This is a genomic window from Arsukibacterium sp. UBA3155 (assembly GCA_002364615.1).
GTDB lineage: Bacteria > Pseudomonadota > Gammaproteobacteria > Enterobacterales > Alteromonadaceae > Alishewanella.
This window is the reverse complement of sequence record DEYP01000015.1, coordinates 229,698-287,368: the sequence shown is the minus strand read 5'-3', so window position 1 is coordinate 287,368 and position 57,671 is coordinate 229,698. Positions and strand designations below refer to the sequence as shown.

At 51.4% G+C, this 57,671-nt stretch carries 48 protein-coding genes (1 of these 48 only partly in view); 39 read left to right on the top strand and 9 right to left on the bottom strand.

All coding sequences use genetic code 11. The annotated features are described in order from the left end of the window. On the top strand, positions 1–346 hold the 3' end of the coding sequence (locus tag B2X65_RS06465) for a YihY/virulence factor BrkB family protein (protein ID WP_290611377.1). Its footprint begins 584 nt before the window's first position; the window shows 346 of its 930 coding nt (coding positions 585–930); the start codon falls outside the window, past its left edge; the stop codon is at positions 344–346. Between the two features lie 288 nt (positions 347–634). Then, on the top strand, positions 635–2,824 hold the full coding sequence (locus B2X65_RS06460) for a carbohydrate binding family 9 domain-containing protein (protein WP_290611376.1): 2,190 nt from the start codon (positions 635–637) through the stop codon (positions 2,822–2,824). Between the two features lie 123 nt (positions 2,825–2,947). On the opposite strand, the gene B2X65_RS06455 is transcribed toward B2X65_RS06460, so the two are convergent. Beyond that, positions 2,948–4,405, bottom strand: a complete 1,458-nt coding sequence (locus B2X65_RS06455; protein ID WP_290611375.1) for an HDOD domain-containing protein — start codon at positions 4,403–4,405, stop codon at positions 2,948–2,950. Positions 4,406–4,751: 346 nt separating this feature from the next. Between B2X65_RS06455 and B2X65_RS06450 the strand changes: the two genes are divergently transcribed. Together B2X65_RS06450 and eno are read left to right on the top strand one after the other, a co-directional pair. After that, on the top strand, positions 4,752–6,389 hold the full coding sequence (locus tag B2X65_RS06450; RefSeq protein WP_290611374.1) for a CTP synthase: 1,638 nt from the start codon (positions 4,752–4,754) through the stop codon (positions 6,387–6,389). Between the two features lie 59 nt (positions 6,390–6,448). Then, positions 6,449–7,741: a phosphopyruvate hydratase gene (gene eno, locus B2X65_RS06445; protein WP_290611373.1), complete on the top strand. Its 1,293-nt coding sequence runs from the start codon at positions 6,449–6,451 to the stop codon at positions 7,739–7,741. 96 nt (positions 7,742–7,837) lie between these two features. Here eno and B2X65_RS06440 read toward each other — a convergent pair whose 3' ends face one another. Beyond that, a complete protein-coding gene (locus B2X65_RS06440) occupies positions 7,838–8,356 on the bottom strand; it encodes a DUF1569 domain-containing protein (protein ID WP_290611372.1) in 519 nt (172 codons plus the stop codon). Between the two features lie 105 nt (positions 8,357–8,461). On the opposite strand from B2X65_RS06440, the gene B2X65_RS06435 reads away from it, so the two are divergent. The 11 genes from B2X65_RS06435 to B2X65_RS06385 all read left to right on the top strand — a co-directional run bounded on the left by B2X65_RS06435 (position 8,462) and on the right by B2X65_RS06385 (position 19,096). Then, positions 8,462–9,121 (top strand): hypothetical protein, encoded by a 660-nt coding sequence (locus B2X65_RS06435; protein WP_290611371.1) that lies wholly within the window; start codon positions 8,462–8,464, stop codon positions 9,119–9,121. A 101-nt stretch (positions 9,122–9,222) separates the two neighbouring features. After that, positions 9,223–9,528 (top strand): cell division protein FtsB, encoded by a 306-nt coding sequence (gene ftsB, locus B2X65_RS06430; protein WP_290611370.1) that lies wholly within the window; start codon positions 9,223–9,225, stop codon positions 9,526–9,528. Beyond that, complete coding sequence (ispD, locus tag B2X65_RS06425; RefSeq protein WP_290611369.1) at positions 9,525–10,250, top strand: 2-C-methyl-D-erythritol 4-phosphate cytidylyltransferase; 726 nt, start codon at positions 9,525–9,527, stop codon at positions 10,248–10,250. Before ftsB ends, ispD begins: the two co-directional genes overlap by 4 nt. Further along, a complete protein-coding gene (gene ispF, locus B2X65_RS06420) occupies positions 10,247–10,729 on the top strand; it encodes a 2-C-methyl-D-erythritol 2,4-cyclodiphosphate synthase (protein ID WP_290611368.1) in 483 nt (160 codons plus the stop codon). Before ispD ends, ispF begins: the two co-directional genes overlap by 4 nt. Then, on the top strand, positions 10,726–11,784 hold the full coding sequence (gene truD, locus B2X65_RS06415; protein ID WP_290611367.1) for a tRNA pseudouridine(13) synthase TruD: 1,059 nt from the start codon (positions 10,726–10,728) through the stop codon (positions 11,782–11,784). The genes ispF and truD overlap by 4 nt, the downstream gene beginning before the upstream one ends. Before the next feature lie 23 nt (positions 11,785–11,807). Next, on the top strand, positions 11,808–12,560 hold the full coding sequence (surE, locus tag B2X65_RS06410) for a 5'/3'-nucleotidase SurE (RefSeq protein WP_290611366.1): 753 nt from the start codon (positions 11,808–11,810) through the stop codon (positions 12,558–12,560). 1 nt (position 12,561) lies between these two features. After that, on the top strand, positions 12,562–13,200 hold the full coding sequence (locus tag B2X65_RS06405; protein ID WP_290611365.1) for a protein-L-isoaspartate(D-aspartate) O-methyltransferase: 639 nt from the start codon (positions 12,562–12,564) through the stop codon (positions 13,198–13,200). A 32-nt stretch (positions 13,201–13,232) separates the two neighbouring features. After that, positions 13,233–14,129: a DUF368 domain-containing protein gene (locus B2X65_RS06400; protein ID WP_290611364.1), complete on the top strand. Its 897-nt coding sequence runs from the start codon at positions 13,233–13,235 to the stop codon at positions 14,127–14,129. Positions 14,130–14,177: 48 nt separating this feature from the next. Continuing rightward, positions 14,178–15,047: a peptidoglycan DD-metalloendopeptidase family protein gene (locus tag B2X65_RS06395; protein WP_290611363.1), complete on the top strand. Its 870-nt coding sequence runs from the start codon at positions 14,178–14,180 to the stop codon at positions 15,045–15,047. Positions 15,048–15,209: 162 nt separating this feature from the next. After that, positions 15,210–16,211: an RNA polymerase sigma factor RpoS gene (gene rpoS, locus B2X65_RS06390; RefSeq protein ID WP_290611362.1), complete on the top strand. Its 1,002-nt coding sequence runs from the start codon at positions 15,210–15,212 to the stop codon at positions 16,209–16,211. Between the two features lie 212 nt (positions 16,212–16,423). After that, entirely contained in the window at positions 16,424–19,096 is a 2,673-nt protein-coding gene (locus B2X65_RS06385) for a M14 family metallopeptidase (protein ID WP_290611361.1), read from the top strand. 47 nt (positions 19,097–19,143) lie between these two features. Here B2X65_RS06385 and B2X65_RS06380 read toward each other — a convergent pair whose 3' ends face one another. Further along, on the bottom strand, positions 19,144–20,313 hold the full coding sequence (locus tag B2X65_RS06380) for a benzoate/H(+) symporter BenE family transporter (RefSeq protein ID WP_290611360.1): 1,170 nt from the start codon (positions 20,311–20,313) through the stop codon (positions 19,144–19,146). Continuing rightward, complete coding sequence (mutS, locus tag B2X65_RS06375) at positions 20,313–22,925, bottom strand: DNA mismatch repair protein MutS (protein WP_290611359.1); 2,613 nt, start codon at positions 22,923–22,925, stop codon at positions 20,313–20,315. The genes B2X65_RS06380 and mutS overlap by 1 nt, the downstream gene beginning before the upstream one ends. 32 nt (positions 22,926–22,957) lie before the next feature. On the opposite strand from mutS, the gene B2X65_RS06370 reads away from it, so the two are divergent. The 20 genes from B2X65_RS06370 (at position 22,958) to B2X65_RS06275 (ending at position 45,005) form a co-directional block, all read left to right on the top strand. Then, a complete protein-coding gene (locus B2X65_RS06370) occupies positions 22,958–23,458 on the top strand; it encodes a nicotinamide-nucleotide amidohydrolase family protein (RefSeq protein WP_290611358.1) in 501 nt (166 codons plus the stop codon). 52 nt (positions 23,459–23,510) lie between these two features. After that, positions 23,511–24,554, top strand: a complete 1,044-nt coding sequence (gene recA / locus B2X65_RS06365; protein WP_290611357.1) for a recombinase RecA — start codon at positions 23,511–23,513, stop codon at positions 24,552–24,554. A gap of 313 nt (positions 24,555–24,867) precedes the next feature. Further along, a complete protein-coding gene (locus B2X65_RS06360; RefSeq protein ID WP_290611356.1) occupies positions 24,868–27,474 on the top strand; it encodes a hypothetical protein in 2,607 nt (868 codons plus the stop codon). Next, positions 27,475–28,188, top strand: coding sequence for an SH3 domain-containing protein (locus B2X65_RS06355; protein WP_290611355.1), 714 nt, complete (start codon positions 27,475–27,477; stop codon positions 28,186–28,188). It begins immediately after the preceding gene. Next, positions 28,158–28,799: an outer membrane beta-barrel domain-containing protein gene (locus B2X65_RS06350; RefSeq protein ID WP_290611354.1), complete on the top strand. Its 642-nt coding sequence runs from the start codon at positions 28,158–28,160 to the stop codon at positions 28,797–28,799. Before B2X65_RS06355 ends, B2X65_RS06350 begins: the two co-directional genes overlap by 31 nt. 16 nt (positions 28,800–28,815) lie before the next feature. Further along, a complete protein-coding gene (locus B2X65_RS06345) occupies positions 28,816–29,325 on the top strand; it encodes a TlpA family protein disulfide reductase (protein WP_290611353.1) in 510 nt (169 codons plus the stop codon). Then, entirely contained in the window at positions 29,291–29,539 is a 249-nt protein-coding gene (locus tag B2X65_RS06340) for a DUF4266 domain-containing protein (protein WP_290611352.1), read from the top strand. The genes B2X65_RS06345 and B2X65_RS06340 overlap by 35 nt, the downstream gene beginning before the upstream one ends. Next, positions 29,526–30,665 carry a DUF3570 domain-containing protein gene (locus tag B2X65_RS06335; RefSeq protein WP_290611351.1) on the top strand — a complete coding sequence of 380 codons (1,140 nt, stop codon included), beginning with the start codon at positions 29,526–29,528 and terminating at the stop codon, positions 30,663–30,665. The genes B2X65_RS06340 and B2X65_RS06335 overlap by 14 nt, the downstream gene beginning before the upstream one ends. Before the next feature lie 12 nt (positions 30,666–30,677). Continuing rightward, positions 30,678–31,217, top strand: coding sequence for an AraC family transcriptional regulator (locus B2X65_RS06330; RefSeq protein WP_290611350.1), 540 nt, complete (start codon positions 30,678–30,680; stop codon positions 31,215–31,217). An 11-nt stretch (positions 31,218–31,228) separates the two neighbouring features. Beyond that, positions 31,229–33,073 (top strand): hypothetical protein, encoded by a 1,845-nt coding sequence (locus tag B2X65_RS06325; protein ID WP_290611349.1) that lies wholly within the window; start codon positions 31,229–31,231, stop codon positions 33,071–33,073. Beyond that, complete coding sequence (locus tag B2X65_RS06320) at positions 33,073–35,994, top strand: tetratricopeptide repeat protein (protein ID WP_290611348.1); 2,922 nt, start codon at positions 33,073–33,075, stop codon at positions 35,992–35,994. Before B2X65_RS06325 ends, B2X65_RS06320 begins: the two co-directional genes overlap by 1 nt. Then, positions 35,981–36,787, top strand: a complete 807-nt coding sequence (locus tag B2X65_RS06315; protein ID WP_290611347.1) for a tetratricopeptide repeat protein — start codon at positions 35,981–35,983, stop codon at positions 36,785–36,787. The genes B2X65_RS06320 and B2X65_RS06315 overlap by 14 nt, the downstream gene beginning before the upstream one ends. 3 nt (positions 36,788–36,790) lie before the next feature. Then, a complete protein-coding gene (locus B2X65_RS06310) occupies positions 36,791–37,120 on the top strand; it encodes a hypothetical protein (protein WP_290611346.1) in 330 nt (109 codons plus the stop codon). A 12-nt stretch (positions 37,121–37,132) separates the two neighbouring features. Beyond that, entirely contained in the window at positions 37,133–37,792 is a 660-nt protein-coding gene (locus B2X65_RS06305; protein ID WP_290611345.1) for a MotA/TolQ/ExbB proton channel family protein, read from the top strand. Next, positions 37,776–38,300 (top strand): biopolymer transporter ExbD, encoded by a 525-nt coding sequence (locus tag B2X65_RS06300; protein WP_290611344.1) that lies wholly within the window; start codon positions 37,776–37,778, stop codon positions 38,298–38,300. The genes B2X65_RS06305 and B2X65_RS06300 overlap by 17 nt, the downstream gene beginning before the upstream one ends. After that, entirely contained in the window at positions 38,297–38,821 is a 525-nt protein-coding gene (locus tag B2X65_RS06295) for an ExbD/TolR family protein (protein ID WP_290611343.1), read from the top strand. Before B2X65_RS06300 ends, B2X65_RS06295 begins: the two co-directional genes overlap by 4 nt. Then, positions 38,818–39,753 carry an AgmX/PglI C-terminal domain-containing protein gene (locus tag B2X65_RS06290; RefSeq protein ID WP_290611342.1) on the top strand — a complete coding sequence of 312 codons (936 nt, stop codon included), beginning with the start codon at positions 38,818–38,820 and terminating at the stop codon, positions 39,751–39,753. The genes B2X65_RS06295 and B2X65_RS06290 overlap by 4 nt, the downstream gene beginning before the upstream one ends. Before the next feature lie 17 nt (positions 39,754–39,770). After that, complete coding sequence (locus tag B2X65_RS06285; RefSeq protein ID WP_290611341.1) at positions 39,771–40,979, top strand: hypothetical protein; 1,209 nt, start codon at positions 39,771–39,773, stop codon at positions 40,977–40,979. A gap of 2 nt (positions 40,980–40,981) precedes the next feature. Next, the gene (locus tag B2X65_RS06280) at positions 40,982–43,402 is read left to right on the top strand and encodes a LamG domain-containing protein (RefSeq protein ID WP_290611340.1); all 2,421 of its coding nucleotides are present in this window, start codon (positions 40,982–40,984) and stop codon (positions 43,400–43,402) included. 25 nt (positions 43,403–43,427) lie between these two features. Next, entirely contained in the window at positions 43,428–45,005 is a 1,578-nt protein-coding gene (locus B2X65_RS06275; protein WP_290611339.1) for a general secretion pathway protein GspF, read from the top strand. A gap of 25 nt (positions 45,006–45,030) precedes the next feature. Here the strand turns inward: B2X65_RS06275 and B2X65_RS06270 are convergent, their stop codons facing one another. The 3 genes from B2X65_RS06270 to B2X65_RS06260 form a co-directional block, all read right to left on the bottom strand. After that, on the bottom strand, positions 45,031–45,843 hold the full coding sequence (locus tag B2X65_RS06270; protein ID WP_290611338.1) for a substrate-binding periplasmic protein: 813 nt from the start codon (positions 45,841–45,843) through the stop codon (positions 45,031–45,033). 126 nt (positions 45,844–45,969) lie between these two features. Continuing rightward, complete coding sequence (locus tag B2X65_RS06265) at positions 45,970–46,893, bottom strand: FAD:protein FMN transferase (RefSeq protein ID WP_290611337.1); 924 nt, start codon at positions 46,891–46,893, stop codon at positions 45,970–45,972. 230 nt (positions 46,894–47,123) lie between these two features. Next, the gene (locus B2X65_RS06260; protein WP_290611336.1) at positions 47,124–47,534 is read right to left on the bottom strand and encodes a hypothetical protein; all 411 of its coding nucleotides are present in this window, start codon (positions 47,532–47,534) and stop codon (positions 47,124–47,126) included. 297 nt (positions 47,535–47,831) lie between these two features. Here B2X65_RS06260 and B2X65_RS06255 point away from each other — a divergent pair, with 297 nt between their 5' ends. From B2X65_RS06255 to metH, 3 genes are read left to right on the top strand one after another with little or no spacing between them, the layout of a single operon-like run. Then, complete coding sequence (locus tag B2X65_RS06255) at positions 47,832–48,776, top strand: homoserine O-succinyltransferase (RefSeq protein ID WP_290611335.1); 945 nt, start codon at positions 47,832–47,834, stop codon at positions 48,774–48,776. 43 nt (positions 48,777–48,819) lie between these two features. Beyond that, positions 48,820–49,884, top strand: coding sequence for a homocysteine S-methyltransferase family protein (locus B2X65_RS17800; RefSeq protein WP_349678703.1), 1,065 nt, complete (start codon positions 48,820–48,822; stop codon positions 49,882–49,884). Then, positions 49,884–52,505, top strand: coding sequence for a methionine synthase (gene metH, locus B2X65_RS06250; RefSeq protein ID WP_349678702.1), 2,622 nt, complete (start codon positions 49,884–49,886; stop codon positions 52,503–52,505). The genes B2X65_RS17800 and metH overlap by 1 nt, the downstream gene beginning before the upstream one ends. 10 nt (positions 52,506–52,515) lie before the next feature. On the opposite strand, the gene B2X65_RS06245 is transcribed toward metH, so the two are convergent. After that, positions 52,516–56,178: a hybrid sensor histidine kinase/response regulator gene (locus B2X65_RS06245; protein WP_290611334.1), complete on the bottom strand. Its 3,663-nt coding sequence runs from the start codon at positions 56,176–56,178 to the stop codon at positions 52,516–52,518. 168 nt (positions 56,179–56,346) lie between these two features. On the opposite strand from B2X65_RS06245, the gene B2X65_RS06240 reads away from it, so the two are divergent. Continuing rightward, the gene (locus B2X65_RS06240; RefSeq protein ID WP_290611333.1) at positions 56,347–57,108 is read left to right on the top strand and encodes a substrate-binding periplasmic protein; all 762 of its coding nucleotides are present in this window, start codon (positions 56,347–56,349) and stop codon (positions 57,106–57,108) included. 10 nt (positions 57,109–57,118) lie between these two features. Here the strand turns inward: B2X65_RS06240 and B2X65_RS06235 are convergent, their stop codons facing one another. Beyond that, the gene (locus B2X65_RS06235; RefSeq protein WP_290611332.1) at positions 57,119–57,625 is read right to left on the bottom strand and encodes a TIGR00645 family protein; all 507 of its coding nucleotides are present in this window, start codon (positions 57,623–57,625) and stop codon (positions 57,119–57,121) included. Between the last annotated feature and the right edge of the window lie 46 nt (positions 57,626–57,671).

The window sequence follows — 57,671 nt, the reverse complement described above, 5'->3', positions numbered from 1 at the left end:
GGTGCTGTCGTTGCTGGTGATTACGCTGCTGTTCGCGGCGATGTTTAAAATCTTGCCTGACGTGTTGTTGTCGTGGCGCGATGTGCTGCTTGGTGCCTTTATTACTGCCATCTTATTCACGGTGGGGCGCTCTCTAATCTCTATTTACCTTGCCTATACCGCGACAGCATCGGCTTATGGCGCCGCTGGCTCACTGGCGCTGCTGTTGTTATGGGTAAACTATTCATCAATGATCCTGCTGTTTGGGGCGTCCTTTACCCGGGCGCACCTGGAAGGCAGGGGCAAACCCATCCGGCCTAAAAGCACGGCGGTGCGGGTGAAGCGGGAACTGATCGATAACGGATAGCAAAACGGCAACTGAAAAAAACCGTAAGCGGCATAAAAACATAGCACGGCTTAAACACGACATAAGTACAGCTCTGAATATGGCCTGTTTAACGCACTATTGCTGTCAATTTTAAATAAACCGGTATGATGCGCGTCATTATTTTCACTTTGTATTGATTCACGCGCTTAGCATTCCGGGAAGTTTATGCCGTCCACTTTTTATTCCGCCGTTCTGACCATTTTTTCTGTAAGTTGTCTACTGCTGAGCACTGCTGGACACGCGCAAACCGAGGATATTCCGACATTAGTGCCTGAGCCAAGCATAGTGGTGGACGGCAAATTGGATGAATCTGTCTGGCAGCAGGCAAAACGGATCACGATCCATTTTATGACACAGCCCACTGATCAGGGCGTATCTGATATTGCCACCGAAGCGCGCGTTTTTGATGATGGCCAGACTTTGTACATCGGCTTTATTGCACCCGACCCGCAGCCTGAAAAGATCCGGGCGTTTTATCGTAACCGCGACAACATCTGGAATGATGACGTGGTGGGGGTAAAAATAGACCCATACAACAATAAACAGCTGGCATATCAGTTTTTTGCTAATCCACTTGGCAGCCAGGCAGATTCAATTGAAAACGCTCAAACCGGTCATGAAACAGCTAGTTGGGATGGGTTTTGGCATGCAGCTGGCCAGTTTACCCATGAAGGTTATGTGGTAGAGATGGCGATTCCGTTTGCGGTAATGAATTTTCCGCCACAAGCTGGCCTTAAAACCTGGGCGCTGGAATTTGTTCGCTTTATGCCACGCGATCAGCGGGTACGGCTATCCAGTGCAAGAATAAGCCATGCTAATAAGTGTTGGGTTTGCCAGATGCCCGCCTACCGCGGGTTTGCACAAGCAACCAGCAGCACCAACGCGATTATTGCGGCGTCTTTAGTGGCAGGGCGCAGCGAGCAGCGCAATGTGCGACAACAACAGGACTGGCAAGGTGAAAATAACGTCGAGCTTAGTCTGGATGCCAAATGGGCGATTAGCCCGGACATTACTTTAAACGCGACACTGAACCCGGATTTCTCCCAGGTTGAAGCCGATGCGCAGCAGCTATCGGTGAATAATCCGTTCACGCTGTTTTACGCCGAAAGCCGTCCCTTTTTTACCGAAAATGCTGACTATTTTGCAACGCCGCATAATTTGGTGCACACCCGTAATATTAGTGCGCCAAACGCCGGGGCTAAGATAACCGGCCGTACCGGCCAACATACCTACGGCTTTTTCGCGGCCGATGATGACAGCACAACTCTGGTGCTCCCCGGAAATCTCGGCTCTGATATTGCGGTTATGGATACTGCCAGTAAAAATTTGGCGGCACGCTACAGTTTTGCCTACAACAACATGATAAGTGTTGGTGCTATTGGTACCTGGCGCGAGGCCGGAGATTATTACAATGGCCTGAGTGGAGTTGACGCGAATATCCGGTTAACCCCTAAAGACATCGTTAGCCTGCAATGGTTGTACAGTCAGAGCAGGAGCGCTGGGCAGATGGGGTTACGAGGTGAAGCGTTGCAGCGTTATAACACTGAGCAGCCATTCAATGGTCAGGCATACCGGATAAATTATCAGCATTCAGAACGCAACTGGCGTTGGTTCGGCCGTTATGACGCTCGCAGCAAAGCTTTCAGGGCTGATTTAGGGTTTATGCCGGAAACTGACTGGAATAAATTTACCACCGGTGGTGAATATATCTGGCACATGGCTGCTGATAACGTGATTAACCGGGTGCGCGTGAGTGGCGACTGGGATACCACCCATAATGCGGCGGGTGAATTTATTGAAGAAGAAGCGGAGGGCTATGCCGGTATTTTTGGCCCACTTGGCAGCTACCTGGAGCTGGGTACTTATCAGCGCGAGCGGGTCGGTCGGCGGTTGGATAATACGTCGCTGGCGATAAGCGGTAATACCGAGCGCTTTGATGAACAGGGACTGTCGTTATTTGCTGAGGTGTCGCCTGGCGCCGGTATGATGTTTTTCGCCTTCTGGCAGCATGGTACGGCGCTTGATTTAACCAATAACCGCTTATCTGATCAGAACCGGATTGAGCTTGAGGGCCGCTACTCTTTCAACCGGCATCTGGAATTGTCGTTACGGTATAATCAGACAAGCATGGATTATCAGTCAGACAGAGTGTTTACGGCTAATTTAACCGATATGCGGCTGACCTATCAGTTTTCAAACCGCAGTGCGCTGCGTCTGGTACTGCTTTATACCGACTTGCAGCGCGAACTTGAGAACTATCAGAATATGTCGCAGCAACAACTGAACGCGCGCAGCCGCCAGCTGAATAAGCAGTTGCTTTACTCTTATAAATTAAACCCGCAAACGGTATTTTTCGTTGGCTACAGCGATGGCAGCCTGCAGGATGATGAGCTTAGTCGGATAACACCGTCTGAACGCAGCGCGTTTTTAAAGTTCAGCTACGCCTGGCAGCTGTAACTGCCAGTGGAAAAGTGGTCAGTCAGTTTATTAATGCTAAGACTTAACGTCTTTAATTGTTAGGCTGGCTGCTTACTGGCGGACCCTGATAAGACAGACCAGAACACCTTTGCTGTAAAACAATCAGGCTTTGTGAGAGCTTATCATCAGGCACATATTTAAGTGCTCAATAATAAAACAAAACTGACTGAATTGTTCATCGCTGATTTTCCTGCCGTGCTGTGATAACAGGCCACTGATAACCCCGATAATTTTAGTGCCAATTTTAACCGGTGCAATGGTAATTGAGCCTTTGCCGATGAATTGTTCCATTTCAGCCGTGACATAATTACGCCACTTTGGCAGCGTAACGTCGGTAACCAGAATGGGAATGTCTTTATCTATTACCAGACTGATTAGATTGATGGTTTGATGTAACGATAACGCGCGTCTGAAGGAATCAATCTGGCCATGATTGTCGCAACGTAAACGAGACTCAATTTTGGATTTGTCACTGCTTAATATCCAAAAAGCACAGCTGCTAAAGTCGGTTATTTTGGCAATATGGTGCACCGCTGCGCTGAGTAACTCGTTGATGGGGGTACCCGCCATGGTCAGTCTGGTTAATTCCTGCAGGGTTAACAATAACGCTTTTTCTGGTGACACGCGAAGTGTGTGTGCCGGATTATCGTAGTGCTTAAAGTCGATGCTTTTTGGCAGAGGTTTAATATGCTCCTCCAGCACTGAAGCACCGTAAGACCCCAGCAGCTTAATGGCTAACAGGCGGGTTTGCTCTATTCGTTCGGTAAGCTGACGCCGATTTAGTTTCATTATGGTCGCAATGTCCTGCAGCACTTTGTCTAATTCGGCCCGGTTGCCGTCAGGCGAATAAATGGCTGCACTAAGCCGGTTTGCCAGGCTGATGCTCTGCATTTCTACGGCCCTGCTATGCGGTTGATCCAGCGATTTAATCAACAATTCACCTAAATTCCAGGTTTTGGCCAGGCCGATACTTAGCGTCTGAAACCTTACCCCGATAATATCCAGACATTGCTGTTCAAATTCGGCGGCGGGCAAATGCACTTGTTTAATCAACTCATCTGTCAATTCACTGCCGGTGCTCCAGAATGACGTTTCGCCAATGTGATATAACATGGCCGCCAGATACACCTCCTCCTGCGTGTCATCGCTGTAATCGGGTACCATCATTCTGGCCAGCAAGCCCGCGTAAAAGGCGTTGGCCATTAGCATAAGCAGCCTATCGTAGACATGAGGTGACAGGTTTTCAGCCTGCAATAAACCTTCTAATATTTTAGACGTCAGGCAGATGTTTTTAACGGATTGAATACCGAGCACAATAGCAGCTCGCGATACCGTGGTAACTTTTCTTATGGACGCATACTGAGACGTGTTTACCACTTTTAACAGAGTGGAAGAGAGCGCCTGATCGTGCAGTATCGCTTTGCTAAGCTGCGGGATCGATGAGCTATCGTCGTTCTCAAACTTATCCAGCAAGCTTGCAATCGACGTTATTGCCGGCAATTCCTTTTCTGCCAGCAGTTCTATCCATTGATTCGCCGGTCGTTTAATATCATCGCGCATTGTATTAATTATTTCCTTAGCGCAAGCGGCCTTGACACTTTTATTTTAGCCTGATACCCGTTAAATGACAGTATGGCTAAAAAAACGTTGGTCTTACAGTCTTAGGGGGTTCATTCAACAATTGAAGTTTTACTAACCCCCTTAAGCCGTTTTATCCTGTTGTTTTTAGATTTAATCATCTGCTCAGCAGCTTTACATTGAGTGGCTGCCAAGCCTTTGCTATACTTTCCTCCCGTCCTGATACCAATTCTTGTACACCCGCAGTAGTACCGTGTTAACGCACTGGTAGCCTGGTGTTTTTGCAATATTGGTATTTTTTATTGATTACTATTGTCTCAGGGGTCTCATGACTACAAGATATATCTTTGTGACGGGTGGCGTGGTTTCCTCCTTAGGTAAAGGCATCGCAGCAGCGTCGCTGGCAGCGATTCTGGAAGCGCGTGGTTTAAAGGTTACCATCCTCAAATTAGACCCCTACATTAACGTAGACCCGGGCACCATGAGCCCCATTCAGCACGGTGAAGTGTTTGTTACCGAAGACGGTGCCGAAACAGATTTGGACCTTGGCCATTACGAGCGCTTTATCCGTACCAAAATGACCAAACTGAATAACTTTACCCAGGGCCGTATTTACGCTGAAGTGCTGCGCAAAGAACGCCGTGGCGATTATTTAGGCGCCACCATTCAGGTTATTCCACATATTACCAACGAAATTAAAAACCGGGTGGTGCGCGGCGCTGAAGGTTACGATATTGCCATTGTGGAAATTGGCGGCACCGTAGGTGACATTGAGTCACTGCCATTTTTAGAAGCGATTCGCCAGCTTGGCACCGAAGTGGGCCGCGAGCGTACGCTGTTTATGCACCTGACACTGGTTCCCTACCTTGGCACCGCCGGTGAAATTAAAACCAAACCTACCCAGCATTCGGTAAAAGAGTTGCGCTCTATCGGTATTCAGCCCGATATTCTGGTGTGCCGCTCCGACCGGGCTATTCCGGCCAATGAGCGCGCTAAAATTGCGTTGTTTACCAACGTTGAAGAAAAAGCGGTTATTTCCTTAAAGGACGTCTCGAGTATTTATCAGATCCCGGCGTTGTTAAAGTCGCAAAGCCTGGACGACCTGGTATGCCGCCGTTTTCATATTGAAGCGCCCGAAGCCGATTTGGTGGAGTGGGAACAAGTGCTGTATCAGGAATCGAACCCGATGGGCGAAATTACCATTGGTATGGTCGGTAAATATGTCGAACTGCCCGATGCTTATAAGTCGGTAAATGAGGCACTAGGCCATGCCGGCCTGAAAAACCGGGTAACGGTTAATATTAAATATATTGATTCGCAAGACGTTGAGAGCAAAGGCGTTGCCATGCTCTCTGGGCTGGATGGCATTCTGGTGCCCGGCGGCTTTGGCGAGCGCGGTGTGGAAGGTAAAATTGTCGCAGCGCAGTATGCCCGCGAACAGGAAGTGCCCTACTTAGGTATTTGTCTGGGCATGCAGGTAGCGCTAATTGAGTATGCCCGCAATGTGGCAGGTATGGCCGGCGCTCATTCTACCGAATTTAATAAAGCCACGGCTTATCCGGTGGTGGGGTTAATTACCGAGTGGCTGGATGCCGCCGGTTCAGTAGAAACGCGTTCTGATGAGTCTGATTTGGGCGGCACCATGCGCCTGGGCAGTCAGAACTGTAATCTTGTTGATAACACCAAAGCCCGTGAAATTTATGGCAAAGCGGTTATTCAGGAGCGGCATCGTCACCGCTATGAAGTGAATAACAACTTGCGGCCAAAATTAGAAGAGGCGGGGTTAGTGGTGTCGGGTTTATCGGCCGATAATCAGCTGGTTGAGATGGTAGAAATTCCGTCGCACCCGTTTTTTGTGGCTGGCCAGTTTCACCCGGAATTTAACTCGACCCCACGTGATGGTCACCCGCTGTTTCAGGCATTTGTCGCTGCGGCGTACAAATTTCAGAAAAAGCAACGCGTATAACTTTTGCTAAGCCGGGTGAGTAACCCGGTTTTTTCGTTTTAGAACAGGGGATTTATAGCATGTCTGAGATAGTAAAAATTGTAGCCCGTGAAATTATGGACTCGCGCGGCAACCCAACCGTTGAAGCCGATGTGTACTTAGCCAGCGGTGCCATGGGGCGTGGCTGTGCACCATCGGGTGCCTCTACCGGTTCACGCGAAGCGTTAGAGCTGCGTGACGGTGATAAAAGCCGTTACTTAGGCAAAGGCGTAACTAAGGCTGTCGCCAATATCGATGGGGCTATTCAGGGCGCACTTAAAGGCAAGAATGCCTATAAACAAGCTGAGATCGACCAGATCATGATCGATTTAGACGGCACCGAAACCAAAAGTAAGCTGGGCGCCAATGCCATTCTGGCCGTATCATTAGCTGTCGCCCGCGCGGCAGCAGCAGATAAAAAAATTCCGTTGTACCAACATATTGCTGAATTAAACGGCACGCCGGGCGTATATAGCATGCCGGTACCGATGATGAATATTATCAATGGCGGTGAGCATGCTGATAATAACGTAGACATTCAGGAGTTTATGGTACAGCCGGTCGGTGCTAAAACCTTTGCTGAGGCCCTTCGGATGGGTGCGGAAATTTTCCACAGCCTGAAAAAAGAGCTGCAAAAGCGTGGCCTGAATACCGCTGTGGGTGATGAAGGTGGCTTTGCACCGGATCTGAAGTCAAACGAAGAAGCATTGACCGTTATTGTTGAAGCCGTGAAAACTGCCGGCTATGAAATGAACAACGATGTGACGCTGGCACTGGACTGCGCTGCCACTGAGTTTTATAAAGATGGCAAGTACGTGTTAGGCGGCGAGAATAAAAGCTTTGACTCGTTTGGTTTTAACGACTATTTAGCCGGTTTGACCGAGCGCTACCCGATTGTCTCGATTGAAGATGGCCTGGACGAAAGTGACTGGGATGGCTGGAAAGACTTAACCAATAAAATTGGCAGCAAGGTACAGCTGGTGGGTGATGATTTATTTGTTACCAACACCAAAATTCTGACCCGCGGTATCGAGCAGGGCATCGGTAACTCAATTTTAATTAAGTTTAACCAGATTGGTTCATTAACCGAAACTCTGGCTGCGATTAAAATGGCCAAAGATGCCGGCTTTACCGCGGTTATTTCGCACCGTAGCGGTGAAACCGAAGATGCCTTTATTGCCGATTTAGCGGTTGGTACTGCTGCCGGCCAGATTAAAACCGGCTCGCTGTGCCGCTCAGATCGGGTTGCCAAATACAACCAGTTACTGCGCATTGAGCAGGAGTTAGGTAGCAAGGCCCCGTACAAAGGCCGCAGCGAAATTAAAGGCCAGTAAGTGAGTGCTTAGCAACTCGTGACTGACCTGCCAAAACAAACAACAACGCCACCGCAAGGTGGCGTTGTTGTTTATGTGGTTTAAGTGGTTTTGCTGTCAGCTAATACGGAGCTGCGCTAAATGACTTTGCAGGTGCAGGTGGTGCACACTGTAGTATTGGGCTTTGGTCAGGCTGCCAAAGGCGAAATGTGGTTGCATCTGGCCTTGCCAGTCCATAAATTGCTGCACGGTGTAGATAAGTTCCCGCAGGGCAACGTCGTTAGGCAGGCTCGGTTCAAGCGCAGGTGCACCGGGAATGGGCTCATCCAGTGGGTGATGCAGTGTACCTGTTGCCGCAAACGCATTGATTGCCAGTTTACCCACCGTGTATTGAAAAAAAGGCGAGCGCGCCTCAGGATAACCATAAATGGAATAGCTGACGCTCTGGGCACAATGTTGCAAAATCTGGCTGGCATTCCACGCACCACTGCTCGTTAAACGCGCTGCTGGCAGCGCTTTTATCTGCATCAGAATGTCAGACACCGGATAAGGGCGCAGGGTGGCTACCAGCTTGGCGCCCAGCACTAAGGCGACAGGGGTGAGCAGGCTGGCTTTTATAAATTGACGACGTTTCATCCGCGTTCGCTATTACTTATTTTAAAAGCGTTAACCTAGCATTTTTTGCAGTGCGCCCGCTACTTTTGCTTTTACAAGCGCCAGGGGATTGGCTAACATCAGCGAATGATAGAACCCTACAGCAACCAGCCACATTTTTGGCAGGTATCCAGCGATAATCAGACGTATACCGAGCTATGCAATGCTTTATACGAACGTGAGCTATTGCGCCTGGCCAACATGAACGTCGATCAGCTGCCGCTGTTACAAAAAAGGCTGGCGGCGTTGCCGTTTTATATCCGCCGGGCGGCGGCCAATATTGTAACCTATCGCAGTGAGTTACAACTTGATAGCCAGAACGCATCCTGGTTTCACAAACAACTGAGCAATTGCCCAGCGCGAAAGCAGCAGGCAGATCCGATCGCTAATTTTTATCATAAGGCAGCGAAGCCCGGGCTGATTGTTCCCGTTTATAACGAGCAGATGACCCTGGAACACATTGTACTCGACAGCGTGGATGAGGTGGATAGCGAGGGTGAGCGCTTACATTGCAACGAGCACGGTTGGTTCAGCTTTAATGGCACGCCGCTGCAACATGACAACGCCAGTAAATTTTTACTGAAACCGAATAAAGCCATCATCACCGCAGCCAGCTGTGGTCATCAGTGGTTAAATAATGTCAAAAAAGCACCCAGAGTACTGAGTTTACGAGAATTATTGTTAACCAGCCGCTTAAACTGGCAAAACTTTGCCAAACCCTATCAGGCCGCCAACGGCCTGAAATAACACGCAAATGCTTAATAATTGTTGCCATGGTGGCAATTAGGGCTTTGCAGCGCCGGTGCAAGTCAGCATAATAACGTTATTACTTCACCAGAAACTGGCTTATGCGACTGCTTATTGGAATATTGCTGATCCTTTTTTGTCTGCTGCAATACCGTCTATGGTTTGGTCAGTACAGTGTGACCGACTATTTACAGCGGCTGGATGAAATTGCCACCCAGCGGGCCAGTAATCAGGAACTGCAAAAGCGCAACCGGATGTTACTTGCTGATGTGACCGATTTGCAGCAAGGTTTAGAAGCCATAGAAGAGCGGGCCCGCAACGAATTAGGTTTAATTGGCGAACATGAAGTGTTTTTCCGGATAGTGCAAACTGAAGGACAACAGGATGCATCAAAGGGTAAGCCATGAGCCCGCTGTCAGACCTTAATATTGCCGCCATTATACCCGCCGCCGGGGTTGGCAGACGAATGCAGGCGAACCTTCCCAAACAATATCTCCTCCTTGATGGCAAAACGATCTTGCAACATAGTGTTGAGCGTATAGGCGCTCATCCAGAAATTGATGCGCTCTGGCTGGCGCTTGATAACGCCGACCCGTACTTTGCAACCACGCCGTTAGCTGGTGCCGGCATTAAGCGGGTAGCTGGTGGTGCGGAGCGGGTACACTCGGTGCTAAATGCCCTGAACCAGATTGATGATGCCTTGTACCCCTGGGTGTTGGTGCATGATGCCGCGCGGCCGCTGGTGCGTCAGGCGGATATTAGCACGCTTATTGCCCGTTGCCGGCATACCGGCCACGGTGGCATTCTGGCCTGCCCGGTACGTGACACCATGAAACGCGGTGATGCCGGCGCTGCTCAAACCCTGGTGGTTACAACGGTCGAGCGTGAGCAGTTATGGCATGCGCTGACCCCGCAACTTTTCCCCACCGCGCTGCTACGTCAGGCGATAAGCGGTGCGCTTGCTAAGGGCATGACCATTACCGATGAAGCCTCGGCAATGGAGTGGGCCGATCAGCCAGTGCTGCTGGTTGAAGGCTCGGCTGATAACATTAAAATTACCCGTCCGGCTGACTTGACCCTGGCGGGCTATTTTTTAAAGCAACAGGATCTGGAGTACCCCACAACATGAATTTTCGGATAGGCCATGGTTTTGACGTCCATGCATTTGGTGGCAGCGGCCCGGTAACCCTGGCTGGGGTTAAAATTGACTACGCCCAGGGTTTAATCGCCCATTCCGACGGTGATGTGGTATTGCACGCAGTTGCCGATGCGATACTGGGCGCGCTGGCATTAGGGGATATTGGCCATCATTTTCCGGATAACGATGCCAGCTATAAAGGCATTGATAGCCGCATTCTGCTGCGCCATGTGTTTGCTGAAGCCACCAAGGCTGGCTATAAGCTGAATAATCTGGATGTGACGATTATGGCACAGGCCCCGAAAATAGCACCGCATATCAGTGCCATGCGTCAGTGTCTGGCCAGCGATTTAGCGTCAGATGTTGATCAGATAAATGTTAAGGCGACCACTACCGAACAACTGGGTTTTGTCGGTCGCAAAGAAGGCATCGCGGCTGAGGCCGTCGTGCTGCTGGTTAAGCAGCAATGAACGAATTAGCCACACCCGCCTTACCACAATGGCTGTATTTAAATGGCGCGCCAGAAATTACGGCGGTCATTCGCACTCAGCCCACGGACTTTATTGTTGACGAGCAGCTGAATTTTCAGCCCAGCGGCAGTGGCGAGCACCTGCTGCTGCAAATTGAGAAGCGCGGCCAGAACACTCAGTATATTGCCAAACAGTTGGCCCGGTTAACCGGTTTACGGATGCGCGATATCAGCTATGCCGGTTTAAAAGATCGGCATGCGCTGACCCGGCAATGGTTTTGTTTTAAATGGCCAATTAAACAAGAGCTGGCCTGGCAGCACTGGCAACTGGAAGAGTGCACAATATTGCAAGTGGTACGCCACTATCGCAAATTGCGCTTAGGTGCCTTAAAAGCCAATCATTTTCAGATAACCCTTACCGAGGTCAGTGAGCCTGATGCACTGGTAGCGCGCTTGCAATTGATTAAAGCGGGCGTGCCTAATTATTTTGGTGAGCAACGGTTTGGCCGTGCCGGCGGAAATCTGGCGCTGGCCAATGGTTTGTTCGCAGGTGAACGGATAGCCGATCGGCAAATCAGGGGCCTGGCGTTGTCGGCCAGCCGCTCTTTTTTATTTAATACGGTGCTATCTGCCCGGATCGCGCAGGGGCTGTTTAATCAGGTACTGGACGGTGATATTCTGCAGCTGGATGGTACCGGCTCGATTTTTCAGGTAGAAAAAGCCGATGACCTGTTACAACAACGGTTGCTGGACTCTGATGTACATATCACCGCACCGCTGGTAGGTATTGACGGTGCTGTGGTAAGCCAGCAGGCGGCAGCATTGGAGCAGCAAGCGCTGGCGGCGCATCAGCAATGGTGTCAGGGCCTGGCAGAATATCGGCTACAAGGGGCACGGCGCAGCATCCGGTTAGTGCCACAGCAGCTTAATGCCGTTATAACCGGCGACAGGGTTACCCTGAGTTTTGCCTTGCCGGCAGGATGTTTTGCCACCAGTGTGCTGCGAGAACTAGCGTGCTACCGCGATGGCAGCCGGCCGCTGGCTGACATGACGTAACCCCGGCTTAACATGGAGTAACAATGCGAATTTTACTAAGTAATGACGACGGCGTTTATGCTAAAGGCATTCAGGTATTGCAACAGGCATTATCTGAGATTGCACAGGTAACCACCGTGGGCCCGGATCGAAATTGCAGTGGCGCCAGTAATTCCCTGACGCTACTTAACCCGCTACGCACGCAGACTCTGGATAACGGTTATATAGCGGTTAATGGTACGCCAACCGATTGCGTTCATCTGGCCATCAGCCAATTACTGGATTTTACCCCGGATTTAGTGGTTGCCGGGATTAATCATGGCGCTAATCTGGGTGATGATGTGCTTTATTCCGGTACTGTTGCTGCCGCAACAGAGGGGCGTCATCTCGGGTTACCGGCCATTGCCGTATCACTGGCGGGGCGTGAAGAGCAGCATTTTGTAACGGCTGCGCATGTTACCGTCGAGGTGATAAAAAAGCTGAAGTCGCATCCGTTACCGGCAGATCAAATTCTGAATATTAATGTGCCGGCTATTGCCCTTGATGACTTAAAAGGCATTATGGTAACCAGGCTGGGGCGGCGCCATAAAGCAGAAACCATGAGCAGCGACACTGACCCGTGGGGACGAAAAATATACTGGTATGGTTCGTTAGGGCCTGAACTTGATGCAGGTGAGGGTACCGATTTTTTTGCCATAGCAAATGGCTATGCATCGGTAACGCCGTTACATGTCGACATGTCAGCGTACAAAAGTATGGATACACTGAAAGCGTGGTTAGCGGGGATCAGGTTGTAATATGGCAGTAGCAACAGCGCGAAGTGCAGCGGTATTAGCCCAAAAATTGCGAACAGAAGGCATCAGCGACAACGAGGTCCTGCAGGCGGTATCGCAGGTACCCCGTCACCTGTTTGTCGAAGCGATATTAGCGCATAAAGCCTATGAAAATACTGCTCTGCCGATTGGTCAGGGCCAGACCATTTCGCAACCCTATATTGTGGCGAGAATGACCGAGTTATTGCTGCAGGGTAAGGCACCGGGCAAAGTACTGGAAATTGGCACGGGTTCGGGTTATCAAACGGCTATTCTGGCCCATTTATTTAAGCATGTCTGCTCGGTTGAGCGCATCAAAGCATTGCAGTTTCAGGCGAAACGCCGGTTGCAACAACTGGATTTACACAATGTGTCAATGAAGCATGGTGACGGCTGGTTAGGTTGGCCCAGCAAAGCCCCATTTGACAGCATTATTGTAACTGCCGCGCCGACTGAAGTACCTGAAGCGTTATTGCAGCAATTAAGTGAAGGTGGCAGGCTGGTTATTCCGGTTGGTTTAAAAGATCAGGTATTACGGGTATATCAGCGAACCGGCGATACCTTTAGCAGTACCGATATTGAAGCCGTACGCTTTGTACCTCTGGTGCCAGGTGAATTAGGTTAACCGTAAGCAGTAGAAGGCAGTCACACGCAATCATGAAAAACTATGTACAGTGGATAATTAAAGGCCTGGCCATGGGGGCAGCAGATGTTGTGCCGGGCGTTTCAGGCGGTACTCTGGCATTTATACTGGGTATTTACAGCCGTTTGCTGGCGGCGATCAGCGCCGTGAATATAACTGCAGTAAAACTGCTGCTAAGTGGCCGTATTACTCAGCTATGGCGGCATATCGACGGGACTTTCCTGCTCTGCCTGGTGACAGGAATACTGCTAAGTATTTTTTCTCTGGCCAACGTTATTGGTTATTTACTGGAGTATCGCCCGGTGCCGCTATGGGCATTTTTTAACGGTTTAATTCTGGCGTCATTACCGGTATTACTGCGCAGTGTCAGCTGGTCGGCACCGCGCCTGATGTTGTGTGGTGCAGGGGTGGTATTTGCTGTGGGTATTGGCATGCTGGCGCCGGTACAGCTAAACCCGGCACCCTATATGTTTTTTCTGGCCGGCGCGGTGGCGATTTGCGCGATGATTTTACCCGGTATTTCCGGCGCCTTTATTTTGCTGATTTTAGGCATGTATGGCCCGGTAATGCTGGCTGTTACCGAGTTACAGCTGGGGACAATTATTTTGTTTGCCAGCGGCTGTCTGGTGGGTTTACTCAGCTTCTCTAAACTGCTGAACTGGCTATTGCAGCATCGGCACGATGCCACGCTGGCATTATTAATTGGGGTTGTTATCGGCGCGCTATACCGGATTTGGCCATGGCAGTATGAGCAACAGATGCTGAGTCCGTGGCAATATCAGCAGCAGCTTGGCAGCCATGATCTGTTGCTGGCCGTGGGTTCATTAGTAGCCGGAATGATGATGATTACCCTGTTAATGAATTTAGAGCGGTTGTTTAACCCCGCTGCAGCGGTAAAAGCGAAGGAGTAGCACATTAACCGGATCACCGGCCTGTGGCTGATTGCAATACTGCCAGGTGTGCTGTTGACAGCACTGAGTGGCTGTACCTCAAGCTCTGGTCCGGCGCCGGTAACCACGCTTGAGCTAAGAGAAAACCCTTACAAAGAGCGTAACCGCGGCACGCTGGCAGCGAGTCAGTATGTGGTGCAGCGTGGTGATACGTTGTATGCCATTGCCTTTCGGGCCGGGGTCGACGTGCGCACGCTAGCCAGCAGCAACAAAATAAACAGCCCTTATACCATTTATCCGGGCCAGGTTATCCAGCTTGCCGTGACCAGGTCGGCAGCCAGTAATCGGGACAATGCAACCTCATCGCCGGTTAAAACGACCAACCGCCAGCCCACCCGGGCAAAACCGGCTACCACAACGCAGACGGCTCGGACAACAAAGCCAACCCAAGCAAAATCAAATAGTTCAGCAAATGCCGCTAAACCTGTTGCTTCAACAAAACAAACACGTTATGTTCAGACTACAACAGCTAAAAACGAACAAAAAACCGCGGATAATACCTTAGCTGGAAACAAGGTGCAATGGCACTGGCCAGTAAAAGGTAAGATAGTTTCGCAATTTTCTACCCTGGAACATGGTAATAAAGGGATAGATATTGCGGGACGGGAAGGCAGCAGAATAAATGCCGCTGCAGATGGCCTGGTAGTATATGCCGGTAGTGCCTTACGCGGTTATGGTAACTTGATTATCATTAAGCATAACGACGATTATTTAAGTGCTTATGCGCACAACAAACGTATTTTGGTCGCAGAGCGGCAACAGGTTGCTGCCGGGCAGCAAATTGCTGAGATGGGAGCAACCGATGCGACGGATAGCCGGTTACATTTCGAAATACGTTTTAGGGGTAAGTCAGTGGATCCGATACGATATTTACCCTGAGATCGATAAAGTGTAACAAAGCGCTGCCCTAATAACGCTGTGGTAATAACAAAAATATCGTGACAATGAGACTAACCAGCAAGGTTAGCGTTTGAACACAAGCACGCAGGCAGGAAGGTAGCTTAGTCAGCCCCGACACCCGGCAGACGTGGGAGAAAGGATATGGGACTTAAGAGTGTTAAAGTTGTAGCGTCAGACGCAGAATTAAAAGAAGACGAGTTGACAGAGGAAGTAGCAACCCTGGACGAAGAGATGGAGCCAGATGTGGCAGAATTGGCGGGTGAAGAAGTGATACCCGATGATGTATTTGCCAAAGATGACAGCCACAAAACCATGGATGCCACTCAAATTTATCTGGGTGAAATTGGTTTCTCTCCGCTGCTAAGCGCTGAAGAAGAAGTGTATTTTTCACGGCTATCGTTAAAAGGCGATGCCGCTGCCCGCAAAAGAATGATTGAAAGCAACTTGCGGCTGGTGGTCAAAATAGCCCGTCGTTACATTAACCGTGGTCTGGCATTACTGGATTTAATTGAAGAAGGTAACTTAGGACTGATCCGGGCGGTTGAGAAGTTTGACCCGGAGCGGGGCTTTCGCTTTTCTACCTATGCCACCTGGTGGATCCGCCAGACCATCGAACGTGCCATTATGAACCAGACCCGGACTATCCGGCTGCCTATTCATGTGGTGAAAGAACTGAATATTTATTTGCGTGCCGCCCGCGAGCTATCGCAGAAGCTTGACCATGAACCGACCCCGGAAGAAATTGCCGCAGCGCTGGACCGGCCGGTGGCTGAAGTGCGCAAAATGTTAAAACTGAACGAAAAAATAACCTCGGTTGATATGCCGGTAGCCGGTGCCTCGGAAAAGCAGCTACTGGATGTAATTGCGGATGAAAAAGAGCAGGGACCAGAGGGTGAACTGCAGGATGAAGATATTCGTCAGCACCTGGTGTTGTGGCTGGACGAGCTAAACCCGAAGCAGCGTGAAGTGCTGGCCCGGCGTTTTGGCTTGCTGGGCTATGAGCCGTCAACTCTGGAAGATGTCGGTCATGAAATTGGCTTAACCCGTGAACGGGTGCGGCAAATTCAGGTAGAGGCACTGCGCCGCTTAAAGGAAATAGTGACCCATCAGGGCCTGAATATTGAGACGCTGTTTCAGGATTAAGCACGCGGGGTATTAACGGGATACTAACAAAACGGGCGCTCTGGCGCCCGTTTCTGTTTGCAAACAGTGAACCAGTTAAACGTTTAAAATGACATAACATCTGGCGTAGCTTTGTCACAGTTGGTCGCAACAAAGGGGCCGCGGTATTGCATCATTGAGACAGGCCGCTTAGCGTAGGCTAACTATCATATAGCAACATAGAAGGGTTTTTCATGTCGTTACAAAAAATTGCTGTGCTGACTGCGGCGTTAGCGCTGGGCTCTGCGGCCAGCCAGGCTGTGCCGGTATTTCCGGACAGTGACTATCGCGACACCGTTGCCTCAGTTGAACAGGTGCTGGGGTTTCCTCTGGCCAGCCGGATTGCAGAGCCGGCACAGATAAAACAGTATTTTGAACAGCTGGCACAGGCGCATCCAAACCGGATTAAACTGGTTCCCTATGCCAAAAGCTGGCAGGGCCGGCCGCTGTTTTATGTGGTGATTGGTAGCGAGAAAAATATTGGCAGGCTGGCGGATATTCAGCTGAAAATGCAGCAATTGGCCAACCCGCAAAACGTGGGTGAACGCGAAGCACAGCAGCTGATTAGTGAGCTGCCGGCCAGTGTCTGGATTGCCAGTAGTTTGCACGGTAATGAAATAAGTCCTCCGGAGTCCGCCATGGCACTGGCGTATCACTTGCTGGCGGATAATAGCCAGCAAACCGCTAGCTTGCTGAGTAATACCCTGGTTTACATTGACCCGTTGCAAAACCCGGATGGTCGCAACCGCTTTGTCAGTCGTTATTATGCCACGGTCGGCCTCGAGCATTCGGCTGATCGGTTATCGGCCGAGCAGAACGAACCCTGGCCACAGGGACGCACCAATCATTATCTGTTTGATATGAACCGTGACTGGATCTCGTTAACCCAGCCGGAAACCCGCGGCCGGGTTAAGGCCTTGCAACAGGTCTATCCGCTGGTGTTTGTCGACTCGCATGAAATGGGTGGCGATATGGGCTATTACTTCAGCCCGGAGGCCGAGCCGTATAATCCGCATATTCAGGCCAATCAGCGCCAGAGCCTGCAGTGGCTGGGTGAAAACAATGCCCGCTGGTTTGATAAATTTGGTTACGACTATTTTACCCGGGAAATATTTGATGCGTTTTACCCGGGCTATGGTGCCAGTTGGCCGCTGTACCAGGGCAGTGTCGCCATGACGTACGAAATGGCGTCAGCCCGGGGTCATCAGTATCGTAAAGACGACGGTGAAATACTCACTTTTGCCGATGGTGTACAGCGGAATTTTGTCGCCTTTATGGCCACCATTGAAACAGCCAGTCAGCGGGCGCCACAGCTGTTGACGAACTTTTATCAGTACCGCAAAGATGCCATTAAGCAAGGCAGCTCTGGCCCGGTGCGCAGCTTTATTTTCCCGGCGAAGCGCGACGAGGCTGGCCATACCAAATTAAGCGCGATTCTGACCGAGCATGGCATCACGGTGGGTAAAGCAACCGAAAGTTTTAAAGCCTGTGGTGAAAGTTATCAGGCAGGTAGTTATGTGGTTAACACCGCCCAGCCAACGTATCATTTAATACGCACCTTGCTGGATGATACGGTGCCGATGGACAAGGCGTTTATTGCTAAACAAGAACAGCGGCGCGCAAATAATCTGCCAGACGAAATATACGATGTGACAGCCTGGTCATTACCGCTGATGTATAACCTGCCGGTAGTCAGTTGTAACCGGGCGGTGAATGTGGCTACCACCACGGTTAGCGCGGAGCGGATCCTGGCCGGTAAGGTAACTAACCCTGCTGCCAGCTTTGGTTATATTGTGCCATGGGGCGATATGGCAGCAGCCCGCTTTGCCAGTGGCGCATTGCAACAAGGCGTAACCGTAAAAAGCAGCGATTTACCCTTTACCCATCAAAATGGTAAGCGCTACCCGGCCGGTAGTTTAATTGTAAGTAATGCCGATAACAGCCCGCAACTCTCAGAGCAGGTTGAGCAGCTGGCGGCTGCCAGTGGTGCCACCGTTACCGGCATAGATACAAGCTGGGTAACCGATGGTCCTAATTTTGGCTCTTATAATGTGAAAACGCTGCATAAGCCCAATGTAGCTATGCTGTGGGATGAACCGACGAACCCATTAAGTGCTGGCAGTGCCCGTTTTGTGCTGGAGCGCAATTTAAATTATCCGGTCACGGCGATGCGTCCGGAGCAGTTGCGTGGTGGCAATCTGAGTCATTATCAGGTGTTAATTGTACCGGCCAGCAGCCGTGGCAGTTATCAGCAGATATTGGGTGATAGTGGCCTTGCAAATTTACGCAGTTTTGTCGAGCGCGGCGGCGTGCTGATTGCGCTGGGTAATGCTACCGACCTGTTGCTGGCCGGGGAAAGCCCGTTACTGAGCAGCAAGCGCGAATATAAAGTGCGTGAAGGTGAAGAGAGAAAGACAGAGCAAGAGAGCAAGGTTGCCGGCAGTATCATCAAAACGCCTGAGGAATATCAGCAGTGGCTGGTACCCGAAAAAGCCGATCCGGATTGGGTGCCAGGTTTTATAGCCCGCGCCGAAGTTGACCAACAGCATTGGCTGACCGCAGGGGTGCCAGAGACCGTCAATAGTGTGTACGTTGGTAATCAGGTGTATCAGCCATTAACCATTGCTGATGGCCGTAATGTGGTCAGGTTTGCGCCAGCAGAGCAATTACTGGCCGGCGGCTTTGTCTGGGATGAAAACCGCCTGCAAATTGCCAATAAGCCGTTGGTAATGGTGCAGGCCGTAGGCAAAGGGCAGGTTATCAGCTTTACCCAGGAGCCGAACTTCCGCGCCTATGTTGATGGCATGCATTTACTGTATATCAATGCGGTATTCCGTGGTGCTGCCCATGCCAGCCCGCTGCGTTAGAGTCTGATCCGCTAATAAAGCTGACATTTGCAGTTGAACAGCGCCGGTTAATCACCGGCGTTTTTTTTATGCTGAATAGCCACCGTAACCGCGCCGGCGATTAAGCCCCAGAAGGCGGAAGCCAGCCCAAAAAAGCTGGCACCGGATGCAGTGACCAGTAAGGTAATCACTGCCGCATCGCGGTATTTGGGCTCGCTGGTGGTGGTCGCCAGATTAGCAGCAATGGTGCTAATCAGTGCCAGCCCGGCCAGTGCCGCCACCATTTCTTTGGGAAAGGCGGCAAAAAGCGCAACGACAGTAGCCCCGGCTAAGCCAGCCAGCAAATAAAACACCCCGGCCGCGATGCCGGCAATATAGCGCTTTTCTGGTTTAGGATGTGCTTCGCTACCGGTACAAATGGCAGCCGTAATGGCCGCCAGATTAATTGAAAAGGCGCCCCAGGGTGCCAGTAATAGTGTGCTCAATGCCGTGCTGCTAATGAGCGGCGAAATCGGCGTGTTATAGCCGCTGGCTCTGAGCACCGCCACACCAGGGATATTTTGGGAGGCCATAGTTACCAGCAATAGCGGTAAACCTACGCCGATTAATGCACTGACTGAAAACTGTGGAGTGACCCACACCGGCTGTGCCAGGCTAAGGGTTACCGCCGATAAGTCGAGAGTACCGCCAAGTACCACGGTGATAATGCCGCTTAGCATAACCAGTAAAATGGCGTAACGAGGCAGGTATACTTTAGCAATAAGGTACACCAGACACATGCTGCCAACCAACAGCCACTGGCTTTGCATTGAACTGAATACGGCAAAACCAAATTGCAGTAAAATGCCCGCCAGCATGGCACTGGCCAGTGGCAGCGGGATTAACCGGGTAAGCTTCTCAAACCAGCCGGTAATGCCAATTATCAGCCCCAGAATGGCAGTGAAAATAAACACTCCGGTGGCTTGCTCAATGCTCAGGCCCTGTAAACTGGTGGCCAGTAACGCGGCACCCGGGGTAGACCAGGCGGTGATTACCGGCGCTTTGTAATACCACGACAGGCCAATGCAAGTCGCCGCCATACCGATACCCAGCGCCAACAGCCAGGAGGCCATGATCTCATTGCTGGCACCGGCGGCACTGGCTGCCTGAAATACAATGGCGACCGAGCTGGCAAACCCAACCAGCACCGCGACAAAGCCGGCCACAACGGCGGATAAACTCAGATCTTTTAATAACATCAGGTTTCCTTTGCCTGCCGGCTAAGCTGGTAAAGTAAATCCAGTGCCTGGCGTGCACTAAGATCATCGGGGTTAAGCGATGCCAGTTGTTGCACTAGCGGATGTTGCTCTGGCATCAAGGGCAGTTGCTGCTGGAACTCGGCTGGCTGGCTTGCCACCTCGGCCCCGGCTGGTTTTGTCGCCACGCCCAGCTGCGCCCGGCCTTGTTGTTCCAGCTGGCTAAGCTTTTGTCTGGCCTGGTTAATCACTGCTTTAGGTACGCCAGCGAGCTGCGCCACCTGCAGGCCAAAGCTTTTGCTGGCAGCGCCGTCCTGCACATGGTGCATAAACACAATATCATCGCCATGTTCTACGGCATCCAGATGAACGTTCACCACACCTTGCAGCGTGTTAGCCAGTTCGGTTAGCTCAAAATAGTGGGTGGCAAATAAGGTCAGGGCCTTAATGCGGGTCGCTAAATAATCGGCACACGCCCAGGCCAGGCTTAAGCCATCATAGGTGCTGGTGCCGCGGCCAATTTCGTCCATTAATACCAGACTATGCTCGGTGGCGTGGTGCAATATAGTGGCCGTTTCGCTCATTTCCACCATAAAGGTTGAGCGACCTGAGGCTAAATCATCAGAAGCGCCAATCCGGGTGAATATCCGGTCAACCGGTCCCAGGCTGGCACTTTCTGCCGGTACAAAACAGCCAATATAGGCCATCAGGGTTATCAACGCTGTCTGGCGCATATAGGTTGATTTACCGCCCATATTCGGCCCGGTAACCATCAGCATCCGCCGGTTGGCATGAAGACTAAGCGGATTGGCAATAAAAGGTTCAGTTAATACCTGTTCTACCACCGGATGGCGGCCTTTTGCCAGTTCAATACCGGGTTCGCTGTGAAGGCGCGGCCGGCAATAGTTCAGACTGCTCGCCCGTTCAGCAAAGGTGCACAGCACATCCAGTTCGGCCAGCGACTGGGCCAGTTGTTGTAACTGGCTTAAAAAGGGGCTGATCAGTTCAAATAATTGCTCGTACAGCTGTTTTTCCAGTGCCAGCGCCTGGCTCTGGCTGCCCAGCACTTTATCTTCATATTCCTTTAACTCAGGAATAATATAACGCTCGTTATTTTTTAAGGTCTGGCGCCTGACGTATTCCGGTGGCACCTTGGTGTCGCTACTGCGGCCGGTTTCAATATAGTAGCCGTGCACCCGGTTAAAACCCACTTTAAGCGAGGCAATGCCGGTGCGTTCACGTTCGCGCAGCTCCAGTTGCTGTAAATAATCAGTGGCACCGGTGGCCAGCGCCCGCCAGTGGTCTAAATCGCTGTTATAGCCGTCTGCAATGACGCCACCATCGCGAATGAGCACTGGCGGCGCTTCAACTATTGCTGCAGTTAACAGTTGCAACAGTTCTGGCATGGGCGCGCTGTTGCTGGCAATCGTTTGCAGCAATGAGGTATTGGCAAAGCTTAAATCCTGCTGTAATGCCGGCAGCTGAACCAGTGCCTGGCGCAAGCGTGCAAAATCACGCGGCCTGGCACTTCGCAAAGCCAGCCTGGCGATAACCCGCTCAATGTCACCAATATTTTTCAGGGCAGGTTGCAAGCTTTCCGTATCATCAGTGAGCTCCGCTACCGTATCAAGTCGCGCATTAACCTGTGCCTGATTACGCAGTGGCGCATGCACCCAGCGTTTTAACAGGCGCGAGCCCATTGCCGTCTGGTTACGGTCCAATACTGCTGCCAGGGTGTTGTCAACGCCACCACTGAGGTTTTGGGTCAGCTCCAGATTACGCCTGGTCGCGGCATCAAGCACGATATAGTCTTCAGGGCGTTCCAGCGCGATGGCACGGATATGCGGCAGGCTGGCTCGCTGGGTGTCTTTGACATATTGCATCAGGCAGCCGGCGGCCATCAATGCTACCGGGGCTTCGTCAACGCCGAAGCTGATGAGATCTTTGGTGCCAAATTGCTGGCATAGCAGCCGTTTCGCAGTGGCCAGCTCAAACTCCCACTCGGGACGGCGACGGGCGCCTTTACGCGATTGACACAACTCGGGCTGGCTAAACAGTTCGGGGTAAAGTAACTCGGCCGGGTTAAGCCGTTGTAATAGCGCTGTCAGATCACTGCTATTGGCCACCTGATTAATTAAAAAGCGGCCGGCGCTTAAATCCAGCTGCGCCAGACCAAGCTGGCCGCGCTGCTCACAGATAGCACAGAGCAAATTATCCTGCCGCTCGTTTAACAGTGCTTCGTCGGTAACGGTACCCGGGGTAACAATACGCACCACTTTGCGCTCAACCGGGCCCTTGCTGGTTGCCGGGTCGCCAATTTGCTCACAAATGGCAATAGATTCACCTAACTGCACCAGCCGCGCCAGATACCCTTCAATGGCATGATACGGCACACCGGCCATCGGGATCGGCTGGCCGGCGCTCTGGCCCCTTTTGGTTAGCGAGATATCCAGCAGCGCCGCAGCTTTTTTCGCATCATCAAAAAATAACTCGTAAAAGTCACCCATCCGGTAAAACAGCAAAATATCGGGATGCTCACTTTTTAACCCCAAATATTGCTGCATCATCGGGGTATGGCTGCTTAGGGCTTGCTCCGGTTTCTGGTCTGACGGCATAATGTAACTCTGATTTTCCTGTTGGACTGGCTATGGCACTGGCAACCGATACTGAGCAACTGGCTGCAGAGCTGGGTGCGTTATTATTACGAAAAAAGTGGTTTGTCACCACTGCTGAATCCTGCACCGGCGGCGGCATTGCTTACTATTTAACCGCCGTGGCCGGTAGCTCTGCCTATTTAGATCGCAGCTTCGTTACCTACAGCAACAAAGCCAAACAGCAACTGTTGGGGGTGCGCAGCGCTACTTTATTACAATTTGGCGCGGTAAGCGATGAAACGGTTAAAGAAATGGCCAGCGGAGCAGCAACAACAGCCAATGCCCAGCTAGCGATTGCGGTATCCGGTATTGCCGGGCCTGGCGGTGGCTCGGTTGCTAAACCGGTGGGCACCGTCTGGTTTAGTTTCTGGCTTAATGGCCAGCTTAGCAGCCAGCAGCAGCAGTTTAGCGGCAACCGCGAACAGGTGCGCCTGCAAGCCATCGATTATGCGCTTAAACACAGCATCTTATTATTGACAGCTTTGCCAAACTAGACTACTGTACGAGCATACAGTGTTTGTGCGAACCGAATTTTTGGAGTGAACAATGGACGACAATAAACAAAAAGCCCTGGGTGCAGCCCTGACTCAAATCGAACGCCAATTTGGTAAAGGTTCTATTATGCGCCTGGGCGACAGCACGGCGCTGGACATTGCGTCGGTGTCGACTGGTTCGCTGGGGCTGGATATTGCCCTTGGCATAGGTGGCTTACCCTATGGCCGGATTGTCGAAATTTATGGTCCTGAGTCATCCGGTAAAACCACCTTAACTTTACAGGTGATTGCTGAAGCCCAGAAAGCCGGTAAAACCTGTGCATTTATTGATGCTGAGCACGCGCTGGATCCGGTATATGCCAAGAAGCTAGGGGTTAAAGTAGAAGATCTACTGGTATCACAACCGGATACCGGTGAACAGGCACTGGAAATTTGTGACATGCTGGTGCGCTCGGCGGCAGTAGATATTGTGGTGGTCGACTCCGTGGCAGCATTAACGCCAAAAGCGGAGATTGAAGGTGACATGGGTGACAGCCACATGGGCTTGCAAGCCCGTTTAATGTCACAAGCGCTGCGTAAGCTTACCGGTAATATTAAGCGTTCTAATACCTTATGTATTTTTATTAACCAAATCCGCATGAAAATCGGCGTGATGTTTGGTAACCCGGAAACCACTACCGGTGGTAACGCCCTTAAATTTTATGCCTCAGTGCGGCTGGATATTCGCCGGATTGGTTCGGTAAAAGAGGGTGATGAAATTACCGGTAATGAAACCCGGGTTAAAGTGGTAAAAAATAAGGTGGCGCCGCCCTTTAAACAGGCTGAATTTATTATTCAGTATGGCGCCGGTATTAACAAAAACGGCGAGTTGATTGATTTAGGCGTGGCGCAGGGCCTGGTCGATAAGTCGGGTGCCTGGTACGCCTATCAGGGTAATAAAATTGGCCAGGGTAAAGCCAATGCCATGAAGTTCCTGATTGAGAATCCGGCCATTGCCGATGAAATTGAAAAAGAATTACGCAGCCGTTTGTTACTGAAACCGGGCGAGAAAGTAATTGAAGAAGCGATACCGGCCGAGTTTGAAGCCGATATGTAATACTTTTATACTATAAAAAAGCCAGCATTTTTGCTGGCTTTTTTGTTTTTTTATCTTTAAAAAAACGCGAGTTGCCAACAGTTAAAACGGGCGTTAACCGGTTATAAATGGTTGAGACTGCAGAAAAACCCCGAAAAGGCCTATTTGCTATTATTGCACAGCGCGCCATGATATCGCCGTAGCACTGCTGATCTGAAAAATTTTGTCTTGCCCTGACGTATAGCCAACGGTAATCTGATAAGCCTGTTTTTTACTTAAAAACATTTTTTTTTAACATTGTTGTCATCGCAGTAGGTGGCCGGTATTACTCATAATGATTAAACACACTTTTCTGTTACTGGCCTGTTTATGCGTTCTGGTAGGTTGTAATGCCGATATCAGCGTGCAGGACGAACCTAACGATCCGGTTGCTCAGGAATACCCGCTGGCATTTGTTGCCCGGCCCTTGCTAGATCAGGAAGGTAACCCTTATCAACCCAATTTAGTTGCTCCAGAGACATTTAATCCAGGCGCACAGCTATTTCTGAAACAAAATGCATTTGCTCAGTCGGCAGAGCGTGAGCTACTGGCTGATTTGTTTGCCGGTGCCCCATACGATGTTAAGGATCTGGCACTATCGCCGGATGGCGACACCCTGATATTTGCGCTGCGCCCGCCGGAACTGGAGGATGTACCAGAGGAATTGCAGCCGAGCTGGAGTCTCTGGCGCTATAGTCGTAGCAGCAATACTGTGGCACCGGTGATAACAGACCCGCTGCTGGCAGAGCAAGGGCATGATATCAGCCCGGGATTCCTGGCCGATGGCCGTATTGTGTTCAGTTCTACCCGTCAACAAAAAGCCCGGCAAATTTTACTGGACGAATTTAAGCCGCAGTACAGTGGCTTACATGAAGATTTACAGGGCCCCGCGTTTAACCTGCATGTGATGAATGCAGACGGTTCTGAGATTGAGCAAATTAGCTTTAACCTGAGCCATGACTTGTATCCGGTGGTGCTGGCTGATGGACATATTTTATATAGTCGCTGGGATAACCAAAGCGATCGCAATATGTTTAACTGGTATCAGATGCGCCCGGACGGTTCGGCCAATCAGTTAGTCTATGGCTGGCATTCTCATCAAACCGGTGCAGCGAACAGCCAGGTCGACTTTGCTAAACCGCTGGTATTGGCCAACGATGAGGTTGCAACATTGCTGCGCAGCCGTAACCAGCAGAGCTTAAATGCATTACCAGTTCAGATTGCGCTGGCACTGGCCAGCGATAACGAACAGCCGCTGTATCAGGAAGTACTTAATTTACCGGCGCAAGCGCCGTTGCTGCCCTGGAGCTTCGATAATTCAGGCCGGCCGGAGCCTGCGGGTCTGGTGCAGGATATTTTTGCCCTTAAAGATGGCTCAGAGCGGTTTCTGGTGAGCTGGTCGCCGTGCAGGGTAGTGGTGGATGAGGTGATTACCAGTTGTAATCAACTGGATGACCCGGCAGCGTTCCCGGCCGCGAGCCCGTTGTATGGTTTATGGCTGTTCGATTTAATTAAGCAGACTCAGGTACCGGTGAAACTTGGTGCTGAGCAACAATTGTTAAGTGATGCAGTGGTATTGCAGCAGTATACCCGGCCGGTATTTTTACCCGCCAACCCAGATGCTGATGCTGAACTGGTCGCAAATGGTGAAGCCATTTTAGATATTCGCAGTGTGTATGATATTGGTGGCGAAGCGGTTTTGCCGGTAGCACAGCTCGCTGATCCAATGCAAACCAGTGCCGCCGAGCGGCCGGTGCGCTATATGAGTCTGGTTCGGGGCGTACCTATTCCACCAGAGGAAGTACGTGAGGTACCTAATTTTGCCTTTGGGGTAAACCGGCGTCAGCTAATGCGTGAGCTGGTTGGCATTGTACCTGTGCAACCCGACGGTTCGGTCAGGGTAAAAGTGCCAGCCAACGTGCCATTGGCGCTGAGTTTACTCAATAGCGACGGCCAGGCGGTATCGCCACAGCATCAGCAGTGGATTACTCTGGCTGCTGGCGAAACGTTAAGTTGTAATGGTTGCCATGCGGCCAATAATACCCGCCCGCACGGCAGGGTCAGTGGCGAGTGGCCCAGCATTAACCCGGGCCCGGCCAGTGCAACGTCCGCGTTTCCTAATGCCAACCCTTTACTACCACCTAACGCCGGTGAAACTATGGCCCAGACCATAGCGCGACTGCTGGGTGAGCAAACGCTCAGTGCCGGTTTAAAATTTGAAGATATCTGGACCGATCCGGCGTTACGGCAACCTGATCCGAGCGAACAAAATCTATTTGCTGATCTTCTGACTACTGCACCGGTTGGCCTTGAGTGTTTTGACAGTTGGCAGGCTGCCTGTCGCTTAAGAATTGATTATCCAACCCATATTCAGCCATTGTGGCAGCTCGATCGCCGTCAGTTTGATCCGATAACCAGCGAATTACTGCGCGATAACACCTGTGTCAGTTGTCATAGCCGCACAGATGCTGCAGGCAATTCCACAGTGCCGGCGGCACAACTGGAGCTGACCAATCAGGCCTCCGATATTCAGGCGGAGCAGTTTGCCAGTTACCGGGAATTGCTCAGCAACGATAATGAGCAAGAGGTTATCGGTGGCGTGCTGGTTGATCGTCTGGTTCAAGCGGTAGATGGCAATGGCAATCCGGTATTTTTACGGGATGCCGATGGCGAACTCATTCTGGATGAAAACGGCGATCCGATCCCGGTAATGGTTACCGTGACGGTAGCACCGAGCATGCGGGTCGCTGGGTCACGTGCCAGCTCGCGGTTTTTCCAGCAGTTTACGCCAGGTGGCAGTCATCAGGGCTATTTGTCATCAGCAGAGCTGCGGCTGTTAAGCCATTGGCTGGACATGGGCGCACAGTATTATAACTCGCCCTTTGCCGTGGAGCCTGACTAGATGCGTTGGTGCGCTACGTTACTGTTTTTTGCTTTGGTTGCACCGGTGCTGGCACAACAGGTATTGGTGCAAAAGGACTACGTTGATTTACGCACCGGGCCGGGTCGCGGTTATCCGGTAGTTGAAGTAGCACTGAAAAGCGACAGTCTGCAATTGCTGATGCAGCGAACGGGTTGGGTAAAAGTGCAGTTTCGCCAGCATCAGTTATGGCTCGCCGCGACCGATCTGGATTATTTATACCTGCCAGGTGCTGAGCAAAGCATCACGGCACTGTGGCAGGCCGACCAGGGCCAGCGCCACTGGGAGCTTGGATTGGCAGCAGGCGATTTTGCCGGCACCAGTTATTACCAGCTAAGCGGCAGTTATTTGTTTTCTGACGTTATAGCAATAGAACTGAGCGCCGGTCAGGGCAGTGGCCAGCAAGCCAGCAGCCAGCAGTATCTGCTGCAACTGAGCGTCAGCCCCTGGCCACATTGGCAGGTGTCACCTTATGTGGCGTTAGGCGGTGGCGTACTGTTAACCCGGCCGCGCACCGTATTAGTGCAAACCGAGGAGCGCACCAGCCCGCTGGCAACAATGGAAATGGGTTTGAACTATCCGCTAACCGAGCGGGCACAGGCTACTTTGCGTTATCGCAGAGCGCTGGTCAGTACTGACCGCGATATTAATGAAGAGACGAATACATGGTTAATAGGCTTACGTCTGGCATTTTAGTCAGCGCTTTATGGTTGTTATCCCCGCTGGCGCTTGCACAGCAACCGGGCGACAGCAATAGCAGAATTGAACCGCAAATAGAGCAGTCAGAGATCATTCCTGCACGGTTGGATACGGAGAATTTTGTGATTGCCCTGCGTGGCGGAATACTGGCGATCGAAGACTTTGGCAGCAGTGGCCTGGGCGCATTGCAGCTGAGTTACCATATTAATGAAGATTTATACATCAGTGCCGAATATGCCATGGCTAAAGCCGGCCTGACATCGTACGAGCGGTTAAGTGGCGCGGCGCCGCTGTTAACTGACAGTGAGCGCGAGTGGCTTTATTACGGCGCTGAGCTCGGTTATGTATTGCTGCCCGGCCAGGTTTACCTTGGCAGTAATTATGCGGTAAATACCGGTTGGTCGCTGTTTGCCGGAGCCGGTAATGTCGATTTTGCCGGTGACAAAGTATTTGCTTTTAAAGTTGGCAGTCAGTTTCGCGTGTATGTAACTGACTGGCTTGCGCTTGATTTAGTGGTAACCGACTATGTGTTTGAAACCACTATTTTAGCAGAGCAGAAAACGACTCATAACCTTAATGTGGCGCTGGGTCTTGCGGTCTATTTTTAACTAATGGGAAAGTAGTATGAAAACACTGTTATTAGGTTTGTTGTTAACTGTGCTGCCATTAAGTGCCCAAAGTGCCAGTGCTATTGCCAATAATAGCGCCGGTCAACGTGCTGCAGCGCCTGACTTTACCCTCAAAGCCTTAAGCGGCGTTAATCTGCGTCTGGCTGAGCAACGTGGCGATATTATCGTACTGAATTTCTGGGCCAGCTGGTGTGGCCCTTGTATTCAGGAAATGCCAGAGCTGGATAAGCTGGCCAGTAAATATCAACCGTTGGGCGTGCAGATCTGGGGCGTAAATGTCGAGGCAGATAGCAGTGCCGCCCAGAAATATCTGAGCAAAACCCGGGTTGAGTTTCCGATCCTGTTTGATACCGAAAACAGTGTGTCTGAAAGTTATCAGGTACAGGCCATGCCGACCACGGTAATTATTAACAAAGACGGTGATGTGCATAGTGTGCACCGCGGTTACAAGCCTGGCTACGAGCAAAAGTATGAAAATGATATTAAAACCCTGCTACGCAACTAAACTGCTGGCGGCTGCCCTGATGCTGGGCACGCTGGCGGGCTGTGCCAGCATAGAACCCTGGGTTAAGCCCTATGAGCGGGCAGAGCTCGCTGATCCGATTATGGCATTTGGCCGCCATCCGGTTGCGTTACAGCACAGTGCTCATGTGCGGGATTCGCGCGAGGCCGCCAAAGGGGCTGATGGTAGTGGCGGAGGCGGTTGTGGCTGTAACTAGGTGGTGGTTAGCGACGCTGACGCTGTTGCTGCACAGTGGCATCTTGTCAGCTGCAGTGCTGCCCGACAACCGGGTTGACCTGATGCATCACAGTTATCAGGGCGGTGGGGTATCCATCGATGGTCCGGCATTAATGCTACGTAGCAAAATAGGTGAGCAGGTATCGGTATCGGGTTTTTATTACGTGGATACCGTATCCGGCGCCTCAATTGATGTCGTCGCTACGGCGTCAGCCTACAGTGAAACCCGGATTGAAAGCCGGGTGGGCGTAGATTATCTGACAGGCAACAGTATCTTGTCGTTAAATTATGCACAAAGTGACGAAGATGACTATAACGCGAAATCTATCTCATTGGGTGTGGCACACGATACCTTTGGTGGCATGACCACCCTGAGCTTAAATGCCGCGGCAGGCAATGATGAAATCGGCCGCAATGGTGATGAGAGTTTTAGTGAAGAGCTGCGCCGCTACAGCTACAGCCTGGGCATTACCCAGGTACTGACCACCCGCTGGATAAGTGCTCTGAATGCTGAAGTGGATATGGAGCAGGGGTTTTTAAATAACCCTTATCGTAGTGTGCGTTACCGTGATCCGTTAGCAGAGCTTGGTTATGGCTATCAGTTTGAACGCTACCCCAATACCCGCAACACCTTTGCACTGGGGCTGGTGAATAAATTTTATTTACCGTACCGGGCGGCACTGACTGCCTCGTTGCGGCATTATCAGGACAGTTGGGATATTCAGGCGTTTGATGCCGAGCTGGAGTATGTGCATCCGTTTCGGGAGCGCTGGGTTTTCGACAGTCATGTGCGCTGGTATCAGCAAAGTCAGGCATCTTTCTACGCTGACTTATTTCAGTTTGCCAATCAGCAGAATTTTATGGCCAGAGACAAAGAGCTCAGCGATTTTAATAACCTGAGCCTGGGTGTTGGCGTCAGTTATCGCTTTGCCAGCTGGTCGTGGTGGCCGGCAGCCAAACCAGAGCTTAACCTGGAATGGGATCACATCCGGTTTAATTATAATAATTTTCGTAACGTCACTGTCGCCGACACCGAGGCAGGTGCCGAGCCGTTGTACCGGTTAACTGCAAACGTGTATCGGGCTTTTTTCAGTGTTTATTTTTAGTGGGGTTGCAGCATGAGATTTCAGTTTATTAACACGGCGTTGTTTAGCCTCCTGCTTCTGGGGTGGCCAGCACTGTCAGTATCTGCCGCCGATAGCGCCGAAACGTCGGCTCAACAGCAACTGGAGCAGTTAAAACAGCAGGCGATTGCCCTGAACCGTGAGCTGTTTATTCTGGAAGAGGAATTACTGTTTCCGCCACAAACTCAGCTGGCAGTTTTTGTGTCGGTTGATGCCGGCAGCTTGTTCCAGCTAGACAGCATAATATTGAAACTAAATGACGAGTCGATTGATGCCCATCTGTATACGGCCAGTGAACTGGCAGGTTTGCAACGGGGTGCCATTCAGCCGTTATATAAAGGTAATATCCGGGCCGGTGAGCATACCCTTACCGCGGTATTTGTTGGCAAGGGCCCGCAAGACCGGGATTATCGGCGGGCCGTCAGTCACCGTTTTACCAAAGCCGACGAGGCGATGTTACTGGAGTTGAAAATTTCAGACAGCAGCGCTGATTATCAACCTGATTTCAGTGTGGAAGTATGGTCCGGCAACTGAGCAGCACCTTGATGAAACGCCTGATAATGACGCTGTTGCTTGGGTCAGGTGTGTTGCTGCCTGCAGCGGCTGAGCCGTTATTGCAAAGTGAAAAGCAATACCGGCTGGCAGCATGGCATTTTTATCAGGATGATTATTATCAGGCGTTACTGCGCCTGTCGATGGCACCAGAGGATGCAGCAAAAGCCAGCTTGTTGCAGGCGGGCTTGTTATTGCAACTGGATATGCCTGCGGCGACCGCCAGTTTACTAAAACAGTTATTAGATGATCAGACGCTCAGTGGTAAGTTGCCCCGTCAGTTGCGCAACATCGCCTTATTGCAGTTCAGCCGTTATCAATTTGAACAACAACAGCCTGAGCAGGCAAGGCACTACCTTAAACAGCTTACTGCACCGCTGGATGAATTAACCGGTCAGGCAGAGTTGTTGCAACAGCTGCTAAGCTGGCCGGCAGCAACTTCAGCGGATACCGGGGTGTTTGACAGGCTGGCTGGTCAGAGTGAATTACCTTATGTGGTGATTAATCAGATCCTGGCATTGCGCCAGCAACAGCAACCCGGGCCAGCACTGGCGTTATTAACCCGGCTGCGCAGTCAATTACAAGGTGAGTCGCAGCCAGGCTTCTGGCAACGGCTATTTAGCTGGGGTGCCGCCAAACCAATACTTGAGCGCGATGATGAGCGCCAGGCGCTGGCCGATTATCTGCAGTTATTGCAAGCCGGATTATTCGTCGACCAGCTGCAGTGGGCTGATGCACAACTCGTGCTAAGCGAATTTGCCAGTAACAGCGTGCTGACCTTATCTGCCATGATGTTATACCGGGATGTGCTGACGGAGAACCGTCAGATCCCCGAGCTGTTAGCGGTTTTGCAACAACTTATCGCCCGCTATCCTTATGCGCCTGCCAGCTGGCTGGCTGCCCACCAGCTCGGCAATCAGTTTGAACGCGCTCTGCAACAGCAGGATGCACTGGCAGCGTATCGCTGGGCCGATCAGTTCTACCAGCAGCAACTGCTTGCCAACAATGAACATGCCAGGCTGGTGCAGCTGCCACAGCTGACAAGTGCTGATACGCTGAGCGGTTGGCAGCAGTACCAGCTGCGCCAGCAGGCCTCGTTATTTCAGCTGAACAACCAGCTTAGCAGCCTGCAACAACTGCAGCAGCTGCAAAAGCACCGCTTAAGCAAGATGGCGCGCCTGGCTGAGGTGGTACAAATTAAACTGGATCAGCAGCAACAATTACTGACCAGCTCTGTGCCAGGGTTAACAGCAAAACAGCAGTCATTGCAGCAGCAATCAGCACAACTGGCCAGCCTGATAGCCAAAGCACAGCAGCAGCCAATGGCCCGGCATTTATGGCGGGACGACACCGAACAGGAATATGCCCAGTTGCAACGTATGCTAAACAGAGCTCAGGACAGGGTAATAACCTTGACGGCAGCGGGCCGGGATGTCAGTGATGCTGAAATACGCTTAGCTCGCCTGCACGGTATTTTACAATGGCATTATCAATACAACAGCGCTGAACGCAATTGGCAACTGAGCAAACAGCAACAACAGCTGAGTGCGCAGTTGAACGCCGTGGCTGTGGCACTTGGCCGGTTAAGCTCGTTGGACGGTAAAACAGAGCATTTATTGCTGCGCCAACAACAGTTGGCCACGCTGACAGTGCAGGAAAATCAGTTTTCTGCTGAACTGACACAGCAACAGCAACAGTTACTGGGCCAGTTAAATCATGGCTTGCAGCAGCTGCGCCTGCAAGAGCGGGAGCAACTGCTGGAGATGCGGCGCCTGAATACGCAAGCAATTGCCCGGGTAATGGAGCAGGTATTGCTGAGCTCACAGGAGGCTCAGTGATGCAAAGAGTAATGCAAAAAGCAATGCAAATTCCGATGCAAGCAATGCCAGTAAGCCGTCGCATTATGGTCGTGTCATTACTTGCTATCAGCGTTTTGGCAGGATGCAGCAACGCGCCGGATAAAACCGTACGCCGACCCACCCTGGGTGAATTGGCGGCGTTTAATCAGGACGTATTACCCGCGCCTGAAAAGGTTACCGCCGCGCAGTTACAGCAGGTTTATCAGGAATTGCTGGCGTTGGCGCCGGCAGCAGGTGTAAGGCAAAAAGTACTATACCGGCTCTCGCAGTTAAATACTCGTGCGTTGGAGCTGAGCGAACTGAGCCCGGAAGCTGAACAACAGGCGTTAGCGGCATTAATTGCTGAGTACCGGGCGTTGCTGCAACAGTTTCCCGATGATCCCAATAATGAGCTTATTCATTATCAGTTAGCGCGGGCGCTTGATTTAACCGGTGATAGCCCGGCAGCACAGCAGCAGATGCAAGTGCTGTTGCAACACTATCCGCAAAGTGACTTTGCCGCTGAGTTATGGTTTCGGATCGGTGATATTTATTATAGCCAGAGCTATTATGAAGAAGCGCTCAATGCCTTTGCGCAGGTGCTTGCACTGGCCGGGCCTGAACTGAGTCAGCATGCCCTGTACATGTCAGGCTGGAGCCAGTTTCAGCTGCAACAATACGCTTTCGCCGATGATGCGTTTTTACAGGCGCTGGATTTAACCTATCATCAGCGCTTAAGTGAAGACGAGCAGCAAAGCCTGCGCCAGGAATTACAGCGCATACTAAGTATTTCATTAAGTTATCAGCAGCAGGCCGACAGTTTACTGTCGCTGTTAACACGGGCGCCGTTTCGCGATGGTCCGCCAGAACAACGGCCGGTGGCCTATCAGGCGGTATTATTTCAGGCGCTGGCTGATTTCTTATTTGAAAAAGAGTTGAATCAGGCGGCGTTGGAAAGCTACCGGATATTTATTGCGTACCAGCCTTTAGCGATTGAAGCCGCCAGAATGCAATTACAATTGGTACAGTACTATCTGGATTATGCCGAGCGCGACAATGCAGAGCTGGCGCAGCAGACCTTTATTACACTTTTTGGTCCGGCAACGGCTTTCTGGCAACAAGCCCGGCCACAAGAGCAGGCAGAACTGGCACCGCAGCTGGCACAATATCTGGATTATTTTGGCCGGCGGATCTATCAGCAGGCACAGCAAGCGAGCGCTGAAGCAAAACCGGCGGTGTATGCCAATCTGGTGCAATACTGGCAACAATTATTGCTGGTACAGCCGTTGTTAACAGCTGAGCAACGCGATGACGACTTATTATGGCCCGATGACGTGCGGTATTTGCTGGCACAGGCGCTGGCCGGTAGCGGTGACCGCGTCGCGGCGTTAGCGATGTATCAGCAATTAGGTTACCCCTCGGCACCATTAACGGCCCGCAGCTTTACACAAGAAGAAGCGGCTTACCGGGCTCTGCTGTTAAGTGAAGTGCTGGCAAAAGAGCAAAATGCCAGTGCCTCGGCCGCAGAGGACTGGTGGCAGCAGCAGAATCAGTTTGTCCGCTGGCATAGTAGTCACAGCGCTGCGCAGCAGGTTGCCTTAAATCAACTGACTGAGATTTATCAGCAACAGAATTATGTTGAGGTTGCCAGCTATGCCAGCCGGGTAACCGACTGGCCTCATCCAGAACAAAGCCAGCAGCCGTTAGTTAATGAGGCATTGTTTATTGTTAGCCAGAGTGAGCTGGCACAGGGCGACTATGCCAGGGCCGAACAGAGCATTCAGCAGCTGCTTAAGGTGTATCAGGCACAGAACCGTGCAGCCGGTGATAATACGCTTGCCGCAAGCCGGATTACCCTGCTAAGCCAGCAACTGGCATCGGCGGTCTATCAGCAAGCCCAGCAAACCGGTTTAAGCAGTGCCGAGCAACTTGCCAATTTACAGCGGTTATTAACTTTACCGGAGTCGGAATATCATCAGAGTGCGGCGTATCAGCAAATTAGTTTATACCTGGAGCAGCAGCAACTGCCAGAGGCAATAACACTGATGCAGGCTTATCAGCAGCGCTACCCGAACAGTGCTGAGCAGCAGGCCATTACCACGGCGATGTTAAACAGCTATGAGCAGCTCGAGGATTGGCAAAGTGCCGCGGATTTAATCAGTAAGCAAGTCGCACAATTGCCGGCAGGTACCGAGCAGCAAGCACTGTTATATAAGGCCGCAGGGTATTACTGGCAAGCAGATAACAGTGAGGCGGCACGCCTGGCTTATCGCAGTTATGCGAATCAGTATCCGCAGCCACATCTGCCTGCTCAGGAAGCGCGTGCCCGGCTGGTCACCTTGTATCAGCAGCAAAATGATCTGAGTCGCCGTAATTTCTGGTATCAGCGAATTGTTACTGCTGAACAGCAGCTGACGGGTAGCACGGATGCTGGCAGTGAGCGCAGCCGCTATCTGGCAGCTGATGCTGCGCTGCAGCTGGGCCTGCACAACAGCATGTTATTTGATGCGGTGAGCCTCAGACAGCCACTGCGGGATAATTTAAAGAAAAAACAAACCCATATGACAGCCGCTATTGAACTGTTGCAAACCAGTATGAGTTGGCAGGTTGCTGATTATTACAGTCAGGCCCAATACCAGGTCGCTAATTTGTATCAGCAAATGGCCGCAGCGCTGCTGAGTTCAGAACGACCCAAAGGGCTCGACCCAATGTCACTGGAACAATACGACTTGCTGTTAGAAGAGCAGGCCTATCCGTTTGAAGAGCTTGCCATTGAAATTTATCAGCAAAATGCGGCGTTGGTGGCACAACCTTTATATGACGTCTGGATTGAAAAAAGTCTGAACAAACTGGCAGAGCTTTCTCCGGCGCGCTACCGCAAACCTGAGGTTTACCTGGAGCTTGCTGATGAAGCTTACTAAAGCATGGCGTAAAACAACACTCTTTAAAACAACAGTGCATAAAACAAAGTGGCAGCCTGCCATGCCCGTCGCAGCGCGCTCAGTGCTTGCCTTGCTGATGATGCTGTCGCTGAGCCATTGTGCGCAGTTTAGCATGTCGCAACGTGAGCCAGTCGCCGAGTTGCCCGCCGCCGGTGAGCCGCCGCAAGCGACTGAACAAGCTCAACCAGAGCAATCAAAAGCTGCCCAACCGGTTGGAGAAACCGACGGCAAAACGGCCATTACGGCGCCTGCATCAGAGCTTGAGCCAGTGCCTAAGCCAGAGCCTAAGCCAGAGCCTAAGCCAGAGCTAAGCGCTGAATTTCAGCAGGCGTTTGACAGGGCCAAGCAACAGCTGCGCGCAGAAGATTATCAGGGCGCTGCTGCTTTATTAGCATCGTTGGCTGAGGCGTTACCCGATGCCGGCGGCATTCATTACAATCTGGCGTTATGTTACTGGAATTTGCAGCAAACCGAACAGGCAACAGAGCAATTAACCCAATTGCTGGCGCGCCAGCCTGGCTATGTAGAGGCGGCCAATTTACTGGGCGTCATCGCCCGCCAGCAAGGTAATTTTAATCAGGCCAGGCGTTACTGGCTGGATGCCCTGGCACAGCAAAACGATTTTGCCAGTGCCCATAAAAATCTGGGGTTTTTATATGAGCTTTATCTGGGGCAGCCCGCTCAGGCCCGCTACCATTATCAGCAATACCAGCAGCTAACCGCCGATCCGATGGCGGAAGCCTGGTTAACCTTGCTCGAGCAACAGGAGTAACAGATGAAATTTTATCTGATTTACCAAGTAAGCCTTGTGCTGACATTACTGTCAACGTTGACACACGCCCGGCAAGCTGAGCCAGAAACGCAACCTGCAGCAACGGTTCGGGTAGATATCAGCACCACAATAAGCGGCAATCAGGAGCAGCCACGCACGTTGTACGTGTTGCCCTGGCAGGATAGCATTGCCCAGATCCGTATTCCGGCGCCTGACATTAATGTGGCCGAGCAACCGTTACAACCGCTCGACCGCCAGCAATTTTTACGTTTTATCGAGGCGCAGTCGCTCCACCAGCAAAGCGCCGATACAGCATCATCAAAAAATAATTAAGAGGTTTACAGCATGGAATTCGTCAACAGCATAGTGCGGTTTTTGCAGGAAGGTGGTTACTTTATATTTCCCATCGCCTTTATTCTGATCCTCGGTATCGCCATTACCGTCGAGCGCTGGTGGTTTTTACGCTCGGTGTATGCCAGCAATCAACGGGCCTACCGTGAGCTGCAACCTGCTATCGCGGCTGCAGATACCAAAGCGATTTTGCAACAGGCAGAAACCAGACAAACGCCGCTTAGTTTAATGCTGGCCAGTGGCGTAAACCGTTTAACTTCGTCGCACCGGCGCGAAGATATGGAATACGCGATGGAAGAAGTGGTGCTGGAGTACAGCCTGCGCTTGCAAAAACGGACGCCATTTTTAGCCACGCTGGCTAATGTGGCCACCTTGCTGGGCTTGCTCGGTACTATTGTTGGTTTAATTGCGGCCTTCTCTGCAGTGGCAAACGCCGACCCGTCAGAAAAAGCCAGTTTGTTATCTTCCAGTATTTCAGTTGCCATGAATACTACGGCTTTTGGTCTGATGACGGCAATTCCGTTGGTTTTTGTCCATGCGCTGCTCCAGAGCAAGACGGCCAGCATTGTCGATACCATGGAAATGGCCGGCATTAAGTTGATGAACAGTATCGGACAACGTTTTACGGGTGGCCGGGATGATAAGAAAGCATAAAGTTAGCCAGAACGAGGCTGAGCTCGATATTACCTCCTTTATGAATCTTATGATTGTATTGGTGCCGGTGTTGCTGCTTAGCCTGGTGTTTACCCAAATCCGGGTGCTGAATATTCAGCTACCGGCGCAAACTGAGCAGCTGATGCAACAAGAGCAGGACAATCCGCAAATCCTGGAATTAGAGCTGCAGGCCCAGAAGTTGCGGTTAAATTATCCGGCGGGTCAGTTGCTGCGCGAGTTTGCGCATAATGAGCAGGGCCAGCCTGACTTTGCTGCGTTATCGGCATTTTTGCAGGATCTAAAGCTAACCTGGCAACAGCAGCAAATTGAAAAGCGCGATATCAGTATACTTGCGCCGGAAACGCTGGATTACCAGACACTGGTCAGCGCGATGGACACAGTACGATCGTTTAAAACGGTGGTGGCAGCGTCCGTGGTTGATGCGGAATTGTTTCCGTTAATTTCGCTGGGCCAGTTGCCGGCGGAACACAGCGGGGGGAGCGAATGAAGCAGTCATTTCGCGCTAAGCGGATGTTAAAACAAAATAACCGTCTGGCACAAAGCTCTAAGTTAAACCTGGTGGCGCTGATGGATATTTTTACCATCCTGGTCTTTTTCCTGATGGTAAATCAATCTGATGTGGTAGTGCTGCCAAGTAATAAAGACATGAGCCTGCCGCAATCGATATCAGAGCAACTGCCACAGGAGCAAGTACTGTTAACCGTAACGGCCAATGGCATTTTAGTGCAGGGTAAACCGGTCTGGCGTGGCGACTGGCAACAGGCACCCGAGGCGTGGCAAGCGCCGTTAACGGCAGCGGTGACTGAGGAATTGCAGTATCTTGCCAGCCGGGCAGCGCCGCTTGCGAAAGAGCAACAGGCGATTGGTCGTCCAGTTACCATTCTGGCAGATGCGTCAACCTCTTATGCCGTGTTACGCCGCTTAATGGCAATTTGTGCCGCCACCGAGTATCGGGATGTCTCACTGGCGGTAGAGCAACGCAGCAGTGCGTTGGAGGCGACCCCATGAGTACGCTAACCTGGCATGCTGGCGCTGGCTGGCAAAATGAAGATCAGTTTTTCAGCAAGGTGGTGCTGGCCGGCCTGGTAGTGTTGGTGCTGTTGTCGATAGCCGTACCGCTGTATCACGTGCCCGAGCGCAGCCGGGCGCAACTGGAGCAATTACCGCCCCAGCTGGCACGGGTAAGGTTAGAAGAGCGGGAAATTATTCCACCAGAGCCGATTGAGCTGCCAGAGCCAGAGCCGGAACCGCTGCCAGAGCCGGAGCCTGAACCTGAGCAACAGGTAGTAGAGGCCAGCCAGGTGACCCAGGAACAGGCCCGCAGTCAGGCACAGCAAGCCGGCTTGCTGGCCATGCAGGACGATCTGGCTGCGCTGCGTCAGACCTTTACGGTTAATCAGCAGGCACCACAGTTACAGCGGGAAGGGCAGCAAAATACCGCGACACCGGAACCAGATTTAATTGCCAACCCACAACTTGCTAAAACAGCTGCCAAAGCGGCGGCGGCAGTCAGTTCTGATGTAGCCCGTGCGGATTTAACCCGCGCCCAGAACACGACGCTTGCTGATGCTGAGCTTCGCGGCCTGGCCTCTGCCGCACCTGCCTCAGGTAACACAGGCAGCGGCAGCGCGAATGATCCTGCCAGTCAGGGCGGACGCTCGGAAGCCAGTATTCGCCAAACACTGGAAGCGAACAAAAGCAGTTTATATACCCTGTACAACCGTGCCTTACGCGCCAATCCACTGCTTAAAGGTAAGGTAGTGTTTGAGCTGATAATTAATCCGGATGGCAGCTTGCAGCAGGTGAAAATTGTTGAAAGTGAACTCAATGATGAGCGCCTTGAGCGGCAGTTACAGCTGCGCTTACAGGCCGTAAATTTCGGTGCAGCGGATGTCTCGCCGACCCGTTCGAAATGGACAATCGCGTTTTTACCCGGCTAGCCGGGCAGGAGAGAAATATGCAAAGCTTTATTAAGCCACTGGCCCCGGGCCTGCTGGTTACTGCACTTGCCATGGTGTTTAGTGGTGCATTGTCTGCCGGGCCATTGGAACAAGCCAAGCGGTTGCATGATCGGTTGGCGGGTGTGCCCGCTGATGCCGTTACGTTGCAGCAAATGACGGATTTGATTGCACAGGGCGATGCCGATGGTGCGGCAGAGCTGGCCATGCAGCATCCCGATTTTTATCGCACCACGTTAAAATTGTTTGCCACCCCCGCCACTAACCGTGATTTAGATATATTTGAACCACTAAATGATTACAGCGCCACCATTATTGGCCTGGTGCGGGACAACGCTGACTTTCGGCAGATATTACAAACCGACGTGTTATATGTTGGCGCCGACAGTTTAGGTTTGCCGCCCTATGCGCCGGATAACAACGCCCATTATCAGGCGCTGGATCAACAGGGAATTGATTTGCAACAACACCTGGAGCCCCGCGCTCAAAGTACGTTACTTGGTATCCCGGCACAAGCCAGTGCCGGAGTCATGACCAGCCGCGCTGGCGCCAAAGCGTTTTTCTACCTGGGTACTAACCGGGCCATGTTGCGCTTTACCCTGATGAGCCAGCTGTGTACTGATCTGGAACCGTTAAAAGATACCAGTACGGCGGCCGATAGGATCCGCCAGGATGTCAGTCGAAGCCCGGGTGGTGACAGCCGGATTTTTCATAATCGCTGCATCGGCTGTCATGCGGGAATGGACCCGTTGGCGCAGGCGTTTGCCTATTATGATTATCAGTTTACCGACGAGAACGGTGACAATGGCCGGCTGTTTTATCAGCAAGAGGGTACCAATAACAGCCAGACCGGTAGCCGGGTTCAACCCAAATATCATATCAATGCCGGTAATTTCCCGTTTGGTTATAAAACCGAAGACGATCGCTGGCAAAATTATTGGCGGGCAGGGCGCAACCAGTCGCTGGGCTGGGACAACAGTTTGCCCGGTGAGGGCAATGGCGCGAAAAGTTTAGGCCAGGAACTGGCGCATTCGGTTGCTTTTGCACAGTGTCAGGTTAAGAAAGCCTTCGAAACCACCTGCCTGCGTCCGCCGGAATCGCTGGCCGATGTTAATCTTATTCAGCAAACCAGCGAGCGCTTCAGCCAGACCGGTTATAACTTAAAACAAGTGTTCACCGACACTGCCACTTACTGTATGGGAGAGTGACCATGAGAACTTCGCTGCTGGTTTTGCTAAGTATCTTGTTAATAGGTTGCGGTGGTGCTGAGGTTGAGCAAAATCCGCCACCGCCGGTGCAGGACAATACCAACAACTATAGTGGCCCTGCGCCACAAACCGCTGATGTGCAGGAATTTAAAATAAATCTCTGGGACAACCTGGTGGCCGACAATCGCTGCGGCAGTTGTCACCAGCAAGGCAATACCTCGCCGTTTTTTGTGCGCCGGGACGACATTAATCTGGCATACAATGCGGCATCACCGCTGGTCAATTTAGCCGATCCGGCGCAGTCGTTGATGGTGCAAAAAGTTGCAGGCGGCCACAATTGCTGGTTAAGCAGTAACACGGCGTGTGCCGACACTATTACCCAGTGGTTACGGAACTGGGGTAATACTGCCGGTGCAGAGCAAGCTGCGGTGACACTGGTGGCACCGGTGATCCGCGACCCGGGCGCCAGTAAGGCGCTACCTGAAAGCCCGGCGTTATTTGCCGCTGAGGTGTATCCGCTGGTTCGCCAGTATTGCGTTAATTGTCATGCCCCCGATGCGTCGGTGGCGCAGGCGCCGTTTTTCGCTGCCAGCGATGTTGATGTTGCGTATCAGGCCAGCCGCAATTTAATGAATCTGGACCGCCCTGAGTTATCACGTCTGGTCGCCCGTTTGGGTGGCGAGTTCCATAACTGCTGGTCAGATTGTGCCAGCGATGCTGCGGTAATGCTGGCGGCGGTAACGGCCATTAGTGATGCGGTGCCCGTTACAGAGCTGGATCCACAACTGGTGCCGTCTAAAGCTTTACGCTTAGACGATGGCGTCGTTGCCTCCAGTGGTGGTCGCTACGAGAGTAATCAGATTGCCTTTTATCAGTTTAAAGAAGGCCAGGGCAGTCAGGCGTTTGACACCTCTGGGGTCGAGCCGGCTGCAAACCTTAACATACAGGGCGATTTTGCCTGGTTAACCGGATGGGGGCTGCAGATTAACAGTGGCCGGGCGCAGGCGAGCACCCAGAGCAGTGCCAAGCTTGCTACGTTAATTGGCGCCACCGGCGAGATGACAGTAGAAGCCTGGGTTATACCGGCTAATGTGGTGCAAGAGGGGCCAGCCGCCATTATCAGTTATGCCGGCAGCGCCATCAGTCGTAACTTTACCCTGGGCCAGAGCCAGTATAATTACGATTTTTTACTGCGCAGCGCCAGTAGTAATTTTGCCGGTATGCCGGCACTAAGTACCGCCGATGCAGATGAATTACTGCAAGCCAGTTTACAACATGTGGTGTTAACGCAGGACCCGGTAAATGGCCAGCGTATTTATGTAAACGGTGAAGACAGTGGGGTTCAAAGCGAAGGCGCCGCCATTAGTAACTGGGATGACAGTTTTGCTTTAATGCTGGGCAATGAAGCAGATGGCAGCCGGCAATGGCAAGGCAGTATTCGGTTACTGGCCATTCACAACCGGGCGCTGACACCGGAGCAAATTGCCCAGAATTTTAGCATTGGGGTGGGACAGAAGTTCTATCTGCCGTTTGCTATTGGCCATTTAATCGATTTACCACAGACTTATATCGTGTTTGAGGTGGCGCAGTTTGATAATTATTCCTACCTGTTCAGCCAGCCATATCTGATTAACCTGGATGGCGCCGCGTTGCCTGCCGATTTATTAATCAGCGATATGGGCCTGGCGATTAATGGCCGGGAAGTGACATCAGGCCAGGCCTGGATCCGACAACAGTTTAACTTTGCCAGTGGTACCAGCCTGACTGAGCCGGTGGTAATGTCTGAGCTGGGGACCATTATTGCCAGCGAAGCGGGGGCGGCCAGCGATGAGTTTTTCCTGTCGTTTGGTCAGATAGGTAGCTTTAATAACGTGCGCACCCAGCCGCAATTTGCACTGCAGCAAATCAGCCAGGCGAACACTGACAGCAGTGAGCTCGGTATCCGGCCTTTTGCGGCTATTCATGCCAGTATGAGCCAGTTGACCGGCATCTCTATGGCGACACCGGCGGTAGCGAATACCTATCAGACCATCACCCGCCAGTTGCCAGCGCTTAGCAATATGGAAACCTTTATTTCAGCCCAGCAAATGGCGATTACCCAACTGGGTATCGCCTATTGTAATGCAGCAATTAATAATACCGTGCTGCGAAGCGAGTGGTTTCCGGCAGTTAACTTCAATGCCAGCCCGAGTGAGGCGCTTAGCCCGGCGAATCGCGATGGATTGATTAGTCCGCTATTAAGCCGGTTTGCGCCATTGCAGCCGGCATCGGCCCTCTCTGATGCCGATGGCCGGGCAGAGCTGAATAATCTTATTGACCGGTTAAGCCAGTGCAACGGTACTTGCGATAGCCAGCGTACTCAAACAATTGCCAAAGCCGCCTGCACTGCAGTGCTGGCCAGCGCCCAGATGCTGGTTTACTAATGCTGGTAAACCAAGGAGCTTACTGATGAAACTGAAAAAAGCCTTACACCCGGATGCGCCCTTATTACACGCGTGCCACAGCCGGCCGGTAACCCGGCGCGATTTTATTGCCTGTGGCCTAAGTGTGGGTGCGGGTATTCTGACTACCGGTTCGGTATTTAGCTTGTTTGCCAACCCAACCAAGGCCTTCGCTGATTTATCTCCCGATCTGGAGCTGTTAAAAAATCAGTGCGGTATTAACGTTGAAGGTGCGGGTAAAATACCTTTTATCTGCTTCGATTTGGCCGGTGGCGCTAATATTGCCGGCTCTAATATCCTGATCGGCGGGGCAGGTGGTCAGCTCGATTTCCTGTCTACCCAGGGCTACAGTAAGCTGGGGTTACCCGCCGATATGGTGCCCACCGCCGTTAATGCAGCCAACCCCGCCGGTGGTTTTGTCAACGATCAGTTGGGCCTGGCGTTTCATAGCGACTCACAAATGCTGGCTGGTATATTAGAACGGACCAGTATGGCGACTCAATCGATGACCAATGGCGCAGTAATGCCGTCCCGCTCTGAAAATGACACGGGTAACAATCCGCATAATCCGATGTTTGCCATTGCCAAAGCGGGAGCCAATGGCTCGCTAATGCCGCTGATTGGTTCTCGTAACTCAGACTCGGGTGCGAACTCGATGGCGCCGGCCGAGTTTTATAATCCGGAGTGGCGGCCAACCAAAATTGACCGGCCCAGTGATGTCACCGGTCTGGTCGATGTCGGCGATTTATTCGGCTTGCTGGATCAAAATGATGCCGTCGCGGTCATGGAGTCTATTCAGCGCTTAAGCGACAAGAAGCTGGCAAGAGTAAACACCGGTGTCACCCGCGATGAAGTAATTAAAGAGCTGGTCAGCTGCGGCTATGTCAAAAGCGCCGATCTGGCCGATCGGTTTGGTAATCCGGCCACGCTGGACCCGGCAGCAGACCCGGATATCGTTGGCGATGGTGGTATTTTCAGCAGTGCCGAATTTAACAGCGATGCCGAATTCCGTAAAACGGCCTCAGTGATGAAACTGGTGGTTAACGGCTTTGCCGGAGCCGGTACCGTGACCATTGGCGGCTATGATTATCATACCGGCGAGCGGGGCACGGGTGAGCTGCGTGATTTAAGGGCCGGGCGCTGCATCGGTGCCTGTCTGGAGTATGCCGCCAGGCGCAACCAGCCGCTGATGATTTATTTATACTCTGATGGCTCGGTAGCCAGTAATGGCCGGATTGATGACAGTGTCAATGGCCGTGGCAAGGGCGAGTGGACCGGCGATAATTCGTCAACCGCGGCTTCTGCTATTCTGGTGTACAACCCTAACGGCCGGCCAGCCTTGCTTGGTGGCAGCCCGGCAGAGCAGGCGCGGCATCAGCAGATTGGCTTTATGCGCCCCGATGCGTCGGTAGAGACCGGCTCGTCAATGGCGGCGAATAACGTGAACTTGCTGGTGCAAACAGTCATGCTCAATTATCTGGCGTTACATGGCGAACAGGGCCGGTTAGCCGAGGTAGCACCTTTTCATGGCTTAGGTAATGCCGCCAGCCAGGATCGGTTAACCGCGTTTGCGCCTATCGTCTGAAGAGTTTTGCCAGATTAGAACCGCGTTAAAAGCGCGGTTGGGGCGGCGGCACGGCAAGCGCATTATCACGTTGCTGATAATGCGCCACAATGGCCGCCAGCTCGCCGTTGCTATGCAGGTTTTGCCAGGCGGTATTAAGCTTGTTTAGCTGTTCTTCTGACAGCGTTTTTCTATTAAAGCCAAAATAAACCGGGCCTTTATGAATGGCCAGCAGCGGTTGATAACGCATCGCTGTGCTGCTGTGTTCACTCTGCCAGTAGCGCAGCACAGAGATGTCCTCCAGCACGGCATTCACTCTGCCGGCATTTAATAAGGCGATTTTGTCGAGATTGTTAGCAATATACACCAGCTGTCGTTTTAAACCGGGCTGGCGTTGCAATCTGGCAAACGCTTCACCGTAGTATGCCCCTTCCAGCATCGCGATAGCGGTAAGGTCTACTTCTTCGGTCAGTTGTTCAATGTTGGTTAATGCCGGAATAGCCTCAGGATCGGCCACCAGATAAATTTGTTCCAGATGGTGTGGCCCGATAAAGGCAAAATGCTGTTGTCGCTGCACGCTGTAGGTCAGGTGGCTGACCAGGTCCAGCTCACCTTTATCAATCATGCGCATGGCTCTTAACCACGGGCTTTCCACCAGAATAATGGTGCAGTCAATTTCGCGGGCAAGCCGCTCTGCCAACTCAACACTGAGGCCGCTCCAGCCCGTGTCAGTTTTGATAATATGCGGTGGAAAATGGGTTTCCACCCCCAGGCGCAATGTGCACGCGAAAACCCGGGCCTGGCCAAGTGCTGTCAGCATACTGATTAAAACAATAATCTGTGTTGCCTTTGTGCGCATCGGGTTTCCAGTTAAATTATTATTATTTAATTACGCCTGCGTCAGATAATTTTGTATAAACTTTACACAGCCAAGCCAGTATAAAGCGCTTTGTCCTAACTGGAAATAGCTAATTTTACTCGTTATTTACTGTGCCAGGCCAGAGGTGAAATACAATTGATGCTCACTGCTGATAAATATCGCTTCAAATTCGCTCTGCTGTTCAATAAAGGGCATACCCCGTTCCAATCCCATCACAAACAAGGTGGTCGACATGGCATCGGTGCGGGTGCTATCTGGCCCCAATACGGTTACGCTCATCAGGCCGGAAGGGCTCTGGCCACTTTTAGGGTCGAGTATATGATGGTAGCGCACGCCGTCTTCAATAAAGAAGCGCTCATAATCGCCGGAGGTGCTGATGGCGCTATCGCTCAGGGGCAGCTGTGCCACGATCCCTTCATCTTTTCTGGGGTGTTTTATTGCCACCAGCCAGGGCCGGCCACGTTTATCACCCAGCAGGCGGGTATCACCGCCGGCAGTAACCAGTGCATGTTTAACTCCGGCGCTGGCCAGAACGCCAATGGCTTGCTCAACTGCATAGCCTTTGGCGATACCGCCTAAATCAATTTTTACCCCTGTTTTAGCAAACTGTACCTGATTATCTGGCAGCAGTTTTATCAGCCGGTAGTTAATAAGTGGGCGCTGGCTGTCAAGCTGCTCGGTGCTGGGCTTAATTTTTTGCCGGTAATCATAACTAAAGCCCACTGAGGCAAAGCTGATATCAAAAGCGCCATCACTAAGCACAGCTAATTGCTCTGCCTGTTGCAATAAGCGATAAAATTCAGCACTGACGGTAACCTTGCCGCTGGCGGCTTCCCGATTAAGCAAACTCAGTTCACTGCTTGCAATGTAGGGGCTCATCAGCTGGTTAATCCGCTCAAACTCGTTTTGCACCGCAATAAGCAAATCTTTACCCAGCTTGTCGTCTTCTGACCACAATTCAACATACGCCTGGGTGCCCATGGTCTGAAACGGCAGCCGGTGCCACTCTGCCCAGGCAGGAGCTGTCATAGCGGTTATCAGCAGCACGACAATAAGGTTAACGCTAAGAGCAAGGCGGTTTAGGGTCACAACAGTACCGACGCAAGTATCTAATAGCAACATTGTTGCAGAGGCCAGCGTTTTACTCAATGCTGGTGAGTTAATTGGCTTTTCGCTAATATCTACGCCAAATGTGGCTAACGCTTAAAATTCAAGACCTGAGGCCGTATCTTAATACCTGTGTGTCCCGTAGCTGCATGTTATTGAAGCGGTTTTTGAAGTTCTGTTTCCAACCAAGCTAGCAGCATGTCACCATCTTTGTCGATTCGGATCGGCATCATTAACTCTTTAGGATGATATCGGACCCCCGCATACACAGAGATACTGTTTGCAACAATTGCCACTGCCTTGCAACCTGCATGCTGCAGTTTGACATAACTTGACATCATCTCTGTTATGGCATTCTCGGCAATTCCGGCAGATTTATCGGGCTTTTGAAAAAGTACCCATTCATCCAGGTAAGATACCAGTGCCAGAATATCATCAGTAAGTTTTCTGACACCTTCGATGTTAAACCCTTGAGAGTAATTGCAGTGAATAATCTGACCATCAACAGACAAGGAATAATTGCCATGTGGGGCGCCTCTATGCATTACTTTAGGACCGTCCATCAAAAAGATTTTGCAACAACTTGTTTACCCATGATACCGCCTGATTGAAATAACACAACGTTATTTAGGGTTAGAAACGTGGAATTATCCACCGACGTAACGGCTTGAATATAAGTTCTGAGCCAAATGTCGGGCGCAGGCATGAAAAGAATTACCGTTGTTGTCTGCAATGTCAACAAGAGTGTAATACAACACTGACAAATATTACCTTATATTTAGCCATCTAAACGTATAGAAGTTGACATTGCCAGTGGTTTTACGCAACATAGCTACTATGTCAGTTAACCGGGTGTGGCTATGCCTATTAAAGTAATCGATCAGTTGCCGGCGGTAGAAGCGCTGTCGGCAGAAAATGTGTTTGTAATGACCGAGAGCCGGGCGCAGTCGCAGGATATCCGGCCGCTGAAAATTGCCATTTTAAACCTGATGCCGAATAAAATAGCCACCGAGGTGCAACTGCTACGTTTACTGGCCAACAGCCCGCTGCAGGTCGATGTGGATTTACTGCGAATTGATGATCATGTGAGTAAAAACACCCCGCCGAGCCATTTAAACTGCTTTTACCGTTATTTCTCTGAAGTGCAGCAGCAAAAATACGATGGTTTAATTATTACCGGGGCGCCGCTCGGCTTAGTTGATTATGAAGACGTTACCTACTGGGCGCAGTTTGGCGATATTCTGCGCTGGGCCGATAGCAATGTTACCTCAACGCTGTTTTTGTGCTGGGCAGCGCATGCCGCGCTGTATCAACACTATGGCTTGCAGCGGGAAATTCGCGGTGAAAAGTTATCGGGCGTGTACTGGCAACAGGTAAGCCAGCCGCTTTGCCCGCTGGTGCGCGGTTTTGATGACGAGTTTTTAGTGCCGCACTCGCGCTATGCGCAGGTGCCGGAACAAAAGTACCAGCAGCACGAAGATTTACATATATTGGCTGAGGCCGATGTAACCGGCGCCTACCTATTGCAGAACAGTAGTGGTAGCCGGGTGTTTGTTACCGGCCACCCGGAGTATGATTTAACCACGTTAGACGAAGAGTACCAGCGTGATTTAGCTGCCGCCGCTACAGCTACCGCTACCGCCGCGCCAAAACTGCCAGAAAACTATTACCGGCATAACGACCCGACGCAGGGGCCGCAAAAACTGTGGCAAAGCCATGCCTTTTTACTGTTCAGCAACTGGCTGAACTATTATGTTTATCAGGCCACGCCGTTTGAACTAAGCCAGATTGGCCACAGCGCTTAAGCCGCTTTACGTTTTAACGACTTGAAATAACAAAGAGCATTTTATGACCGCAAGACTAACGCCAGAGCAGTTTCGTCAGTTACTTTCACAGCGCATTTTTATTCTCGATGGCGCCATGGGCACGATGATCCAGCAGCATCGGTTAGAAGAAGCCGATTATCGTGGCCGCGAATTTGCCAACTGGCCCAGTGATGTGAAAGGCAATAACGATTTACTGGTGTTAAGCCAGCCTGATTTAATTGCTGATATTCATCGCCAGTACTTGCTGGCCGGTGCCGATATTGTTGAAACCAATACTTTTAATGCCACCACCATTGCCATGGCGGACTATCAGATGGAAGGCCTGTCGGCGCGCATTAACCGCGAGGCGGCGGCACTGGCCCGTAAAGTGTGCGATGAAATAACGGCGCTTGAGCCGCATAAACCGCGCTTGGTTGCCGGCGTTCTGGGCCCCACTAACCGCACTGCATCAATATCACCGGATGTAAACGATCCGGGGTTTCGCAATGTCAGCTTTGATGAGTTAGTAAATGCTTACACGGAATCAACCCACGCCTTAATAGCAGGCGGTGCCGACATTATTATGCTGGAAACTATTTTTGATACGTTAAACGCCAAGGCAGCGGCGTTTGCGGTGTTAAAAGTATTTGATGAAGTGGGTTATAAACTGCCGGTAATGATTTCCGGCACCATTACCGACGCCTCGGGCCGCACTTTGTCGGGCCAGACCACGGAAGCGTTTTATCATAGCCTGGCTCATGTCGAGCCGGTGTGTTTTGGCCTTAACTGCGCGCTGGGCCCCGATTTACTGCGCCCTTACGTTGAAACCCTGTCTGGGGTGTCAGAAGCCTATGTGTCGGTACACCCAAATGCCGGTTTACCCAACGAATTTGGCGAGTACGATTTAGGCGCCGAAGAAATGGCAGCAGAAATTGCCGATTGGGCACAGCAGGGCTTTTTAAATATTGTTGGCGGCTGCTGTGGCACCACGCCAGAGCATATAAAAGCCATTGCTGATGCCGTAAAAGATGCCCCGGCAAGGCGCCCTAAACCTGCCAGTCATAGTTTTAACTTGGCCGGCCTTGAAGCCTTTTCTCTGGAGTGGTAATGCGACAACAGGCCCGATTTATTAATGTTGGCGAGCGGACAAACGTTACTGGCTCGGCAAAATTTAAAAAACTGATTTTAAACGGCGATTATGAAGCGGCGCTCGATGTGGCGCGCCAGCAAGTGGAAAACGGCGCGCAGATTATCGATATCAACATGGATGAGGCGATGCTCGACAGCAAAGCCGCCATGGTGCGCTATTTGCAGCTGCTGGCTTCTGAGCCCGACATTTCGCGGGTACCGATTATGGTCGACTCGTCGAAGTGGGAGGTGATTGAAGCGGCGCTAAAATGCATTCAGGGAAAAGCCGTAGTTAATTCTATTTCGCTAAAAGAAGGCGAGGCGCCGTTTTTACAGCAGGCCACCTTACTGCGTCGCTACGGCGCGGCCGTGGTCGTGATGGCGTTTGACGAGAAAGGCCAGGCCGATACCAAAGTGCGCAAAGTCGAAATTTGTCAGCGCGCTTATAAAATCCTCACCGGGCAGATTGGTTTTCCGCCAGAGGACATTATTTTTGACCCGAATATTTTCGCGGTGGCCACCGGCATAGAAGAGCACAACAACTACGCGGTGGATTTTATTGAAGCCACCCGCGAGATAAAGCAGCTATGCCCACATGCGAAAATTTCCGGCGGCGTCTCTAACGTGTCGTTCTCATTTCGGGGCAATGATGCAGTACGCGAAGCCATTCACTCGGTATTTTTATACCACGCGGTTGCCGCGGGCATGGACATGGGCATTGTTAATGCCGGTCAGCTTACTGTATATGACGATATCCCGCCGCTTCTAAAAGAGCGGGTAGAGGACGTTATTCTTAACCGGCGGGATGATGCCACTGAGCGCCTGCTGGAAATTGCTGCCGAGTTTAAGGGCGATGGCAGTGTGGCTGAAAAAATGGATGATGCCTGGCGCAGCCTGCCGGTGAATAAGCGGCTGGAACATGCGTTAGTAAAAGGCATCACCGATTTTATTGAAAGTGATACCGAAGAAGCGCGAAAGCAGGCCGAAAAACCGCTGCACGTGATTGAAGGGCCGTTAATGGACGGCATGAACGTCGTTGGCGATTTATTCGGTGAAGGTAAAATGTTTTTGCCTCAGGTGGTGAAATCGGCCCGGGTGATGAAAAAAGCGGTGGCGTACTTGCAGCCGTATATCGAGCTGGAAAAAGAAGGCGGCCGGGCGCAAGGCAAGGTGCTGCTGGCAACGGTGAAAGGCGATGTGCACGATATCGGCAAAAATATCGTTGGCGTGGTGCTGCAGTGCAATAATTTTGAAGTCATTGACCTGGGCGTTATGGTGCCCTGCGCTGAGCTGCTCAGGGTAGCGAAAGAGCGCGAGGTTGATGTAATAGGCTTATCGGGCCTTATCACGCCTTCCTTAGATGAGATGGTGCATGTCGCCAAGGAAATGACCCGCTTAGGCTTTACCCAGCCGCTGCTCATTGGCGGTGCCACCACCTCTAAAGCGCATACTGCGGTAAAAATTGAGCCCAATTACGCCAATGGCGTGGTGTATGTGCCTAATGCCTCGCGCAGTGTGTCGGTGGTGCAGTCATTAATTAGCCCGGACAGCAAAGCGGGCTATTTAAGCCGGGTTAAAAGCGAATATGTGGTGGCGCGCGAGCAGCATGCCCGTAGCCGGCCAGGTGAAAAACTGCTTAGCTTAAATGAAGCTAAAGCCAATAAGTTTACGCTAGATTTAAGCAAAGTAGCGCCTGCCCCGAAACAGCCTGGTGTGCATGTATGGCAGGATGTTGATTTAAACCTGCTGCGCGATTACATCGACTGGACGCCGTTTTTCTTAACCTGGCAGCTCTCCGGTAAATACCCAGCCATTTTAAACCATGCCGAAGTGGGCATGGAAGCGCGCCGGGTGTTTAAAGACGCCAATGCCATACTCGACACCATGATTAACGACGGCCACGTTAAAGGCAAAGCGGTGTTTGGTTTGTTCCCGGCTAACAGCGACGGCGACGATATTATCGTGTACACCGACGAGACCCGAAGCACAGAAAAAGCCCGTTTGTATAACCTGCGCCAGCAGTTACAGCTAAGAAACAACGCGCCCAATTGCAGCCTGGCAGATTTTATTGCGCCGACAGGCAGTGGTGTCAACGATTATATTGGCGGCTTTGCGGTCAGCACCGGCTTTGGTGCTGATGAATTTGCCGCCAAATTTGCCGCCGAGCATGATGACTACAACAGCATTATGGTTAAAGCGCTGGCCGATCGCTTAGCAGAAGCTTTAGCTGAATACCTGCATTTAAAAGTGCGGCGCGAATACTGGGGCTACGCGGCTAGCGAGGATTTGAATAACGAGCAACTTATTCGCGAGTTGTACCAGGGCATTCGGCCCGCGCCGGGCTATCCGGCCTGTCCGGAGCATACCGAAAAAGGCACCTTGTGGCAGCTGCTGGATGTCGAAGCGCAAACCGGCATTGTGCTTACCGAAAGCTACGCTATGTGGCCAGGTGCTGCGGTAAGCGGTTGGTATTTTGGCCACCCCGACAGCAAGTATTTTGCCGTAAGCAAAATAGGGGATGACCAGCTGCAGGCGTATGCCGCCAAAAAAGGCTGGAGCACCGAGCAGGCGCAAAGCTGGCTGGCCCCGAATCTTCGCTGAGCCGGCCGCTTCAGGTGTGTAATACCTGCTTTATTTTTGCTGAGAGCGCTGAGAGCTCAACAGGTTTGGTCAGGATATCGATAAAGCCGCTGCTGAGGATCCGGTCGGTCAGCTCGCGGTTATGATGCGCCGTAAGTGCCAGCACCGGTACCTGATCCAGCGCAGAGCGCTGGCGCACGGCTTGCAAAGTGGCAAAGCCATCCATCTCTGGCATTTCGATATCCAGTAAAATAAGTGCGGCGCTATGCTGTTGCAGCCAGCTCAGGGCTTGCTGTCCACCGCTTGCAACGTGCACCTGATAACCAATTTTTTCCAGCATCAGTTTTAGCAGATTCTGATTAAAATAATTGTCATCAATCACCAATATTCGTTGGGTATCGCCGGTATCCGGTATACTGTCATGCTCGCTCTGACTGACATCTTCACTGTGACTCACGTTTTCACGTTGACTGATATTTTCAATATGACCAACAGGTGCGCCGACCTGGGTATTCATTGCTTCGACATGCCCGGTTTTGCTGGCGACAGCAGGCAAAGTCAGGCTAAAGCTGAAGGTGCTGCCAACGCCAGGCTCACTTTCCAGCTTTAGCTCAGAATCCATTAATTGCAGCAGTCTTTGACAAATAGCCAGGCCAAGGCCAGTGCCACCATATTTGCGGCTTACCGAGTTATCGGCTTGCTGAAATGCCTGAAATAACTGGCTTTGCTCGTTCTCGCTAATGCCAATGCCACTATCGGTTAACGCAAAATGCAATTGATCATGATTTAGCGCAGTGATACGTAACTGGATTTGGCCCTTGTCGGTGAACTTAACAGCATTGCTTAACAGGTTCATTAATATCTGGCTTAACCGCAGCGGATCGCCACGGCGGCTATCTGCAATAGTGGCTGGCAGGCTGCGTTGGTACTGCAGGCCCTTGCTGGTTATCTGATTGCTGAACAGATCTTCCACCTGAGTGAGCGTCGCGCGCAGAGAAAAATCGGTTTGCTCTACCACCAGCTTGCCCGCCTCAATTTTTGAGAAGTCCAGAATGTCATTAATAATGCTGAGCAGAATTTTGCCCGCGGCACGAATTCTCAGCAGATATTGTTGTTTGTGTTCTACCGCCGTCGTTGCTTCGGCCAGTTCAGCAAAACCCAGCACGGCATTTAGTGGTGTGCGCAGCTCATGGCTCATATTCGCCAGAAACTGGGTCTTAGCCCTGGTGGCGCTTTCTGCCGTTTCCCGCGCCTGTTGCAGCTGCTGCATGGTCTGCTCCAGGTGTTCGGTGCGCAGTGCCACTTGCTTGCTCAGGCGTTGTTGTTCAGTAATAGCGCTGTGCATGCGCCATCTGTGCAGCAAATACAGTAGCGTGATACTAAGCAGCAGATAAGCGAGCAGCATGCTCCAGTGCCAGTACCAGGGGCTGGCTATCTGAAAATGCAGACTATCCGCTGTACTAATCTGGCCCGTCACATTTCTGGCTCTGAGCTGAAACTCATAGCGGCCACTTTGCAGGTTGGTGTATTCACGATAATGCTCCTGGCGCCAACTGGACCATTCTTTATCATGGCCCAGCAGACGTACCTGCAATTGATCGGGCTGTAACGGATTATAGTTGGGGCTGCTGAACTGAAATCGTAAATTCCGTTGCTCGCTACTCAGGGCAATAGTGTCGGGTAATGCTCCGCCACTATAAATAAGCTGTTGCTGGTCGACCAACACTTTACGCAGCAGCGGAGGTTTGGGCTGATGTTGTTGATACTGATCATCGGCAAAGCGGAAAATACCCTCGGCACCGCCAAACCAAATTAGTGGCCATTCCACCAGAATGGTATCCAGCGGGATGTCGGATAAGGGCTGTAAAGCATTATCATGCCATTGATAGCTGCCGTTATCGTCGGGTATGGCGACCCCTGCTGAGCGGGTGCCGTTCAAATTGTCCCAGAGCAACATCCAGATCCTGCCGTTTGCATCGGCAACGGGGTTTCGAACCCAGGGTTGCTTATCGTTGAATAAGCCCTTAAAAGCGGCAGCCAGTTCAAATTGTTGCTGCGCCGCATCATAACGTTGCATGCCACTTACCGAGGCGATGAAAAGCTGATCATCTAAAACGTGCACAGAATTTCTGTTCAGACTGGGCAAGCCCTGATCTTTGGTAAAGCGGGTGATAGCCAGCGGTACAGAATCACCGCCTTGCCAGGATGCGGGCAAGAGTAACCGATAGACACCATGGGCCAGGGTGCCCAGCCACAGCTCACCATTTGCCATTTCAACGATGCTGTTCAGGTTTCCTGCTACGCCTGGTACCCGGCCTTCGTCAAGCCATTGGCCGTCAACGAAACGCATGGTGGCCAGGCCATCCTGCAGCCCGACATAAACCCGACTGGGATCACGCTCGGAGACCTGTAAAATTTTACTGGCCTGAGGCGAGGGCCTGATTAAGGTAAGTTGCTCTTGAGCTAACTGATAAACACCGTCATTGTTAGCAATAAGCAGACGCTGGCGAAACTCGGTAAAGCCCCAGGTTTGCTTTTGCAGCGGCGCTAACTGCACAAATTCGCCACTGCCATCCTGGCGGCGCTGCAATCGGAACAACCCCAGGCTGGTGCCGGCATAAAGATGTTGCTGATAGCGGGTGAGTGCCAGCACATTGCCTGCCAGGCCGCTGGCACCGCGATGGGCGGTGATTGCAGAATGTAATGCAATCCTGGACAGGCCATGATCAAGACCGAGCCAGAGCCCACCCTGATGATCCTGGTATAAGGCTCTGACATTCTGATCTAGCAAACCGGCATTGCGATTGTAGTGGCCAACCAGTTCTCCCTGCCTGTTCAGGATGTAAACCCCGTTTTGCACGGTACCAAGGGCAATGTCGCCGTTGTTCAGGGTCAGGCCTGAATAAAGTACCGCCTGCTTTAACTGCTGATCATAAGCCGTTGGCAGCCGCGCAACCCCTTTGTCATTCAGTAAATACAAACCTGTTTCCCGGCTTCCTGCCAGCAAGGTGTCGTCAGAGTATGCTTCAAGTACAAAAAGACTTTCATGGGCAAAATGCTCGCCGCCCGGCACTAGCTGGAAGTTACCCTGCTGCAATACCAGCAAGCCAGTACCTTCTTCTCTGATGTAAAGGCGCTTATTAACCCAGAACGCTTTTAAAAAGCTGCTATTGCTGCGCCAGACCTCAATTTTTTCATTATGTAACCGGAACACATAATCGCGACTGGCAAAATACACGCTGTCGTCGCTGACAAAGGTCTGTCTGACATCCCGGAAATCACGAAAGCTGGCGGGAACTAAATGCAGTAAAGACTGATAGCGGGATTGGCCTTCACTATGGTCGATATAACCAATATCTCCCTTCGCCCCTACATAAACCCGGCCATCGGCAGAGAGGGCGAGCGAGCGGGCCACTGATTTATTGCCGGTTTGCATGATCCGCCAGTTCTGGCCATCATATTCCAGTACGCCGACGTTATTGCCGACATACAGCACCCCACGTTGATCCTGCAGCAGCGCCCAATTTTGGGTGCCCGCATGATAATCTTTTGGTTTCAGGTTATGCAGCATAGGCATGCCGTGCTCAAACGTGGCGGCAAGCGCCGACATTGGCGCCAGCACAACGATAATGAGCAATGTAATCCTGGCCAGTAACCTATAGCTCTGGTCGAGAAACCACCTAAAGTCGGGCACAGTGAACTCCATTTCTTGGCCGCTGCCGTCAGACTGACAAGCGGCCTATCTTAACTGGAGTATTCTTCCGAGCCAAGCATTCAGGCATGACCTAGGTGATCAAATAAGGTCTTTCAGTTTGCAGAAAAGGCGTTATGCTCTTTAAAACATTAAGTAAGGAGTGCGCCTGTGCGATTGAATTGGATCCTGGTCTTGCTGCTACTGGCAACGCAAGGTGTGCTGGCAGCCGCGCCACTTACGGTGCTGGTAGGCCAGCAAAAACCCCCTTATATTAATACCGCGAATATTTCAGGCTATGAGGTGGAATTGCTGGCTGAGGTGGTTAGCAGGATGGGCTATGAGCCAGTTTTTTTATTTGTTCCCAATGCGCGGATTAAACCACTGCTGTTGCAGGGTGAGGGTGATATTGCCAGTTTGCAACCGGTATCCAATGAAGAGGCTGGCCTGTTTTATTCTAACCCGTATATTCGTTACCAGAATATTGCGGTTAGTCTGGCAAAAGATAAATTGGTTATTAGTCACAGCAGTGATCTGGGACGCTATTCGGTACTTGCTTTTCAGAATGCCAGTTTAGTTTTGGGGCCAGACTATACTGATATGGTAAAAATTTCAGCCAATTACCGTGAGACGGTTGATCAGCAAGCGCAACTGACCATGCTTTTATCGCAGCGGGTTCAAGTAGTGGTTATGGACCGCAATATTTACAATTATTATCGGTTGCAGCACGATGATGCCGAAGCGATGGCTATGCATCCGTTATTTAACACCACGGTTTACCGCGCTGCATTTCGGGATGCAAATGTGCAGCGTGCTTTCGACCGGGCGCTGCTCAGTGTAATTCTGGATAGCTGGTATCAGCGCTTACAGCGCAAATACTTTGGTGAGGAAAACCAAAGTCTGCCACATAGCCTGCTATGCACTGACAGTTAAGCACTGTCTGTCAAAGTGCTTTGGTTTTGTCATCCCGCAGCAATTTATCCAGATAACCCATCGCAAAAGCGGATAACACAAACGTAATGTGAATAAACAAATACCATTTTATTTTGTCATTAGGAATGACTTCAGTATTCATAAATACTTTAAGCAAATGAATAGAAGAGATGGCCACAATTGAGGCGGCCACTTTATTTTTCAGGGAGCCTGCGTCCAGTTTACCCAACCAACTTAATTTATCGTCATTGCCTTCTAAATCCAGCCTTGATACGAAGTTCTCGTAACCAGAAAACATCACCATGACCAACAGGCCGCCAACCAGTGCAATATCAATTAACGACAGCACGACCAGAATCAGCTCGACTTCTTTCATACTGAAAATAATAGGAATGATATGGATAATTTCCTGAAAAAACTTTATTGCCAGTGCCATTAACGCCAGGCTAAGCCCCAGATAAATTGGTGCCATAATCCAGCGGGCAGAATAAATAAGATTTTCAACAAACTTTTCCATAGTAACGCCTCAATAGAATGATGTTGCTATTATGCGGCCCGGTCAC

What these genes read in the sequence shown, in the direction of transcription:
- B2X65_RS06435 (WP_290611371.1), top strand. Translation starts at nt 8,462, where the DNA reads ATGATAGAACCCTACAGCAACCAGCCACATTTTTGGCAGGTATCCAGC.
- B2X65_RS06385 (WP_290611361.1), top strand. Translation starts at nt 16,424, where the DNA reads ATGTCGTTACAAAAAATTGCTGTGCTGACTGCGGCGTTAGCGCTGGGC.
- B2X65_RS06310 (WP_290611346.1), top strand. Translation starts at nt 36,791, where the DNA reads ATGAAATTTTATCTGATTTACCAAGTAAGCCTTGTGCTGACATTACTG.
- B2X65_RS06345 (WP_290611353.1), top strand. Translation starts at nt 28,816, where the DNA reads ATGAAAACACTGTTATTAGGTTTGTTGTTAACTGTGCTGCCATTAAGT.
- B2X65_RS06330 (WP_290611350.1), top strand. Translation starts at nt 30,678, where the DNA reads ATGAGATTTCAGTTTATTAACACGGCGTTGTTTAGCCTCCTGCTTCTG.
- B2X65_RS06295 (WP_290611343.1), top strand. Translation starts at nt 38,297, where the DNA reads ATGAAGCAGTCATTTCGCGCTAAGCGGATGTTAAAACAAAATAACCGT.
- B2X65_RS06350 (WP_290611354.1), top strand. Translation starts at nt 28,158, where the DNA reads ATGGTTAATAGGCTTACGTCTGGCATTTTAGTCAGCGCTTTATGGTTG.
- truD (WP_290611367.1), top strand. Translation starts at nt 10,726, where the DNA reads ATGAACGAATTAGCCACACCCGCCTTACCACAATGGCTGTATTTAAAT.
- recA (WP_290611357.1), top strand. Translation starts at nt 23,511, where the DNA reads ATGGACGACAATAAACAAAAAGCCCTGGGTGCAGCCCTGACTCAAATC.
- surE (WP_290611366.1), top strand. Translation starts at nt 11,808, where the DNA reads ATGCGAATTTTACTAAGTAATGACGACGGCGTTTATGCTAAAGGCATT.
- B2X65_RS06380 (WP_290611360.1), bottom strand. Translation starts at nt 20,313, where the DNA reads ATGTTATTAAAAGATCTGAGTTTATCCGCCGTTGTGGCCGGCTTTGTC.
- B2X65_RS06355 (WP_290611355.1), top strand. Translation starts at nt 27,475, where the DNA reads ATGCGTTGGTGCGCTACGTTACTGTTTTTTGCTTTGGTTGCACCGGTG.
- B2X65_RS06285 (WP_290611341.1), top strand. Translation starts at nt 39,771, where the DNA reads ATGCAAAGCTTTATTAAGCCACTGGCCCCGGGCCTGCTGGTTACTGCA.
- metH (WP_349678702.1), top strand. Translation starts at nt 49,884, where the DNA reads ATGCGACAACAGGCCCGATTTATTAATGTTGGCGAGCGGACAAACGTT.
- B2X65_RS06290 (WP_290611342.1), top strand. Translation starts at nt 38,818, where the DNA reads ATGAGTACGCTAACCTGGCATGCTGGCGCTGGCTGGCAAAATGAAGAT.
- B2X65_RS06270 (WP_290611338.1), bottom strand. Translation starts at nt 45,843, where the DNA reads ATGCGCACAAAGGCAACACAGATTATTGTTTTAATCAGTATGCTGACA.
- ftsB (WP_290611370.1), top strand. Translation starts at nt 9,223, where the DNA reads ATGCGACTGCTTATTGGAATATTGCTGATCCTTTTTTGTCTGCTGCAA.
- B2X65_RS06370 (WP_290611358.1), top strand. Translation starts at nt 22,958, where the DNA reads ATGGCACTGGCAACCGATACTGAGCAACTGGCTGCAGAGCTGGGTGCG.
- ispD (WP_290611369.1), top strand. Translation starts at nt 9,525, where the DNA reads ATGAGCCCGCTGTCAGACCTTAATATTGCCGCCATTATACCCGCCGCC.
- B2X65_RS06235 (WP_290611332.1), bottom strand. Translation starts at nt 57,625, where the DNA reads ATGGAAAAGTTTGTTGAAAATCTTATTTATTCTGCCCGCTGGATTATG.
- rpoS (WP_290611362.1), top strand. Translation starts at nt 15,210, where the DNA reads ATGGGACTTAAGAGTGTTAAAGTTGTAGCGTCAGACGCAGAATTAAAA.
- B2X65_RS06325 (WP_290611349.1), top strand. Translation starts at nt 31,229, where the DNA reads ATGAAACGCCTGATAATGACGCTGTTGCTTGGGTCAGGTGTGTTGCTG.
- B2X65_RS06255 (WP_290611335.1), top strand. Translation starts at nt 47,832, where the DNA reads ATGCCTATTAAAGTAATCGATCAGTTGCCGGCGGTAGAAGCGCTGTCG.
- B2X65_RS06305 (WP_290611345.1), top strand. Translation starts at nt 37,133, where the DNA reads ATGGAATTCGTCAACAGCATAGTGCGGTTTTTGCAGGAAGGTGGTTAC.
- eno (WP_290611373.1), top strand. Translation starts at nt 6,449, where the DNA reads ATGTCTGAGATAGTAAAAATTGTAGCCCGTGAAATTATGGACTCGCGC.
- B2X65_RS06340 (WP_290611352.1), top strand. Translation starts at nt 29,291, where the DNA reads ATGAAAATGATATTAAAACCCTGCTACGCAACTAAACTGCTGGCGGCT.
- ispF (WP_290611368.1), top strand. Translation starts at nt 10,247, where the DNA reads ATGAATTTTCGGATAGGCCATGGTTTTGACGTCCATGCATTTGGTGGC.
- B2X65_RS06360 (WP_290611356.1), top strand. Translation starts at nt 24,868, where the DNA reads ATGATTAAACACACTTTTCTGTTACTGGCCTGTTTATGCGTTCTGGTA.
- B2X65_RS06315 (WP_290611347.1), top strand. Translation starts at nt 35,981, where the DNA reads ATGAAGCTTACTAAAGCATGGCGTAAAACAACACTCTTTAAAACAACA.
- B2X65_RS06280 (WP_290611340.1), top strand. Translation starts at nt 40,982, where the DNA reads ATGAGAACTTCGCTGCTGGTTTTGCTAAGTATCTTGTTAATAGGTTGC.
- B2X65_RS17800 (WP_349678703.1), top strand. Translation starts at nt 48,820, where the DNA reads ATGACCGCAAGACTAACGCCAGAGCAGTTTCGTCAGTTACTTTCACAG.
- B2X65_RS06400 (WP_290611364.1), top strand. Translation starts at nt 13,233, where the DNA reads ATGAAAAACTATGTACAGTGGATAATTAAAGGCCTGGCCATGGGGGCA.
- B2X65_RS06300 (WP_290611344.1), top strand. Translation starts at nt 37,776, where the DNA reads ATGATAAGAAAGCATAAAGTTAGCCAGAACGAGGCTGAGCTCGATATT.
- mutS (WP_290611359.1), bottom strand. Translation starts at nt 22,925, where the DNA reads ATGCCGTCAGACCAGAAACCGGAGCAAGCCCTAAGCAGCCATACCCCG.
- B2X65_RS06455 (WP_290611375.1), bottom strand. Translation starts at nt 4,405, where the DNA reads ATGCGCGATGATATTAAACGACCGGCGAATCAATGGATAGAACTGCTG.
- B2X65_RS06440 (WP_290611372.1), bottom strand. Translation starts at nt 8,356, where the DNA reads ATGAAACGTCGTCAATTTATAAAAGCCAGCCTGCTCACCCCTGTCGCC.
- B2X65_RS06275 (WP_290611339.1), top strand. Translation starts at nt 43,428, where the DNA reads ATGAAACTGAAAAAAGCCTTACACCCGGATGCGCCCTTATTACACGCG.
- B2X65_RS06260 (WP_290611336.1), bottom strand. Translation starts at nt 47,534, where the DNA reads ATGGACGGTCCTAAAGTAATGCATAGAGGCGCCCCACATGGCAATTAT.
- B2X65_RS06265 (WP_290611337.1), bottom strand. Translation starts at nt 46,893, where the DNA reads ATGACAGCTCCTGCCTGGGCAGAGTGGCACCGGCTGCCGTTTCAGACC.
- B2X65_RS06450 (WP_290611374.1), top strand. Translation starts at nt 4,752, where the DNA reads ATGACTACAAGATATATCTTTGTGACGGGTGGCGTGGTTTCCTCCTTA.
- B2X65_RS06320 (WP_290611348.1), top strand. Translation starts at nt 33,073, where the DNA reads ATGCAAAGAGTAATGCAAAAAGCAATGCAAATTCCGATGCAAGCAATG.
- B2X65_RS06405 (WP_290611365.1), top strand. Translation starts at nt 12,562, where the DNA reads ATGGCAGTAGCAACAGCGCGAAGTGCAGCGGTATTAGCCCAAAAATTG.